The sequence below is a fragment of the Micromonospora sp. NPDC003816 genome (assembly GCF_042874705.1).
Classification (GTDB): Bacteria; Actinomycetota; Actinomycetes; order Mycobacteriales; family Micromonosporaceae; genus Micromonospora.
Genome location: NZ_JBIANP010000006.1, coordinates 226612 through 267927 on the forward strand (window position 1 = coordinate 226612; position 41316 = coordinate 267927).

At 72.0% G+C, this 41316-nt stretch carries 28 protein-coding genes and 1 pseudogene (1 of these 29 only partly in view); 16 read left to right on the top strand and 13 right to left on the bottom strand.

The window, feature by feature from the left end; all coding sequences use genetic code 11:
- From ACFYTT_RS21000 to ACFYTT_RS21010, 3 genes and pseudogenes are all read left to right on the top strand, one after another.
- Nucleotides 1-1575, top strand: the 3' portion of a protein-coding gene (locus ACFYTT_RS21000; RefSeq protein WP_131056815.1) for a methylmalonyl-CoA mutase. It extends 114 nt beyond the left edge of the window; 1575 of the gene's 1689 nt are visible here — the last part of the coding sequence; its start codon lies beyond the left edge, outside the window; it ends in the stop codon at nucleotides 1573-1575.
- Between the two features lie 101 nt (nucleotides 1576-1676).
- Nucleotides 1677-2591, top strand: a complete 915-nt coding sequence (locus ACFYTT_RS21005; RefSeq protein ID WP_176095088.1) for a tetratricopeptide repeat protein — start codon at nucleotides 1677-1679, stop codon at nucleotides 2589-2591.
- A gap of 66 nt (nucleotides 2592-2657) precedes the next feature.
- Nucleotides 2658-3785 (top strand): annotated as a pseudogene (locus tag ACFYTT_RS21010) (arginase family protein); the annotation flags it as partial.
- Between the two features lie 139 nt (nucleotides 3786-3924).
- Here the strand turns inward: ACFYTT_RS21010 and ACFYTT_RS21015 are convergent.
- Nucleotides 3925-5877: a penicillin-binding transpeptidase domain-containing protein gene (locus tag ACFYTT_RS21015; protein WP_387261287.1), complete on the bottom strand. Its 1953-nt coding sequence runs from the start codon at nucleotides 5875-5877 to the stop codon at nucleotides 3925-3927.
- Between the two features lie 290 nt (nucleotides 5878-6167).
- On the opposite strand from ACFYTT_RS21015, the gene ACFYTT_RS21020 reads away from it, so the two are divergent.
- Nucleotides 6168-11219: an NAD-glutamate dehydrogenase gene (locus ACFYTT_RS21020; protein WP_176095086.1), complete on the top strand. Its 5052-nt coding sequence runs from the start codon at nucleotides 6168-6170 to the stop codon at nucleotides 11217-11219.
- 64 nt (nucleotides 11220-11283) lie between these two features.
- Here ACFYTT_RS21020 and ACFYTT_RS21025 read toward each other — a convergent pair whose 3' ends face one another.
- Together ACFYTT_RS21025 and ACFYTT_RS21030 are read right to left on the bottom strand one after the other, a co-directional pair.
- Complete coding sequence (locus ACFYTT_RS21025; RefSeq protein WP_387261290.1) at nucleotides 11284-12009, bottom strand: class F sortase; 726 nt, start codon at nucleotides 12007-12009, stop codon at nucleotides 11284-11286.
- A complete protein-coding gene (locus ACFYTT_RS21030) occupies nucleotides 11993-12973 on the bottom strand; it encodes a hypothetical protein (RefSeq protein ID WP_387261294.1) in 981 nt (326 codons plus the stop codon). Before ACFYTT_RS21030 ends, ACFYTT_RS21025 begins: the two co-directional genes overlap by 17 nt.
- A 536-nt stretch (nucleotides 12974-13509) precedes the next feature.
- On the opposite strand from ACFYTT_RS21030, the gene ACFYTT_RS21035 reads away from it, so the two are divergent.
- Entirely contained in the window at nucleotides 13510-15315 is a 1806-nt protein-coding gene (locus ACFYTT_RS21035; RefSeq protein ID WP_176095083.1) for a glycoside hydrolase family 6 protein, read from the top strand.
- 146 nt (nucleotides 15316-15461) lie between these two features.
- On the opposite strand, the gene ACFYTT_RS21040 is transcribed toward ACFYTT_RS21035, so the two are convergent.
- The 3 genes from ACFYTT_RS21040 to ACFYTT_RS21050 form a co-directional block, all read right to left on the bottom strand.
- Nucleotides 15462-15839 (bottom strand): hypothetical protein, encoded by a 378-nt coding sequence (locus ACFYTT_RS21040; RefSeq protein ID WP_131054261.1) that lies wholly within the window; start codon nucleotides 15837-15839, stop codon nucleotides 15462-15464.
- Nucleotides 15840-15968: 129 nt separating this feature from the next.
- On the bottom strand, nucleotides 15969-16892 hold the full coding sequence (locus ACFYTT_RS21045; protein WP_387261298.1) for a hypothetical protein: 924 nt from the start codon (nucleotides 16890-16892) through the stop codon (nucleotides 15969-15971).
- Between the two features lie 10 nt (nucleotides 16893-16902).
- Entirely contained in the window at nucleotides 16903-17499 is a 597-nt protein-coding gene (locus tag ACFYTT_RS21050) for a hypothetical protein (protein WP_131054263.1), read from the bottom strand.
- 377 nt (nucleotides 17500-17876) lie between these two features.
- Between ACFYTT_RS21050 and ACFYTT_RS21055 the strand changes: the two genes are divergently transcribed.
- The 7 genes from ACFYTT_RS21055 (at nucleotide 17877) to ACFYTT_RS21085 (ending at nucleotide 26813) form a co-directional block, all read left to right on the top strand.
- Nucleotides 17877-20651 (top strand): nitrate- and nitrite sensing domain-containing protein, encoded by a 2775-nt coding sequence (locus ACFYTT_RS21055; protein WP_387261301.1) that lies wholly within the window; start codon nucleotides 17877-17879, stop codon nucleotides 20649-20651.
- On the top strand, nucleotides 20651-21070 hold the full coding sequence (locus ACFYTT_RS21060; RefSeq protein ID WP_176095081.1) for a roadblock/LC7 domain-containing protein: 420 nt from the start codon (nucleotides 20651-20653) through the stop codon (nucleotides 21068-21070). The genes ACFYTT_RS21055 and ACFYTT_RS21060 overlap by 1 nt, the downstream gene beginning before the upstream one ends.
- Nucleotides 21060-21449, top strand: coding sequence for a DUF742 domain-containing protein (locus ACFYTT_RS21065; RefSeq protein ID WP_131054265.1), 390 nt, complete (start codon nucleotides 21060-21062; stop codon nucleotides 21447-21449). The genes ACFYTT_RS21060 and ACFYTT_RS21065 overlap by 11 nt, the downstream gene beginning before the upstream one ends.
- Nucleotides 21430-22032: an ATP/GTP-binding protein gene (locus ACFYTT_RS21070; RefSeq protein WP_131054266.1), complete on the top strand. Its 603-nt coding sequence runs from the start codon at nucleotides 21430-21432 to the stop codon at nucleotides 22030-22032. The genes ACFYTT_RS21065 and ACFYTT_RS21070 overlap by 20 nt, the downstream gene beginning before the upstream one ends.
- Before the next feature lie 140 nt (nucleotides 22033-22172).
- A complete protein-coding gene (locus tag ACFYTT_RS21075) occupies nucleotides 22173-23207 on the top strand; it encodes a lactonase family protein (protein ID WP_387261306.1) in 1035 nt (344 codons plus the stop codon).
- A gap of 145 nt (nucleotides 23208-23352) precedes the next feature.
- A complete protein-coding gene (locus tag ACFYTT_RS21080) occupies nucleotides 23353-25116 on the top strand; it encodes a substrate-binding domain-containing protein (protein WP_176095080.1) in 1764 nt (587 codons plus the stop codon).
- 209 nt (nucleotides 25117-25325) lie between these two features.
- On the top strand, nucleotides 25326-26813 hold the full coding sequence (locus ACFYTT_RS21085; protein WP_176095079.1) for a sugar transferase: 1488 nt from the start codon (nucleotides 25326-25328) through the stop codon (nucleotides 26811-26813).
- Between the two features lie 10 nt (nucleotides 26814-26823).
- Here ACFYTT_RS21085 and ACFYTT_RS21090 read toward each other — a convergent pair whose 3' ends face one another.
- Entirely contained in the window at nucleotides 26824-27951 is a 1128-nt protein-coding gene (locus ACFYTT_RS21090) for a PP2C family protein-serine/threonine phosphatase (RefSeq protein WP_387261310.1), read from the bottom strand.
- A gap of 98 nt (nucleotides 27952-28049) precedes the next feature.
- Here ACFYTT_RS21090 and ACFYTT_RS21095 point away from each other — a divergent pair, with 98 nt between their 5' ends.
- Nucleotides 28050-28607: a MarR family winged helix-turn-helix transcriptional regulator gene (locus ACFYTT_RS21095; protein WP_131055790.1), complete on the top strand. Its 558-nt coding sequence runs from the start codon at nucleotides 28050-28052 to the stop codon at nucleotides 28605-28607.
- A gap of 10 nt (nucleotides 28608-28617) precedes the next feature.
- Here ACFYTT_RS21095 and ACFYTT_RS21100 read toward each other — a convergent pair whose 3' ends face one another.
- Together ACFYTT_RS21100 and ACFYTT_RS21105 are read right to left on the bottom strand one after the other, a co-directional pair.
- Nucleotides 28618-30273 carry a PP2C family protein-serine/threonine phosphatase gene (locus ACFYTT_RS21100; RefSeq protein WP_387261312.1) on the bottom strand — a complete coding sequence of 552 codons (1656 nt, stop codon included), beginning with the start codon at nucleotides 30271-30273 and terminating at the stop codon, nucleotides 28618-28620.
- Nucleotides 30274-30408: 135 nt separating this feature from the next.
- Nucleotides 30409-31668: an ROK family transcriptional regulator gene (locus ACFYTT_RS21105; RefSeq protein WP_357210803.1), complete on the bottom strand. Its 1260-nt coding sequence runs from the start codon at nucleotides 31666-31668 to the stop codon at nucleotides 30409-30411.
- 49 nt (nucleotides 31669-31717) lie between these two features.
- Between ACFYTT_RS21105 and xylA the strand changes: the two genes are divergently transcribed.
- The 3 genes from xylA to ACFYTT_RS21120 all read left to right on the top strand — a co-directional run bounded on the left by xylA (nucleotide 31718) and on the right by ACFYTT_RS21120 (nucleotide 36118).
- Nucleotides 31718-32905 (top strand): xylose isomerase, encoded by a 1188-nt coding sequence (gene xylA / locus ACFYTT_RS21110; RefSeq protein ID WP_131057701.1) that lies wholly within the window; start codon nucleotides 31718-31720, stop codon nucleotides 32903-32905.
- A 9-nt stretch (nucleotides 32906-32914) separates the two neighbouring features.
- On the top strand, nucleotides 32915-34333 hold the full coding sequence (xylB, locus tag ACFYTT_RS21115; protein WP_387261315.1) for a xylulokinase: 1419 nt from the start codon (nucleotides 32915-32917) through the stop codon (nucleotides 34331-34333).
- Nucleotides 34334-34693: 360 nt separating this feature from the next.
- Complete coding sequence (locus ACFYTT_RS21120) at nucleotides 34694-36118, top strand: MFS transporter (RefSeq protein WP_387261318.1); 1425 nt, start codon at nucleotides 34694-34696, stop codon at nucleotides 36116-36118.
- Nucleotides 36119-36327: 209 nt separating this feature from the next.
- On the opposite strand, the gene ACFYTT_RS21125 is transcribed toward ACFYTT_RS21120, so the two are convergent.
- Genes ACFYTT_RS21125 through ACFYTT_RS21140 form a run of 4 tightly spaced genes read right to left on the bottom strand, consistent with a single transcriptional unit; the run spans nucleotide 36328 to nucleotide 41162 of the window.
- On the bottom strand, nucleotides 36328-37986 hold the full coding sequence (locus tag ACFYTT_RS21125) for a glycoside hydrolase family 13 protein (RefSeq protein ID WP_387261667.1): 1659 nt from the start codon (nucleotides 37984-37986) through the stop codon (nucleotides 36328-36330).
- A 60-nt stretch (nucleotides 37987-38046) separates the two neighbouring features.
- Complete coding sequence (locus tag ACFYTT_RS21130; protein WP_387261670.1) at nucleotides 38047-39081, bottom strand: LacI family DNA-binding transcriptional regulator; 1035 nt, start codon at nucleotides 39079-39081, stop codon at nucleotides 38047-38049.
- Between the two features lie 58 nt (nucleotides 39082-39139).
- Entirely contained in the window at nucleotides 39140-40105 is a 966-nt protein-coding gene (locus ACFYTT_RS21135) for a carbohydrate ABC transporter permease (RefSeq protein WP_131053594.1), read from the bottom strand.
- 1 nt (nucleotide 40106) lies between these two features.
- Nucleotides 40107-41162, bottom strand: a complete 1056-nt coding sequence (locus ACFYTT_RS21140; RefSeq protein ID WP_131053595.1) for a carbohydrate ABC transporter permease — start codon at nucleotides 41160-41162, stop codon at nucleotides 40107-40109.
- Nucleotides 41163-41316: the final 154 nt, after the last annotated feature.

Sequence of the window (41316 nt, forward strand, 5' to 3'; positions counted from 1 at the left end):
TACGGGCCCCCGGAGGGTGCCGCGTACCCGGGCTTCGACCGGATCGGCTGGCCGGGCGAGTTCCCGTACACCCGGGGCCTGCACCCGACCGGCTATCGCGGGCGGACCTGGACCATCCGGCAGTTCGCCGGGTTCGGCAACGCCCGGCAGACCAACGAGCGCTACAAGATGATCCTCGGCGCGGGCGGCGGCGGTCTCTCGGTCGCCTTCGACATGCCCACCCTGATGGGCCGCGACTCCGACGACCCGCAGTCGCTCGGCGAGGTGGGCCACTGCGGGGTGGCGGTGGACAGCGCCGTCGACATGGAGGCGCTCTTCGACGGCATCGACCTGGCGGCGGTCACCACGAGCATGACCATCTCCGGTCCGGCGGTGCCGGTCTTCTGCATGTACCTGGTCGCCGCCGAGCGGCAGGGCGCCGACCTGTCGACGCTCGACGGCACCCTGCAGACCGACATCTTCAAGGAGTACATCGCGCAGAAGGAGTGGCTCTTCGACCCCGAGCCGCACCTGCGTCTGATCGGCGACCTGATGGAGTACTGCGCCCGGGAGATCCCGCGCTACAAGCCGCTCTCCGTCTCCGGCTACCACATCCGCGAGGCCGGCTCGACCGCCGCGCAGGAGTTGGCGTACACGCTGGCCGACGGGTTCGGCTACGTCGAGCTGGGGCTCTCGCGCGGGATGGACGTCGACGTCTTCGCCCCGGGGCTGAGCTTCTTCTTCGACTCGCACGTCGACTTCTTCGAGGAGATCGCCAAGTTCCGCGCCGCCCGCCGGATCTGGGCCCGCTGGCTGCGCGACGTCTACGGCGCCACCAGCGAGAAGGCGCTCTGGCTGCGCTTCCACACGCAGACCGCCGGGGTGTCGCTGACCGCCCAGCAGCCCGTCAACAACGTGGTGCGTACCGCCGTCGAGGCGCTCGCCGCGGTGCTCGGCGGCACCAACTCGCTGCACACCAACGCGCTGGACGAGACGCTGGCGCTGCCCACCGACTCCTCCGCCGAGATCGCCCTGAGGACCCAGCAGGTGCTGATGGAGGAGATCGGGGTGACCAACGTCGCCGACCCGCTCGGCGGCTCGTGGTACGTCGAGGCGCTGACCGACCGGATCGAGGCGGAGGCGGAGGAGATCTTCGCCCGGATCCGCGCGCTGGGCGGTGAGGGTCCGCACACCATCGGTCCGATGACCTCCGGAATCCTGCGCGGCATCGAGGACGGCTGGTTCACCGGCCAGATCGCCGAGTCGGCCTTCGTCTACCAGCAGGCGCTGGAGAAGGGCGACAAGAAGATCGTCGGCGTCAACTGCCACACCGGCACGGTCGCCAAGGAACTGGAGATCATGCGGATCTCGCACGAGGTGGAGCTGGAGCAGCGCCGGCTGCTGGCCGCGCGCAGGGCCGGCCGGGACGAGGCCCGGGCCAGGACGGCCGTCGCGGAGATGGTGGCGGTGAGCCGTACCGGGGAGAACATGATCCCGGCGATGCTCGACGCCGTCCGGGCCGAAGCCACGCTCGGCGAGATCTGCGACGCGCTGCGTGCGGAATGGGGCGTTTACCGCGAGCCCGCCCGGTTCTGACACCCGCTCCGGCGGGGGTGTCTGGGCAGGGGCGACAGCGGCAACCGCACGGGCGGTGGCTGCACCTGAGTTCGGCAAATCGCGTGCGAGACTAGGTAACCATGAGCGACCCACGGATCACCTCGTCGATCTTCACCCGCGGCGCGGTCGACCTCAGCGCGTTGCGCCCCGCCGCGCCCAGTCCCACCCCGGCACCGGCCCAGTCCGGCCCGCCCGCCGCCGCGCCCGGCAACCCCGTCGGCGGCGGCGTCACCGTCATCGACGTGACGGAGGCGACCTTCCAGTCCGAGGTGCTGGAGCGCTCGCTGACCACACCCGTGGTGGTGGACTTCTGGGCCGAGTGGTGCGAGCCGTGCAAGCAGCTCTCCCCGGTGCTGGAGCGGTTGGCGGCGGAGGGCGGCGGCGCCTGGGTGCTCGCCAAGGTCGACGTGGACGCCAACCCTCGACTGGCGCAGATGTTCCGGGTGCAGGGCATCCCGATGGTGTACGCGGTGGTCGGCGGGCAGCCGGTCGACGCCTTCTCCGGCGTGGTCCCCGAGGCGCAGCTCCGCCAGTGGATCGGGGCGGTGCTCAAGGCCGGCGGCGTGGCCGTCGCCGAGCCGGAGGACCCGCGTCTGGACGAGGCGGACGACGCCCTGATGACCGGCGACCTGGACGCCGCCGAGCAGGCGTACCGCAAGATCCTGGCGGAGACGCCGGCAGACGCGGCGGCGGCGGCCGGGCTGGCCCAGGTCGGGCTGGCCCGCCGGGTGGCCGGCGCGGACCCGCAGGCGGCGCTCGCCACCGCCGCGTCCGACCCCGACGACGTCGACGCGCAACTGCTGGCCGCCGACATCGAGGTGCTCAGCGGTCTGGCCGAGCAGGCGTACCAGCGGCTGGTCTCGGTGGTCCGGCGGACCACCGGGGAGGACCGGGAGAAGGTACGACAGCACCTGGTCGGCCTCTTCACCATCGCCGGTCCGGAGGATCCGGCGGTCGCGTCGGCGCGTCGGGCCCTGGCCAGCGCCCTGTTCTGAGTCACTTACCACGCCAGCGCGGGCCGGCGTGATGCCGGCCCGCCCGACATCGGAGGACGGGAGCCCATCGTGCGTCGGATCGCCGTCCTCGACGCGCCGAGCAACCTCGGTCTGCGGCCACCCACGCCGACCTCGGTGCCGGGCTGCGGCAAGGCGCCCGGCGCACTGCGTGACCAGGGTCTGCTGCCCCGGCTGCGGGCCCGTGACGCCGGTCATCTGACGCCGCCCCGGTACGACGCCGGGGACTGGCGGCCGGGCGACGGGGTGTGCCACGCCCGGGAGATCGCCGACTACTCGGTGGGGTTGGCCGACCGGATCGGCGCGATCATCGACCGGGGTGAGTTCCCGGTGATCCTGGGTGGCGACTGCTCGATCCTGCTCGGCTCGGCACTGGCCATGCATCGGCTCGGCGAGGCGGTGGGCGGCCGGATCGGCCTGGTCTTCGTGGACGGGCACTCCGACTTCCGGCATCCGGGCAACGCCTCCTACGTGGGCGCTGCGGCCGGTGAGGACCTCGCCCTGGTCACCGGCCGAGGTCAGGCCGACCTGGCGGCGATCGAGGGGCGACGCCCGTACTTCCGGGACATCGACGTGGTGGTGCTCGGCATCCGTGCCCAGGACGAGTACCGGTTGGACCTCCAGGCCGCCGGGATCCTGACCCGGCCGGTCCCGGCGCTGCGGGCCGAGGGTGCCGCCCGCACCGCCCAGTGGACGCACGAGCAGCTCGCCGACTGCGCCGGTTACTGGGTGCACGTCGACGTGGACGTCCTCGACCCGGCCGTGATGCCGGCGGTCGACGCGCCCGACCCGGGTGGGATCGCCTTCGCCGAGCTGGAGATCCTGCTCGCCGGGCTGGTCGACACCCCGCACTGCCTCGGCGTCGAGCTGACCGTCTTCGACCCCGACTACGACCCGGACGGCGCGTACGCGGCCGAGATCGTCAACACGCTGGTGGCCGGGCTGCGCCCGGTGACCGCGCCCGGCTCGGTGCCGCCCCGGCTGCGTCCCGAGCCCGTCGAGCGTCCCGCTCCGGCCCCGCGCCGGGGCCTCGACCCGGTCGACCCGCCACCGGCCGGACCGCTCCTGCCGGTGGTGCCACCGGTCGCCGCCGCCCCGCCGACCGACGAGCGCCGGGGCGAACCCGAGCGGGACGTCCGGACCGACCGGGAGCCGGAACCGGACGGCGCGTACCCGACGTCGGAACCGGACGGCGCGTACCCGGAGTCGGAACCGGGCGTCGTCGACTCCGACGAGGCCGAAGTCGACGACGTCGACCCGGCCGACGACGTGACCCGGCCCGCGTCGGCACCGGGCGGTCTGACCGCCTGAGCCGTCAGCGGGACAGCGCGCGCAGGAATCGCTCGGCGATCGGCACGGCGGTGCCGCTACCCGAGCCGCCCTTCTCCACGAAGACGGCGAAGGCGACATCGCCCTGCCAGCCGACGAACCAGGCGTGGGTGTTCTTCGGGTCGTCGTCGTACTCGGCGGTGCCGGTCTTGCCGTGCACCGGCCCGCCCGGGGCGTCCTTCAACGCGCTGCCGGTGCCGCTGGTCACGACCTCGCGCATCATCCCCCGAACCGCCGCCACCGCCTCGGCGTTCAGCTCCGGTCCCGGCGCGGCCGTCGCCTCGGGCGCGGGGTCCAGCACCAGCTTCGGCGGGGTGAAACCGCCCTTGGCCACCGCTGCGGTCGCCGCCGCCATGGCCAACGGGCTGACCAGGGTCGTGCCCTGGCCGATCGCGGCGGCGGCCTGCTCGGTGGCGCCGCCGTTCGCGGAGACCTTGCCGGTGAAGGCGTCGAGCCCGACCGTCCACTGGCCCTCCAGGCCGAGCGTCCGGCCGGTCGCGGCCAGTCCGTCGCCGCCGAGCTGCGGTGCCAGGGCAGCGAACGTGGTGTTGCAGGACCGGGCGAAGACGGTGCGGAAGGGCACCTCGCCGAGGGCGAAGTCGTTCGAGTTCTTGAACGACCGGCCGTCGACGACCTGGGTCTTGGGGCAGTCGACCCGGGTGTCCGGGGTCACCGCGCCGCGTTCCACCAGCCCGAGCGCGCTGACCATCTTGAACGTGGAGCCCGGCGGGACCTGGGCGGTGAAGGCCAGGTTCTCCCCGGCGGCACCGGGGCCGTTGGCGGAGGCGAGCACCGCGCCGTCGCCGATCCGGACGGCGACGAGGGCGGAGCGTCGCCGCTCGCCGCGCAGCGCCTGGTCGGCCGCGTTCTGGGTGGCCACGTCGAGGCTGGTCCGCACCGGCTCGCCGGGCTTCGGGTCATGCCGGAACAGTTCGGTGCCGGTGCGTTCCACCGTGCCGGTCGCCGACGCCCGGGTGACCACCACGGTGAGGCCCGGCACGCCGCGGAGCCGTTCGTCCCAGCGGCCCTGCAAGCCGCCGTGCCCGACCATGTCGCCGGGGGAGTAGCGGTCCGGGAACTTGGTCAGGTCGTCGGCCTGGGCCGGGTCGACCGTGCCGAGCACCGCGCGGGCGAACTCACGGGTGGGGGCGAGATCCAACTCGTCGTTCTGGGTGATGGCCCCGGGCAGGCCGTCGATCCGTGACTTGATCTGCTGGAACGCCTCGTCGCGCAGCGTGACCACCTCGACGAACGCGTCCGGCTTCGCCTCGTCGAGTCGGTCGGCCAGACCGGACAGGTCGACCGGCGGGGTGATCGCCGGGCGGATCGCCCGGAACGCCGCGTCCAGGTCGCGGGTGACGGCCTTCACGTCGGTCACCGCGCGGGGTTCCAACCCGACCCGGACCACCGCCCGGGGGGCCACCAGCGGTGCGCCGGCACCGTCGAGCAGCCCGGCGCGGGGTGCCGGGTCGCGCCGCAGACCGAGCCGGTCGCCGCGGGTGAGCTGCTCGGCGAGGACCTGCGGCTCCCAGATCACCTGCCAGACGTCGTCGCGTCCCTTGACCAGCCGGACCGGCCGGTCGTACGTCCACGTGACGTCGCCGGGCAGCGTCCACTCGACGCGGACGGTGCTGGTCGCGGTCTCCTGTTCCACCGTGGGCTTGCCCTGTCGACTCAGCTTGGGCGGCGTCTCGGCCAGTTCGCCGGAGAGCTCCTTGATCTCCCGAACGACGTCGGCGGCGGCCAGCCGGCTGCCGGTCGGGTCGACGAAGCCGACCGCCTGGAGATCACCCGTGGGCCAGCCGGAGAGGAAGGCGTCCACGCTGCGTTCCGGGCCGTCCTCACCGGAGCAGGCGACCAGAGTGGCCGAGATCACGAGGCAGGCGGCGACAGCGGCCAATCGTGACGAGACGTGACGGTTGTGGTACGCACGGTGCATCAGCCTGGGGTCCTCCTGCTCGGGCTGCCCTGCACGCTAGTACGCCGCGGCACCTGGGGTTGCCCCGTGATGTCCCAGGTGGGCGAAAGACGGGGCCGCGCCGGTGTGATGAACAACATCTGGCGGGGTACTCCTGACCCGGCCGAACCTCGTACCGCAACGGGCGAAAGGACGACGTCACGCACCGGAAGTCCGGCTGGTGGTACGCCGACGGGGCGACCGGTCGGTCTGGCCTAGGCTGGGCGTCGAGAGTGACCCACAACGCGGTGGGTCGAGGGGAGTGGCACCGAATGGACCGGCGTCCGGCGATCAAACCGGGACCCGACCTCCGGCAGGCTGACACCGGCCGGGACGACAGCTTCGACACGGCGACCGACGGAGACGGCTACGGCCGACTCGACACAGGAACGACCGGGATGACCGGTTCGAGCATCGACACCCTCTACGACCTGGGTCTGCCACCGGAGGCGCTGGCGGACGACGTGGAGGACGCCGAACTCGACGAGCCGGTGCCCAACGCCGAGCGGTTGGTGGCCCAGGCGGTCGCCCTCGCCGGCGACGACCACGACGCGGCGACCCTGGTGGGTCGGTTCTGGCGGTTCGCGCCGGACGAGGAGCTGATCGGCTTCACCGCCGAGGAGATGCTCGACGCCGCACGCGCCCACCGCCAGCTCGCCGACCAGCGGGTGCCGGGCGAGTTGAAGCTGCGGATCCACTCACCCGACGCGGAGCAGCACCACAGCGTCGTCGAGATCGTCACCGACGACATGCCGTTCCTGGTCGACTCGGTGACCGCCCTGCTCAACAGCCACCACCTGGACGTGCACCTGCTGGTGCACCCGCTGGTCGTGGTGCGCCGTGAGCCGCTGGGACGACTGGTCGAGGTCGCCGCCGACGTGGAGCCGGACGACGCGATCGACGGTGACCTGGTCGAGAGCTGGATGCGGATCGAGATCGACCCGGTCCGCGACCAGGAGGTACGCGACAAGCTGCGCCGCGAGTTGCAGCGGGTGCTCACCGACGTGCGCGAGGCCGTCGAGGACTGGCCCAAGATGCGCCAGCGGGCCCTCTCCCTCGCCGACGAGCTGGCCGCCGCGCGGACCAGCGACAACCGGCCGCCGGTGCCGGAGAAGGACATCACCGACTCGGTCGAGCTGCTGCGCTGGTTGGCCCACGACCACTTCACCTTCCTCGGATACCGCGAGTACCGGCTGGTGCAGAACTCGGCCGAGAGCGGGCCGGCGCTGGAGGCGGTGCTCGGCACCGGGCTGGGCATCCTGCGGCAGGACTCGCCGGAGGCGCGGGCGCTGTCGTCGATGACACCCGAGGCGCACGAGAAGGTCACCGAGAAGCGCCTGCTGATCATCACCAAGGCGAACTCGCGGGCCACCGTGCACCGCTCGGCGTACCTCGACTACATCGGCTTCAAGATCTTCGACGCCGACGGTCGGGTGGTGGGCGAGCGGCGGTTCCTCGGGCTCTTCTCCACCGCCGCGTACCGGACCAGCGTGCAGGAGCTGCCGGTGGTGCGACGCAAGGTCGCCGAGGTGCTGGACCGTTCCGGACTGAGCCAGCGCAGCCACTCCGGCAAGGACCTGTTGCAGATCCTGGAGACGTACCCGCGCGACGAGCTGTTCCAGATCAAGACCGACGACCTCTACCACGCGGTGATCGGCGTACTGCGGATGGCGGGTCGCCGGCAACTGCGGGTGTTCCTGCGCCGGGACGCGTACGGGCGGTTCATCTCCTGCCTGATCTATCTGCCCCGGGACCGGTTCACCACCCAGAACCGGCTGCGCATGCAGGACATCCTGCTGCGCGAGCTGAACGGGGTCGGGGTGGACTACACCACCCGTGTCACCGAGTCGATGCTGGCCCGGGTGCACTTCATCGTGCGTACCGACCCGAGCAGCCCGCCCGGGGACATCGACGCCGACCTGCTCGCCGAGGAACTGGCCGACGCCACCCGGCTGTGGGACGACGACTACCGGCTGGTGCTGGAACGCAAGCTCGGTGACGAGCAGGCCAAACACCTGTTCGCCCGGTACGCCGACGCGTTCCCGGAGGGCTACAAGGACGGGCACACGCCGTACGAGGCGATGAAGGACCTGGCCAAGCTGGAGCTGCTGGAGGAGTCCGGCCAGCTCGAGATGCACCTGTTCCGCAAGCAGCCGTTGCCGCGGGCGGTCGTCCGGTCCGATGTCGACGAGTCGATGGACGTCCGGTTCAAGGTCTACCGCTACGGCGAGCCGATGATGCTCTCCGCGGTGCTGCCGGTGCTGCACTCGCTCGGCGTGAAGGTGGTCGACGAACACCCGTACGAGGTGGAACGCGTCGACGGCCGGATCTGGCTGTACGACTTCGGGCTGCGCCTGCCCGAGGGCCACCAGGAGCTGGCCGAGGTCCGCCCGCACGTGGAGAACGCCTTCGCGGCGGCGTGGCGGGGCGAGGCCGAGGTGGACGGCTTCAACGAGCTGGTGCTGCGCGCCGGGCTCACCTGGCGGCAGGTGGTGGTGCTGCGCGCGTACGCCAAGTACCTGCGTCAGACCGGCACCGTCTTCTCCCAGGACTACATGGAGTCCACGTTCATCGCGTACCCCGTCATGGCCACACTGCTGGTGCGGCTCTTCGAGGCGCGGTTCGAACCGGGGTCGCTCACCGCCGAGCAGCGGGAGGAGCGGGCGGCGGAGCTGGTCTCCGAGATCGACGCCGCGCTCGACGACGTGGCCAGCCTGGACCAGGACCGCATCCTGCGGGCGTACCTGAACCTGATCCAGGCCACCCTGCGGACCAGCTTCTACCAGAAGCCGGTCGGCGGGCGGCCCAAGTCGTACGTGGCGTTCAAGCTCGACCCGCAGGCCATCCCGGACCTGCCGGCGCCCCGGCCGAAGTTCGAGATCTTCGTCTACTCGCCCCGGTTCGAGGGTGTGCACCTGCGGTTCGGGCCGGTGGCCCGGGGCGGGCTGCGCTGGTCCGACCGGCGGGAGGACTTCCGCACCGAGGTGCTCGGCCTGGTCAAGGCGCAGATGGTCAAGAACGCGGTGATCGTGCCGGTGGGCGCCAAGGGCGGCTTCGTGCTCAAGCAGAAGCCGGGCGACCGGGACGAGGCCGTGCTCTGCTACAAGGAGTTCATCTCGGCGCTGCTGGACGTCACCGACAACATCGTGGCCGGTGACATCGTGCCGCCCGACGACGTGGTCCGGCACGACAGCGACGACCCGTACATGGTGGTGGCGGCCGACAAGGGCACCGCGACCTTCTCCGACATCGCCAACGAGATCTCCGTCGCACACAACTTCTGGATGGGCGACGCGTTCGCCTCCGGCGGTTCGGCGGGGTACGACCACAAGAAGATGGGCATCACCGCCCGGGGTGCCTGGGAGTCGGTCAAGCGGCACTTCCGCGAGCTGGGCCACGACACCCAGAGCCAGGACTTCACCGTGGTCGGCGTCGGCGACATGTCCGGCGACGTGTTCGGCAACGGGATGCTGCTCTCCGAGCACATCCGGTTGGTGGCCGCCTTCGACCACCGGCACATCTTCCTGGACCCGAACCCGGACGCGGCCACCTCGTTCGTCGAGCGCAAACGGCTGTTCGAGCTCTCCCGTTCGACCTGGGAGGACTACCACACCGAGCTGATCTCGGCGGGCGGCGGCGTCTACCCGCGTACCGCGAAGTCGGTGCCGGTGTCGCCGCAGGTCCGCGCCGTGCTCGGGCTGCCCGACGACGTGACGCAGATCAGCCCGCAGGAGTTGATGAAGGCGATCGTCACCGCACCGGTCGACCTGTTCTGGAACGGCGGCATCGGCACCTACGTCAAGGCCTCCACCCAGACCAACGGCGAGGTGGGCGACAAGTCCAACGACGCGATCCGGGTGGACGGGCGCAGCCTGCGCTGCCGGGTGGTCGGCGAGGGCGGCAACCTGGGCTTCACCCAGCAGGGCCGGATCGAGTACGCCCAGTCGGGCGGCCGGATGTACACCGACTTCATCGACAACGCGGCCGGGGTGGACTGCTCCGACCACGAGGTGAACATCAAGATCCTGCTGAACACGGCGGTGGCCGACGGCGAGTTGTCCGTCCCCGAGCGGGACGACCTGCTGGCCCGGATGACCGACGAGGTCGCCGAGCTGGTGCTGCGGGACAACTACGACCAGGCCCGCGCGATCAACAACGCCCAGACGCAGGCCGCGTCGCTGCTGCCGGTGCACCGGCGGATGATCACCCACCTGGAACGCTCCGGCGAGTTGAACCGGGCGCTGGAGGCGTTGCCGCCGGACGAGGAACTGGCGGTACGCGCCGAGTCCGGGCTGACCGCGCCGGAGTTCGCGGTGCTGCTCGCGTACGTGAAGATCGCCCTGGAGAAGGAGATCATCGCCGAGGGGTTGGCCGACGAGGAGTGGACCAACGAGGTGTTGGTCAACTACTTCCCGACCCCGATGCGGGAGCGGTTCGCCGACCGGATGGACCGGCACCGGCTGCGTCGCGACATCGTGACCACGGTGCTGGTCAACGAGGCGATCAACCGGGGCGGCATCTCGTTCGTCTATCGGGTGGTCGAGGAGACCGCCGCCACCGCCGCCGACGTCATCCGGGCGTACGTGGTGGTCCGCGAGGTGTTCGGGTTGCGGGAGGTCTGGGACGCCATCGAAGCCCTGGACAACCGCGTCGACCCGGAGTTGCAGACCAGCGCCTACCTGGACACCCGGCGGCTGCTCGACCGGGCGGTGCGCTGGCTGGTCACCAACCGGCGTTCGCCGCTGGACGTGCCGGCCGAGATCGCCCGGTTGCGGGAGGGCGTGGCGGAGCTGCTGCCGAAGCTGGAGACGCTGTTCTACGGCACCGAGCGGGAGGGCATCGCGGCGCACATCGACTCGATGACCGAGCGGGGCGTGCCGCGTGAGCTGGCCGAGCGCAACACCCGCCTGATGTACAGCTTCGGTCTGCTGGACGTGGTGGAGACCGCGGCCGGCAGCGGGCGGAACGTGAGCGAGGTGGCCTCGGTCTACTTCGTGCTCTCGAACCGGTTCCGGGTCGACTCGCTGCTGTCGAAGATCTCCCTGCTGCCTCGCGAGGACCGCTGGCAGACGCTGGCCCGGATGGCGCTGCGCTACGACCTGTACGCCGCGTTGGCCGCGCTCACCGGGGAGGTGCTCGACTCCACGCCGGGTGACCTTTCGCCGTCGGAGCGGGTGCAGCAGTGGGAACAGTCGAACGCCACCTCGATCCATCGCGCCGAGCGGGCGATGGGGGAGTTCGACGAGTCCCGCGCCGACCTGGCCGCGCTCTCGGTGCTGCTGCGGCAGATCCGGACGCTGGTGCGGACCTCCTCAGCCAGCTGACATGTAAGGAAGGGCCCCTTTCTAACGCCTCGTGCATAGGAAGGGGCCCTTCCTAACGTCTCGGTCAGCTCATCAGCGAGGCGAAGACGATCACGTTGTCCGGGTAGTCGCCCTTGACCTCGTCGAACTGGCCGCCGCAGGTGATCACGCGGAGCCCGGGTCGGTCGGAGGGGCCGTACACCTGTTCGGTGGGGAAGGCGTCCTTGGGGTGAGCGGCCACCGAGTCGACCCGGAAGTCGACGGAGCCCCCGTCGGCCCGGCTGACCGTGATGACGTCGCCGGACTGCAGCGCGCCGAGGGAGAAGAACACCGCCGCACCGATCGCCGCGGAGTCCACGTGCCCGACGATCACCGAGTTGCCCACCTCGCCCGGGCTGGGACCCGGCGAGTACCAACCGGCGAGCATGGCCTGGTCCAGCGGGGGGACCTCCACGGTGCCGTCAGCATTGGTGCCGAGCATCATGATCTTCGCGTTGACGCCGATGCGGGGGATGGTGATCGTGGTCGGCGCGGACCGGGGCAGCCCGGTCGCGGGGCGGGTCGTGACGGCATCACCGTCGTCGAGGTCCGCGTCGTCGAACGGCTCGGACGCGCGGGGCTCGGGGGTACTCGGACCGGCCTGCGCCAGGGGCTGCGGTGGGCGTACCGGCTCGACGGGCCGCAGCGACGCGCCGATCAGCCCGGAACCCACCATGGCCAGCAGCACGACGACGGCGGCGCCGACGGCGCGCCACGGAGAACCGTGACGGCCGCCGGCCCGTCTCGCCGTCGCGTCAGGCCGCGAACTCATCGACCCGGCGCCGACGCATCAGCACGAGGCCACCGAGGGCCGCCGCACCGACCATGCCCGCTCCGGCGGTGGCCAGGCCACCGTTGGCGCCGGTGGCGATGCCACCGTCTCCGCCGTCGACCCCACCGTGCGGCAGGACCACGATCTCACCGACGCCGCAGGAGCCCTTGAGCTCGTACGTGCCGGGCTTGACGTCCTTGGCGACGCGGGCTTCGCCGTAGTAGACGAAGTCCTTCTCGTGCTCCCAGCGGTCGCCCGAGTCGTCCTTGCCGCGCTCGCCCGACCAGTCGCCCTCGCTCGACCAGTCCTTCTCGCCGGACCACTCGCGCTCGGCCTCGCTCGACCAGTCCTTCTCGGACTTCGCGCCGTGCTCCTCCTCGGCGGACGGGGCCTTGTGGTCCCGCGCACCTTCCGCGTCCTGGCCGTGCTCCTCGGCCTTCCAGTCGCGGTCCTTGCCTCCGGCGTCGGCCGCGTCGGCCGCACCGCCACCGGCGCCCTTGGACTCCGGCGCCGACTCGGCCTCGCCCGACCAGTCCTTGCCCTCGGAGCGGTCCTCGCCCGAGTCCTTGCCCTCGGAGCGGTCCTCGCCGCCGGGCTGCCAGTCCTTGCCGTCCTGCGAGTCCCCACGGTCCTGCCAGTCCTTGTTGTCCTGCCAGTCCTTGCGGTCCTGTTTCCAGTCCCGGTCGCCGCCCTGGTCACCCTTGTCGCCGCCCTTGTGGGCCGCTTCGAGTTTGACCTTGCCGGTGACCTTGGACCAGACGAAGGGGTGCTCCTGCGCCTCTTCGCAGATCTGAACGAGCTTGACCTCGTCGCCGGGCTTCACCGCGTGCGGCTTGGCGAAGACCTTGCCCTCGTCTTCGGGAGCGTGGCCGTCGGCGAGCGCGACCCCGGGCGCGAACACCAGCAGGGAAGCACCGCCGAGGGCGGCACCCGCAACGACCTTCCCCAGCATCTTCTTAGCCATGACCTGTGTCACTCCATCCCTGTTGTCCTGCGGCCCGCACAACCGAGCCAGAACTGACGTTAGACCGTTTCATGACCTATGCAGGGAAAGATTCGTGTTCTGGCATTCATGCGTTTTACCCGATCGGTCGGCTTCTGCTGAGAGACGCGTGCCGGGGCGTCCCGGGTGGGGTGGTTCACGCCCTGTGGTCGGTGGACGTCACCCCGGTGGCGGTGTGTCACGGGCGGCGCCAGAAATGCCGGGTTAAGCTTTCGAAAATATCGAACCATTGCCATGGAAGCGCTCCCATGCAAGAATCGCTGCACGCGGTGATCGGAGCCACACCGCGCAGGCAGGTGTCGAGGGCAGCCGGTGTCACCGGACGACCACCGTGCCGTCGACCGGGTACCCCGGTCGTGCACCACCACCAACGCCCGCCCGGGTCGGGCGCTCCCGAAGAATCCCGTTGGCATCGGCGGTCGTCCGCGTAGGACGTCCCTCGGACGCCACGTGCCGGGCCGTACGCGGATCCGGTCTCGCCCAAGGAGATCAGTGGCATGAATGTGTGGAGAAGGCTGTCCAGTCGACGACGGACCGTCGCGCTGGCCGGCGCGAGCGCGCTGGTCGCGGGCGGTCTGGTGACGATCCCCGTCACCGCGGCGCACGCCGCGACGCAGTGCGACGTCGCGTACACGACCAACGACTGGCAGGGCGGCTTCACCGCCAACATCACCATCCGGAACATCGGTGACCGGCTCACCAGCTGGACCCTCGGCTTCACGTTCCCCGACGCCAACCAGCGCGTCCAGCAGGGCTGGTCGGCCCGCTGGACCCAGTCGGGCCGGAACGTGACCGCGCAGAACGAGTCCTACAACGGCAACCTGGCCACCGGTGCCAGCACCAGCATCGGCTTCAACGGCGCCTGGAGCGGCAGCAACCCCAAGCCCACCTCGTTCACGGTGAACGGGGTCGCCTGCAACGGCGGCACCACGCCGACCACGCCGCCCCCCACCACTCCGCCGCCGACCACCCCGCCGCCCACCACGCCTCCGCCGACGACGCCTCCGCCCACCACCCCGCCGCCCACGACGCCGCCGCCCGGCACCAAGGTCGACAACCCGTACCTGAACGCCCGGGGCTACGTGAACCCGGAGTGGAAGGCCCGGGCCGAGTCGGTCACCGGCGGCAACCGGGTGTCGAGCATCTCGACCGCCGTCTGGATCGACCGGATCGCCGCGATCGAGGGTACGGACAACAGCCAGTCCAACGGCCCGATGGGCATCCGGGACCACCTGGACGAGGCGCTGCGGCAGAACGCCGAGTACATCCAGTTCGTCATCTACAACCTGCCCGGCCGTGACTGCGCGGCGCTCGCCTCCAACGGTGAGCTGAAGGCCGACGAGCTGCCGAGGTACAAGGCGGAGTACATCGACCCGATCGCGGCGATCATGGGTGACGCGAAGTACCGCAACCTGCGGATCATCAACGTCATCGAGGTCGACTCGCTGCCGAACCTGGTGACCAACACCTCCAACAACCCGGGTGGCACCGTGATGTGCGACACGGTGAAGGCCAACGGCGCGTACGTGCAGGGTGTCGGCTACGCGCTGGCCAAGCTGGGCGCGCTCTCGAACGTCTACAACTACGTCGACGCCGGGCACCACGGCTGGCTCGGCTGGGACAGCAACTTCGTCCCGAGCGCCCAGGTCCTGAAGCAGGCCGCGACCGCCTCCGGCAGCACGGTCAACCACGTGCACGGCTTCATCACCAACACGGCGAACTACTCCGCCCTGATCGAGCCGTACGCGAAGATCAGCGACACGGTCAACGGGCAGACGGTGCGCCAGGCCAAGTGGATCGACTGGAACTTCTACAACGACGAGCAGAGCTTCGCTCAGGCGTTCCGGCAGGAACTGGTCCGGCAGGGCTTCCCGAGCGGCATCGGCATGCTGATCGACACCTCCCGTAACGGCTGGGGCGGCAGCGCCCGGCCCACCGGCGCGGGCCCGACGACCAGCGTGGACGCCTACGTGGACGGTGGCCGGGTCGACCGTCGCATCCACAAGGGCAACTGGTGCAACCAGGCCGGTGCGGGCATGGGCGAGCGGCCGAAGGCCGCGCCGGCGGCGGGTATCGACGCGTACGTCTGGGCCAAGCCCCCGGGCGAGTCGGACGGCTCCAGCCGCGAGATCCCGAACAACGACGGCAAGGGCTTCGACCGGATGTGCGACCCGACCTACACCGGTAACGACCGTAACGGCAACAGCCGCAGCGGTGCCCTGGCCGACGCCCCGATCTCGGGCGCCTGGTTCTCGGCGCAGTTCGCCGAGCTGATGCGCAACGCCTACCCGCCGTTGTCCTGACGGTCAGGCATACCGGCCGCCAGCAGTAGGTGAGGCGCTGCGGCGGCGGGTTCCCCGGGCCCCTGGTCCGACCGCACCGGTCGGACCAGGGGCCCCTCTCGCCGCGCGGCGCGGGTCCACTCGAACCGGGTGGGCCCGTCCCGTGCTCAGGGCACCGTCTTCTCGATCGCCGCCCGGCCGGTCTCGGCCAGCTCACGCCGGGCGCGCTCGATGTTCTCGGGGGTGAGGTCCTGGCCCCGGGCCATCACCAGGTCCTCCGGGTCCCACGGCTGCTCGGCACCGGTACGGATGTCGGCCGGGGCGGCTCCGGTGCCGGTCCCGGTCGCGCCGGTGCCCGCCGCGTACGGGTCGGCGATGACGTCCTCGGTGGGTGCGTCGAGGTCGATCCGCTCACCCGGCCCGGCGAAGGCCGGGGTGTCCCGGTCGGCCCCGCCGCCGGTCATCAGCTCGGGCACGCCGCTGTCGTCGTCCACCGCCGCGGCCACCTCGGGGCGCTCCTCCAGCGGTCGGTCGCGATCCGTCATCCTGCCGCCCTCCTGTCCGCCGCACGGTTCCTCCGGCCCCCTGCGGGTACCCGCCGGTCACCGGGCCATGCCTGCGACGACACGACGAAGGCGGGCGTCCCGTCCGGGGACACCCGCCTTCGACGGTGATCAGCGGCCGAGCACCCGGTCGAGGAAGTCGCGGTAACCGCGGACCGCCACCCGGAGCTGCTCGGTGTCGGGCGAGCCCGCATCCTGCCACCCGCCGAGCTTGCTCTTGTGCTCCGCCAGCGCCGCGGACAGCGCCTGCATGGCCTCGTCGACGAGCGACTGCGCCTGACCGGCGGCGGCCTGCGGGTCGTCCACGAAACGGAGCTGGACGTCACGCCAGCGGTCCCGGAAGCCCTGTGCGGTCGACTCGTCGAAGAGGGTCGCCGCGCCGGCTGGAACCGTCGATCCGGCGTCGGTGCCGCCGGCCGGCGACTGCCCGTCCGGGTCGACCATCGTCGGGGTGGCGCTGCCGTAACCGGGGCCGCCGGCCGCCGCCACGTCGGTGGTGTCGACGGTCGACGCGTCACCGGGGAGGTCCCGCGACTCGATCCGCCCGTCGAGGTCGTCGGCCCGGTGGCCGCCCGGCCCACGGTCGACGGCCGTACCAGTGTCGTCGAGTTCGTCGAGGTCGTCGCCGCTCCGGTCGAACTCGGCGGTCGGGTCGGCCCGCAGCCCCTCCCGCTCACCGTCGACCGCGCCGTCGCCCGGCGCCGCGGTGCGCTCCTCGCGCGGGTCGATCTCGTCCTCCGGGCGCGGGCTGGCCAGCGCGGACGCGGCCACCGCGCCACCGACCGAGGTGGCACCGAAAGCGGACGGCACCGGAGCGGGATCGGTCACCTCGTCGGCACGGTCGTCGTCGCCCGGCCGACCGTCCCAGGGGCGGTTGCGGTCGGTGGACTCCACCCGGTCGCGGTCCGTCGGCTCGTCGGTGTGGTCGAGGTCGTCCGGTACGTCCCGGTGGTCACCGTTCGGCGGCACTGCCACCGGGGCAGACCGGACGGCCTCGGGGTGGTCGTTGTTGAGCTGCTGCTCGTCTTGCCGCATGGTGCTCTCCTCAGCGGTTCGTGGCGTCATGGGCGGCCTCGGGGTGGCGCTGCTCCGGGGTGGTGGTCGACGCGACCGGTTCCTCGCCGAGCAGGTCGGCGAAGAGGGCGCGGTAGTGGACGACGGCCTGGCGAAGGTCCTCGGTGCCGGCCTCGCCCCGCGAGTTGCGCAGGTGGATCTCGTGCGCGTCCCGGTAGTGGCCGAGCGTCCGGGCGTGCTCGACGGAGAGGTGGGCGAGCTGGTCGGAGAAGTCACCGGTGGGGTAACCCCGCTCGGCGACGAGTCGCGTGACCAGTTCGTCGGCCTGACCGACGGTCTCGGCGGGGGAGTCGATGAAACGCACCTGGAGTTCCTCCCAGGCGGCGGCGTACCGGGCGCGGGACTCGGGGTCCAGCGGGACGAGTTCGAGATCCGCGTGCCGGCGTTCCCGGTCCCGCAGCTCGCGCTCGGCGTCGCTGCGACTGTCCCGCTCGGCGACGACGTGGTCGTACTCCGGGCCGAAGCGTTGCCGTAGCGAACGGCGGCGGCCGGCCACGACGACGGCCGCGGCCACGGCGGCGACCACCAGGATGACGAGGACGGTGACGACTATCTGCGTGGGCGACATGGCTCCTCCTTCGCTTCAGGTATTCCCTCCTGGCACTGATCGCCAATCCCGTTCCGGGGCACTTTCCTCATCCGGATCGGTGGTGGCCAGGGCGGAACGTCGTCCGAAGGGGGCGAAGGGCGGACAGTCACATCGACCGAGGCCGGGACCGGGACGGGCACCGCACGGTCGCCCGTTGCGGGCGGCAGGGGCGTCCTCGGTACGTCCGGCACCGTATAGGTAGTCTCGACAGACGGTAGTGCGTCCGGCGGGGATTACGTATCCTGCCCAAGGCGCCCGAACCCCGGCGCCCCGGCGGGCAGCCGAGGCGCGTGTCGGTGACGGTGCTGCCCGGCCGTGCCGGAGCCCTTCCAGCCACCCTCCCGGGCGAGGTCCGATTGAACACCCGCGACTGGCCGATCCGCTCCAAGCTGACCGCGCTGGTCGTGGTGCCGGTGACCGCGCTGCTGGCACTGTGGATCTTCGCGACCACGCTCACCTTCGGCCCCGCACTGGATCTGCTCGCCGCCCGGACCCTTCTGTACGACCTGGGCCGGCCGGGCGAGACGGTGGTGGCCGAGCTGCAACGGGAGCGGCGGCTCTCGGTGGTCCATCTCGGCTCGCCGCGCACGGTCTGCGGTCAACCACCGACCAACTGCGTACTGCCGGAGCTCGTCGCACAGCGGGACCGCACCGACATCGCGATCGCCGAACTCCAGCGCCGGGTCTCCGGAGAGCAACTGCGCGACGCCGCCGGTGAGCTGCTGGAGACCCGGCTGGACCGGCTCCTCGGCGAACTGGAGGCGCTGCCGTCGGGGCGTGCGTTCATCGATCGCCGGGACCTCGACCGGGCCGGGGTGATCGGTCTCTACAGTGGCATGATCTCGTCCGCGTTCCACACCTTCTCCGCGCTGGCGAACCTGCCGGACCAGGATCTCAACCGGGAGGCGCGGGCGCTGACCGACATCGGCCGCTCGCGGGAGCTGCTCGGTCAGACCGACGCGCTGCTGGCCGGCGCGTTGATCGGCGGACGACTCGCCGAGGGCGAGCACACGCTGCTCGTGCAGGGCATCGCCAACCAGCGCTTCCTGGCCGAGAGCGCGGTGGCCGACCTGCCGGAGCCGGACCGTGTGGCGTACCAGCGGTTGACCGAGCAGGACGAGTTCACGCAGTTGCGGCAGATGCAGGACGAGCTGGTCGCCGCCGATCCCTCGGCCCGACTCCGGATCGACCAGCAGGCCTGGCAGACCAGCTACGACACGGTGCAGCGGTCGCTGCGCGACTTCGAGCTGACCCAGGCCGACGGTCTGGCCGACCGCTCGGTGCCGATGGCGGTGCGCACCCTGGTCCGGCTGGCCGCCGCCGGGCTGCTCGGTCTGGTCGCCGTCGTGCTCTCGCTGGTCGTCGCGCTGCGGGTCGGCCGGTCGCTGGCGAAGCGGTTGACCCAGGTACGCGGCACCGTCAAGGAGGCCGAGGAGCGCCTGCCCGAGGTGGTGGAGCGGCTGCGCCGGGGCGAGCAGGTGGACGTGGCCCACGAGGCGCCGCTGGCCGACCGGGGCGCGGACGAGATCGGCCAGGTGGCCCAGGCGTTCACCGAGGTGCACAAGGCCGCGATCCGGTCCGCCATGGTCGAGGTGAGCCTGCGTCGCGGCCTCAACGAGGTCTTCCTGAACATCGCCCGACGCAGCCAGGGCCTGGTGCACCGGCAGCTCACCGTGCTCGACCGGATGGAACGCGACGCCGAGGACCCGGACCACCTGGCCGAACTGTTCCGGGTGGACCACCTCGCCACCCGGCTGCGGCGGCACGCCGAGGACCTGGTCATCCTCGCCGGTGCGGCACCCGGGCGGGGCTGGCGCAACCCGGTCGCCATGGTGGACCTGATCCGGGGCGCGATCTCCGAGGTCGAGTCGTACGACCGGGTGGACATCGTCAACGTCCAGGCCGCCGGCACGGTGGGTCGGGTCGTCGGCGACGTCATCCACCTGCTCGCCGAACTGATCGAGAACGCCACCGCGTACTCGCCGCCGGACTCCCGTGTGGAGATCTCGGGCGAGCACGTCGCCCACGGGTACGCGCTCTCCGTCACCGATCACGGGCTCGGCATGACGGCCGCCGCCATCGAGGAGGCCAACCGCAAGCTCGCCCGGTCACCGGACTTCGACCCGGCCGAGACCGCGCGGCTGGGGCTGTTCGTGGTCGCGCGGCTCGCCGCCCGGCACGACGTACGCGTGCGGTTGCGGGAGTCGGACGGGACCGGGCTGACCGCCGTGGTGCTGATCCCGGGGGCACTCATCACCGCCGAGCCGTCACCCCTGCCCGACCTGGACACTCCCGCCGGAGACGACCAGGCCACCACCCCGGAACAGCGCCGGCTGGCCCGGGCCACCCGGTTGACCACAGTGCCCCGGCAGACCACGCGATCACAGGCCGAGCCGGAGAAGCCGACCACCACCGAGGCGGTGCCGGCGAGTGCGACCGGTGGCCGGGGCGGTCCCACCTTCGGCTCCACGGTCGGCCCGGCCGAGGCGGACGGTCTGCCCCGCCGCATCCGTCAGCGGGGCCCGGCCGCCACCACGCCGTCGGCCGCCACCGCGTCGCCAGACACCGCCGTACCCTCCGCCGCCACCTCATCCCCGGTCGCCGACGCCGCCGGACCGGCACCGGTCGGGTCGACGCCCCCAGTGGCCTCCGGCACCGGTCCGTCCGGCACCGGTGCGTCCAGTGACGGGTCGTCCGGTCCGGCCGGGCACCGGGCGGCACCGCGCCGTGCGCAGGACGGCCTCGACGCGCCGACGGTGCAGATGCCGGCGGTGTCCTCGGCGATCGACGGGCCGACGATGCGGCAACCGGTGGTGGTCCCGCGCGGGCCGATCCGGCCGCTCGGCGAGCCGACCCCACGCAGCCCGGAGGAGGCCCGTCGGTTCATGTCGGCACTCCAGGCGGGCACCGCGCGGGGCCGACGCGCCGCCGTCGCGCCGAACGACGACGCGGGGTCCACCGGACCGTCCACCGGAGACGCGGTGCGTACCGGACCGCCGAACGGCGAGGCGGGGCGATCCGGTGCGACCTCCGCCGACCACGAGCAGGACCGAGACACCGAGCCGGCAGGGCCGCCGGCCGGTGACCCGGCGACTGTGCAACCCCCGACCGCGACTGAGAGGGACGCCTGATGCATTCGACGAGGCAGAGTGCCGATCTCGGCTGGTTGTTGGACGACTTGTTGGAGCGGGTACCGACCGCGCGGCAGGCGGTGGTGCTCTCGGCGGACGGGCTGCTCCTCGGCTGCTCCACCGGGATGGACAAGGCCGACGCCGAGCACCTCTGTGCGCTGGCCTCCGGACTGTCCAGCCTGGCCCGGGGCGCGAGCCGCCACCTCACCGGCGGGCCGGTGCGTCAGACGGTGGTGGAGATGGAGGACGCGTACCTCTTCGTGACGGCGGCGGGGCAGGGTGCCTGCCTCGCTGTCGCCAGTGACGCCGATGCCGACATCGGCCTGGTGGCGTACGAGATGGCGATGCTGGTGACCCGGGTGGGCGAGAATCTCGGGACACCGACCCGGGCGTCGGTGGGTGCCGCCGATGCGCACTGACTTACCGGGGAACCAGCACGAATGGCTCGACGCCGATGCCGGGCCGGTGGTCCGGCCGTACACGCTGACCGGTGGCCGGGTACGGGCCAGCGCGGACGCCTTGGACCTGGTGGCGTACGTGCTGGCGAAGCCGGACCCGGACCTCGGCGCCTACCCGGAGCTGTACCCGGAACACCGGCTGTTGGTGGAACTCGCCGGTCGGGGAACGCCGGTCGTGGAACTCGCCGCCGACCTCAATCTCGCCATCGGTGTGGTCCGGGTACTGCTCGGCGATCTACTCTCCCGGGGACTGGTCGCCGTGCACCAGCCGCCACGTGCCACGTACCTGCCCGACAACGACATCCTCAAGGCGGTGGTCGATGGACTCCGTGCGTTATGACGGCGAGCGGCGGGAACACGGTATCCCGATCGCGCTGAAGATCCTCGTCGCCGGTGGCTTCGGCGCCGGCAAGACGACGCTGGTCAGCGCGTTGAGCGAGGTCCGGCCGTTGCAGACCGAGGAGATCCTGACCGGGGCGGGCATCGAGACCGACGACCTCTCCGGGGTGGAGACCAAGTCGACCACCACGGTGGCGATGGACTTCGGCCGCATCACCATCAACGACGACCTCCAGCTCTACCTGTTCGGTACGCCCGGGCAGGACCGGTTCTGGTTCCTCTGGGACGAGCTGGCGTTCGGGGCGCTCGGCGCGGTGGTGCTGGCGGACACCCGGCGGCTGGCCGACTGCTTCCCGTCGATCGACTACTTCGAGCAGCGTGGCATCCCGTTCGTGGTCGGCGTCAACTGCTTCGACAACTCGCAGCGGTTCAGCCTGGAGGCGGTCCGCCGCGCTCTCGACCTCGACGGCAACGTGCCGATGGTGCTCTGCGACGCCCGCGACCGGCAGTCCGGCAAGACAGTGTTGATCTCACTGGTCGAGCACGTGGCCCGGCAGCGGGGCGAGCCGGTGCCGGCCGCCTGACCCGGTCCCGGAGGCGGGCCGGGGCCGGGCTGCTCCGGGAAGGACCGGAGGTCCGTCGCGGATTCCAGGTCTAACCGGCCCGCATCGGGGCAAGGCTTCTGGTGAGATCGACACGACATTCGGCAGGGAGGCGGAACACGGTGGCGGTTCAGGGCGAGATCGTGCACATCGGCGGCTACACGGCGTCCAGCGGCGGCCGGGCCACCGGCATCGTCGCGGCCCGCCGGGATCCGCACACCGGCGACCTGACGTCGCTGGGCACGGTCGCGGTCACCGCGTCGCCGTCCTTCCTCGCCCGCCACCCCCGACTGCCGATGCTGTACGCCGTCAACGAACTACCCACCGGTGAGATCAGCGCCTGGCGGGTGGGGGCCGACGGAGAGCTGGACGCCGCCGGCACGCAGCCGACCGGTGGCGCGGATCCGTGCCACCTGGCAGTCACGCCGGACGGCGGGCATCTCGTGGTGGCCAACTACAGCAGCGGCAGCGTGACGGTGTTCCCGCTCGACGCCGACGGTGTCCCGGGCGCGCGTACCGACGTGGTGGCCCACCAGGGGCACGGGCCGGACCCCGAGCGGCAGGAGCAGGCGCACGCCCACATGGTCGTGCCCGGCATGGACGGCGCACCGCTGTTCGCCGTCGACCTGGGCACCGACTCGATCTACCGGTACGACCTCGACGCGGCGGGCGCACTGTCGCCCCGGGGTGCCCGGGTACGGACCGCCCCGGGGGTGGGCCCGCGGCACCTGGCCCGGCACCCGGACGGCCGGCGCTGCTACGTCTCGGGCGAGTTGGACGGCTCGGTCCTCACGTACGAGGTGGCCGGCGACGGTGGGCTCCAGGAACTCGGTCGGGTCGAGGCCAGCAGCAGGGGCGGGCACGTACAGCCGTCGGAGATCGCCGTGGGTGCCGACGGGCGTTTCCTCTACGTCGCCAACCGGGGAGTGGGCACGATCACCGTCTTCGCCCTCGGCGCGAAACTTCCGGAGCAGGTCGCCGAGGTGGACACCGGCGGCGAGTGGCCGCGCCACTTCGTCATCATCGGCGAGCACCTCTATGTCGCCGACGAGCGGGCGGATATGGTACGCATTTTTCTCCTCGATCGGGAGACCGGCGTACCGGCGCCACTGGGGGAGCCGCTGGTGGTCGCGAGCCCTACCTGCGTTCTGCCCTGATCGTGGGCCTGAGACATAGATGCATCCACATTGCGCCGTGACTTCGTCACGCAAAGTTATCAAATCGAGGGAAACTGTTTCTCCTCTGTAACTTTCGACCGAACGGCCATGGCAGTCCACCGGCGGGATACGCAAGATGGTCTGCGTGTCAGCAGGCCGCCATCGCATGCGTTCAGGTTTTCACGGCGCCGCCGCCGCGGCGGCGGTCGGCGTTCTCGTCGTCACGGCCGGGGGATGGGTCGGCTATCGCCAACTCGCGGGTCAGGACTGCTCGGGCAAGATCGAGCTGTCCGTCGCCGTGGCCAACGAGATCGCTCCCGCGGTGGACCAAGCGGCCACCGAGTGGGAGGAGAAGGGTGCCGCCGTCGAGGGGACCTGCATCGACGTGACGGTCTCGGCGGCCGACCCGGTCGAGGTGGCGGCGGTGGTGGCGGCCAAGCACGGCGCGACCCTGGCCGGCGTCGGCCAGGCCAGTGGCACCGCGGTGAGCCCCGATGTCTGGATCCCGGACTCCTCCACCTGGCTGCTGCGGCTCAAGACCGGTGGCGCGGCGGCCTTCGAGCCGGGCAACGGGGCGTCGATCGCCAGCAGCCCGGTGGTCGTCGCGATGCCCGAGCCGATCGCCGCCCGGCTGGGCTGGCCGCAGAAGGAACTCGACTGGACCCAGTTGCTGGCCCGGGTCAACAGCGACCGGCCGCTGCGGACCGGGATCGTGGAGCCGACCCGGGACGCCGCCGGGCTGTCCGGCCTGCTGTCGCTGATGACCGCGGCGTCGTCCACCGGTGGTGCCACCGCCGAGCAGGACCGGGTCGGCGCGTTGCGGGCGCTGGCGTCGGGCGCCTCGGCGCTGCGTCAGGACCTGCTCGCGAAGTTCCCGACCTCGACGGACAACACCACGCTCGCCAGTGCGCTCGGTGCGGCGGCCCTCTCCGAAGAGGACGTCATCCAGTACAACGCCCGCAAGCCTCCGGTGCCGCTGGCGGCGCTCTATCTCAAACCGGCGCCGCTGCCGTTGGACTATCCGTACGCGGTACTGCCCGGTATCGATCCGGCCAAGGCGTCCGCCGCCCGTGTGCTGTTCGAGGCGCTGACCACCTCGTCGTTCAAGGACAAGCTGGCCGCGCAGTCGCTGCGCGGGCCGGACGGGAACTGGGGGAGCGGCTTCGCCGCCCCGCAGGGCGCGCCCTCTCCGGCCGGTGGCGACGCCTCCGCAGCGCCCCCGCCGCAGGGCGGGGTGGCCGCCGGCGGACTGGCGCCGGACGCGGTGGAGCGGGCGGTGTCGAGTTGGTCGATCGCGACCCTGTCCGGCCGGATGCTCTGCATCATCGACGTCTCGGGCTCGATGAAGAAGACCGTGCCGACGGCCAACGGGGCAACCCGGCAACAGGTCACCATCGAGGCGGCCCGGCGCGGCCTGAACCTCTTCGACGACTCCTGGTCGATCGGGCTGTGGGTGTTCTCCACCAAGCTGGCCGGGTCGCGGGACTACCGCGAGCTGGTGCCGATCGGGCCGCTGTCACGGCAGCGCGGCACGCTGGAGCGGGGACTGGACACGGTCACCTCGTCCAGCGGTGACACGGGGCTGTACGACACGCTGCTGGCCGCCTACAAGGACGTCCAGCGCAACTGGGAACCGGGCAAGGTCAACTCGATCGTGCTCTTCACCGACGGCAAGAACGAGAACCCGGACGGCATCTCGCAACGTGATCTGCTCGCCGAGCTCGATCGGATCAAGGACCCGGAGCAGCCGATCCAGGTCATCATCGTGGGTATCGGCACCGAGGTGAGCAAGTCGGAGCTGGACACCATCGCCGGTGCAGCCGGTGGCGGGGCGTTCATCGCCGCCGACCCCACCAACATCAGTGACATCTTCCTCAGGGCGATCGCCCTGAGGAAGGCGCCGGCCTGAGCGAATGCACAGGGACGGGGTCTGCGGTACCGGAGAAAGCGGTACGACAGGCCCCTTTCCGGTCGTCCTCCACCCCGGAAAGTGACGGCAATACGTCCGAAGCAATCGGCCGTCATAGTTATCAAGGCAGGATGTTCTCGTGCACCGGCAGATCTGGCCTCCGTCCCGGCCGGTCCCGGGCCGTCTCCGAGTGAAGTGTGGGAGGGCTGGTGACCTCGGCGACGCTGTTGACCCCCGCCAGATCGTCATCGCGATCGGGTGACACTCCGCCATCGAGCGGGTCGGTGCGTGGCGACCAGCGGACGTACGTCCGTACCCTGGTCGTGCTGGACGCCACCGTCCTGTCCGTGGCGGTGCTCATCGGTTACGCGGCTCGATTCGGCGAATCCGTGCCACGTGGTACCCACGTGCCCTACGTCCTGTTCGCGCCGGCCCTGGTGCTGGCCTGGTTGGTCTCCCTGAAGGTCCTGCGCTGCTATGACGACCGGGTGGTCGGCTACGGCGCGGACGAGTACCGGCGGGTGAGCATGGCCAGCCTCCGGCTGGCCGGCGCCGTCGCGATCCTCGGGTACGTCGCCGACGTCGGCGTGTCCCGTGGCTTCCTGGCGATCTCGTTCGCGGTGGGCACGATCGGGCTGGAAGTGGCCCGGTTCGCCGCGCGCAAACGTCTGCACCGAGCCCGGTCGCGGGGGACGGGCTGGTCTCGGCGGGTGCTGGTGGTCGGTGACACCGCACACGTGTTGGAGCTGGTGCACACGCTGCGCCGCGAGCCGTACGCCGGCTACCAGGTGGTCGGCGCCTGCATCCCGGACGCACTGTTGGCTCCGGTGGCGCAGCGGCTCGGTGACGTGCCGGTGGTCGGCTCGTTCCGGGGCATCCCGGAGGCCGCCGACGCCATCGGCGCGGACACGGTCGCGGTCACCGCCTGCGGGGAGCTGACCGCCACCCGGCTGCGCCGACTCGGGTGGCAGCTGGAGGGAACCGGCATCGACCTGGTGCTGGCCCCGGCGCTGACCGACGTCGCGGGCCCGCGCATCCACACCCGCCCGGTCGCCGGGCTGCCCCTGATCCACGTGGAGGCACCCGAGTTCCGTGGGGTGCGCAAACTGGTCAAGGGGCTGGTCGACCGTTCGGTCTCGCTGGTGGCGCTGACCCTGCTGCTGCCGCTGCTGGCAGCCATCGCGCTCGCGGTGAAGGTGAACAGCCGGGGGCCGGTGCTGTTCCGGCAGACCCGGGTGGGTCAGGGCGGGCGTGAGTTCGGCGTCTTCAAGTTCCGCACCATGGTGGTGAACGCGGACGCCCTGCTGGCCGAGTTGACCGTGCGCAACGAGACCGACGGCCTGATGTTCAAGATGCGGGACGACCCCCGGGTGACCCGGGTCGGTCGGCTGCTGCGCAAGTGGTCCCTGGACGAGCTTCCCCAGTTGGTCAACGTGCTGCTGGGGCAGATGAGCCTGGTCGGGCCCCGGCCGCCGCTGCCGTCGGAGGTGGCCCGCTACGACGGCGACGTGGCCCGCCGCCTGCTGGTCAAGCCCGGAATGACCGGTCTCTGGCAGGTCAGCGGCCGGTCCGACCTGAGTTGGGAGGACGGCATCCGCTTGGACCTCTACTACGTGGAGAACTGGTCGCTCGCGGCCGACCTGACCATCCTCTGGAAGACCTTCGGCGCGGTGATCAACAGTCGGGGCGCGTACTGACCCGAGGTGGCTACGGCTGCGGGCCGGTCCAGTCCAGGCACACCACGACCGCGTCGTCGGTCAGGTCGCCGGCGACGAAGGCCCGCAGATCGCCGAGGAGGGAACGGACCGCGTCCAGCGGAGTCATCGGCGCGGTACGGCGCAACATCCGGTCCAGTGCGGTCTCGCCGTACCGGATGTTGCGCCCGGTGGCGTCGATCACCCCGTCGCTGATCATGAAGAGGCGGTCGCCGCGCTGGAGCTGGATGTACTGCTCGACGTAGGTCGTCCCCTCGAACATGCCGAGCGGGAACTGCGCCTCCAGCGGCTGCACGGTGACCTGGCCGGCCCGCAGCAGCACCAGCCGGGGCGAACCGGCGTCGACGGCGGTGAGCAGGCCGGTCCGCAGGTCGAGTTCGAGCAGCAGGGTGGAGAGATGTTGCTCACCCCGGTGCAGGTCGTAGATCGCCTGGTCGGCCAGGGTCGCCTGGTCGGCCAGCGGGATGCCGGCCCGTCGGGCGTTGCGCAGTGCGCAGGTGGCCAGCGTGGTGAGCATCGAGGCGGCCACCCCCTCGCCCATCCCGTTGATCGTCGCGGTCCAGACCCGCTCACCGTCGTCGGACCAGTCGAAGCTGTCGCCACGCACCGCGTACGCGGGTTCGAGCTGGCCGGCCAGGCTGAACGAGGGCCGGGTGCGGCTGCGCCCGGGGAGGAGTTCCCACTGCACCTCGGCCGCGAGCGTGAGCCGTCGGGTACGCCGGGCGATGCGGTACACGTCGGTGCCGGGGTCGACCGCGGTCAGCTCGTGGGCCAGGGACGTGGCGATCTCCAGCAGCTCGCCCAGCAGCCCGTCGTCGGCCAGCGGCGCGACCCGGAGCACTCCGCGCCGTTCACCGCGCATGTTGACCGGCAGGTAACCGGTGCCGTCCGCGTACACCGGGGTCTCGTGGTCGAAACAGCGCCAGGCGTGGTGACCGGGGCTGGTCACCTCGTCGCCCCCGGTGAGCGGGAGCAGCGCGGCCAGGCGGTAGTCGACCTGGAGCAGCTCGGTCTCGGTGATGCCGTACTCCCGCTCCAGCAGCTCCGCGACCCGCCGGACGAGCAGGTCTGCCGGGGCCGCCGTGAGTGTGGCACGGGCCTCGTCGACCGGCTCGCTCATCGTCTCTCCTTGATCACAAGCCCATGCGGCGACAGAATCGGAGTACGCTCAGGCCCACCATGGCGGAACTGCATGGTCCACCGGGACCTGAGACGAGTATGGCTGCCGAGCTGGATACCGCGGCAGGCGCCCTGCTGACCGTCTGGGACGGTGCACGGGAACGGACGGCCAACCGGATCTCCACCGCCCAGCTGCGAGCCGTCATGCTCGTCGAACGGCAGGACGGGATCAACCTGCGCCGGTTGGCCGCCGGGCTGGACATGCTGCTCTCCTCGGCCAGCCGGCTCTGCGACCGGCTGGTCGCCGCCGGGATGCTGGAACGCGAGCCCGGCCGTGCCGACCGCCGGGAGATCTCGCTGCACCTCACCGCCGAGGCCCGCCGGCTCCTCGCCGAGCTGCGCGAGGACCGCCGTCAGCATCTGGCCACGATCCTCGCCGCGATGGCCCCGGAGGCCCGGGAGGCGTTGCTGCACGGGTTGCGCGAGTTCGACGCGGCGGCCCGGGCGCGGGTGATGCGGCCGGTGTCGCCGCTGGTGCCGCAGCAGGAGACGCACCCGGAACAGCTGCCGGCGGGGCTGACCGCCGTGGAGCACGTCGCCGAGCCGCCGGCACGGGGCTGGTCCGCGGGGGAGACCTCGGTCTCCCGCACCGCCTGACCGGCGGCGCTCAACCGTGCCCGGCCGGGCCCACCGCCAGCATCGCCACGTCGTCGTGCCGGTGCCCGCCGCACCACTCGTCGACCAACCGGAGCACCCGGTCGACCAGCGCCGACGGTGACGACCCGGCGACCTCGACCAGGGCCCGGTGCAGCCGCCGCTCGCCGAACATCTCGGTGCCGTGCGGCCCGCCCCGGGCCTCGGTGACCCCGTCGGTGCGGGCCAGCAGCAGCTCACCCGGCCGCAGGCGGATCTCGGCCTCGTCGAACCGCGCCCCCGGCACCGCACCCACCGGCATGCCGCCCACCTGGACCGGGGTCACCGTCCCGGCAGCGTCGACCAGCAGCGGCGCCGGGTGCCCGCCGCCGGCCACCCGTACCCGTAGCCCGCCGTCCGGCTCCGGATGCAGCGCGCCCAGCAGCAGGGTGGTGAACTGGCCGCGACGGGTCGCGTCCGGGATGTCCAGCAGAGCCCGGTCGAGCAGGGCGAGCAACTCCCGGGGCCGGTGTTCGACCAGCCGCAGCGTCTGCAACGACTGCCGGACCCGGCCGGTCAGCACGGCCGCGCCGACGCCCTTGCCGCTGACGTCGCCGAGGGCGAAGAGCGCGCCCCCGTCGGTCGGGAGCACGTCGTAGAAGTCACCGCCGATGCGCAGGCTGTCGCCGGCCGCCCGGTACCCACCGGCGAGCCGTACGCCGCCCACGGCGGGCAGGCCCGGCGGGAGCAGGCTGTTCTGCAGGACCCGGGCCAGGTGGATCTGCGCGTCGTAGAGCTGCGCGGTGGCCAGGGCGGCACCGGCTCGGGCGGCGAACTCCCGGACCAGCTCGACGTCGCGCCGGTCGAACCCGTCACGTGCTCCGGTCCGCACCAGCACCAGCGCGCCCGCCGTCCGCCCGGCCCCCGGCATCGGGCTGACCAGCAGCGTCGCGGCCGGATCGAGATCGTCGGGGATCAGCGGCCCGGCTCCGCCGCGCTCGGTGACGGGCCAGGGCCGTGGGACGCCGGTCTCCCCGTCGAGCGCCTCGACCAGCCCGGGTACGGCGCTGACCGCGTCCCAGCCGGCGGCGCCGAGGGCCGGCGTCGATCCGTGGCCGGAGTGCCGGATCCACTGCGGTTGGTACTCGACCGTCCCGCTCGGCAGGTACACGACCAGGGCCAGGTCGGCGAGGTACGGCACCGGCAGCGTCGCGGCGGCCTGGAGCGCCTGCTCGCGCTGTAGTGCCAGGCCGAGACGGCGTCCGGCCTGGGCCAGGAAGTCGGTACGCCCCCGCTCGGTCCGCAACGCCTCGGCGCGCTGGTGGTCGTCGGTGACGTCCCGCACGTACCACGCCGACCGGTCACCGGCCAACGGGCGGCGGATGCCCCGGAGCCGCCGGTCCCGGTGCTCACCCTCGACGTCGTCCGCGCCGGTCGCGTACGCCTGCGACAGCATCGTCACCGGGGAGCCGGGCAGGGCGACGCCCGGGTGCAGCTCCGGCAGCAGCGCGCTGGCCGTGGCGTTGACCAGGAGAACCTGCCCGACGCTGTCGGCGATCAGCACCGCCTCGGCGAGCCCGTCGAGGAGTTCCCGCGCGAGATCCGGGTCCACCGAGGGGGCGGAGCCGAGGCGGCCGGCTCGCCCACGGCCGGTGGCGCCGGCGGCCGGGCCCCGTCGGGTCCTGGTCACCGGCGGTCGCCCTGCGCCACGCGCTGTCGACCTGTACGCATGCCGGTGCTCTGCTCCTCGGGTCCACGGGTTTGTTGCCTGGGGGCAAGGGTACCGAGGTCCTCCGAGGGCCGTCCGTCCAGGAACGCCGGGGGCCTAGAGCCGGGCCAGCCATCCGGCGGGTCGGGCGATGATCCGGCGCACCACCGAGCCCGCCGCGCCCACCGCGGCGGCCGTGGCGCCGAGGGTCGCCGGTCGTACGGTCACCGGTGACCAGGCGGCGGTGAGTACCCGACGTTCGATCTCGGCGAGCACCGGCGGCCGGATCCAGGGGGCGAGCGGGGCGTAACCGCCGCCGAGTACCACGGTGTCCAGGTCCAGCAGGTTGATCACGCTCGACACGGTGATCCCGATGGCCGTACCGGCCTCGTGCAGCGCGTGCCGGGCGGTGGGCTCACCGGCCTCGGCGAGTTGGGCCAGCCGCACCGATGCGGTGTCGGCCGGCAGGTCGGCCCCGGCCAGGCCGGCGGCGGCGAGGATCGCCTCCTGTCCGGCGTAACGCTCCAGGCAGCCCCGGCCGCCACACCGGCAGGGCGGTCCGTCCGGCCGCACCGGGATGTGCCCGATCTCGCCGCTCCAGCCCCGGACGCCCCGGAACAACGCGCCGTCGAGCACGATCCCGGCACCGATGCCGACCTCGCCGGAGAGGTGCAGGAAGCTGCCCGGTCCGGCGCCGGCGTGCAGTTCGCTGAGCGCGGCGAGGTTGGCCTCGTTGTCCACCACCAGCGCCGGTACGCCCTCGACGGTCTCGGTGAGCGGCGGGAGCGCGGCCAGCAGTTCCGGCACCGGCACGTCCCGCCAGCTCAGGTTCGGCGCGAGGCGGACCCGGCCGGTGTCGTCGACCAACCCGGGTACGCCGAGGGCCGCGCCGGCCAGGGTGAGGCCCTGGGCGTCGGCGTCGGCGCGCGCCTGGGCGGCGAGCCGGGCCAGCCGGGCCAGCGCGTCGGTGGGGGAGACCGGGCGCAGGTCGGCCCGGTGCACGGTGTGGTGCCGGACCTCGCCGGAGAGGTCGACCACGCAGGCGGCCAGGTAGTCGACGTTGATCTCCAGCCCGAGCCCGGCCGGGCCGTCACCGGCGAGCACCAGGCCACGGGCGGGTCGCCCGGCACCGGCGCGTGGCGTCGGCTCGGCCTCGGTGACCAGTCGACCGGCGACGAGGTCCTCCACCACGGCCGAGACGGTGGCTCGGGTCAGCCCGGTCTCGGCCGCCAGCGCGGCCCGGGAGGGCGGGCGGTCGGCCGCGGCGATCCGGCCGAGGACGAGGGCGAGGTTCAGCTCACGCAGGCTGCCCTGGCGTACGCCACCGGCCGGGGCTGCGAGTCGGGTCACCCCTTGACACTGCCACATCGCGGCCATTTAATTCAACCACTGAACAAATAGCGGACGACACCACCGGAGGTCTGTAATGGCATCCCGTCCCACCCCCGCCGACAAGTTCTCCTTCGGCCTCTGGACGGTCGGCTGGCAGGGCCGAGACCCGTTCGGTCACGCCACCCGACCGGCCCTGGACCCGGTGGAGTCGGTGCACCGGCTCGCCGAGCTGGGCGCGTACGGCGTCACCTTCCACGACGACGACCTCGTGCCGTTCGGTGCGGACGCCGCCGCCCGCGACGGCCAGATCGCCCGGTTCCGCAAGGCGCTCGACGAGACCGGCCTGGTGGTGCCGATGGTCACCACCGACCTCTTCCAGCAGCCCGTCTTCAAGGACGGCGGCTTCACCAGCAACGACCGCGACGTCCGGCGGTACGCGCTGCGCAAGGTGCTGCGCAACGTCGACCTCGCCGCCGAGCTGGGCGCGCAGACCTTCGTCATGTGGGGCGGCCGGGAAGGCGGCGAGTACGACGTCGCCAAGGACGTGCAGGCCGCGCTGGACCGCTACCGCGAGGCGGTCGACCTGCTCTGCCAGTACGTCGTCGACCGTGGCTACGACCTGCGTTTCGCGCTGGAGCCCAAGCCGAACGAGCCGCGCGGCGACATCCTGCTGCCGACCGTCGGGCACGCGCTGGCCTTCATCTCCACGCTCGCCCACCCCGACCGGGTCGGCGTCAACCCGGAGGTCGGCCACGAGCAGATGGCCGGGCTGAACTTCGTGCACGGCATCGCCCAGGCGCTCTGGCAGGGCAAGCTGTTCCACATCGACCTCAACGGCCAGCGCGGCATCAAGTACGACCAGGACCTGGTCTTCGGCCACGGTGACCTGCTCAACGCGTTCGCGCTGGTGGACCTGCTGGAGCACGGCGCCCCGGGTGGCGGCCCGGGGTACGACGGGCCGCGCCACTTCGACTACAAGCCCTCCCGCACCGAGGACATGGACGGGGTGTGGGTCTCCGCCGCCGCGAACATGCGGACCTACCTGCTGCTCAAGGAGCGGGCCGCGGCGTTCCGGGCCGACCCCGAGGTGGTCGAGGCACTGGCCGCCGCCAAGGTCGGCGAGCTGGGCGTACCGACCCTGGGCGAGGGTGAGGGCTACGCCGAGCTGCTCGCCGACACCAGCGCGTTCGAGGGCTACGACGTCGACGCGGCCGGCGCCAAGGGCTTCGGCTTCATCCGGCTCAACCAGCTCGCCGTCGAGCACGTGCTCGGCGCGCGCTGAGGCGACGGCATGCCGCTCGTCGCGGGGGTGGACTCCTCCACCCAGTCCTGCAAGGTGGTCGTCCGGGACGCGGACACCGGTGACCTGGTCCGCCAGGGCCGGGCCCCGCACCCGGACGGCACCGAGGTCGACCCCTCGGCCTGGTGGTCGGCCCTCCAGACGGCGATCGACGCCGCCGGTGGGCTGGACGACGTCGCCGCCGTCTCCGTCGCCGGCCAGCAGCACGGCATGGTCTGCCTGGACGAGTCGGGCGAGGTGGTGCGGCCGGCGCTGCTGTGGAACGACACCCGCTCCGCGCAGGCCGCCGCCGACCTGGTCGAGGAGGCCGGCGCCGGTACGGCGGGCCGGCAGTTCTGGGCTGACGCGGTGGGCAGCGTGCCGGTGGCGAGTTTCACCGTCACCAAGCTGCGCTGGCTGGCCCGGCACGAGCCGGCCAACGCCGACCGGGTGGCCGCCGTCTGCCTGCCGCACGACTGGTTGACCTGGCGGCTGTCCGGATCGTCCGACCTGGCGGCGTTGCGGACCGACCGCAGTGACGCCAGCGGCACCGGATACTGGTCGCCGGCCACTGGCGAGTACCGCCCCGACCTGCTGGAACGGGCGCTCGGCCGGACGGTACGGGTGCCGACCGTGCTGGGTGCCGCCGAGGCGGCCGGCGCGCTGCCCGGCGGTGCGCTGCTCGGACCCGGCGCGGGGGACAACGCCGCCGCCGGGTTCGGGGTCGGCGCCGGACCCGGCGACGTGGTCGTCTCGATCGGCACCTCCGGCACCGTGTTCAGCGTCGCCGACGCCCCGGCCGCCGACCCGACCGGGATCGTCGCCGGCTTCGCCGACGCCAGCGGCCGGTTCCTGCCGCTGGTCTGCACCCTCAACGCGGCCCGGGTGCTGGACGCCGCCGCCGGGATGCTGCGGGTCGGCTTGGACGAGTTGGCCGAGCTGGCGCTGGCGGCACCGCCCGGTGCGGACGGGCTGGTCCTGGTGCCGTACCTGGAGGGTGAGCGGACGCCGAACCGGCCGCTGGCCACCGGGGCGGTGCACGGGCTGACCCTGGGTACCTCGACCCCGGCCCACCTGGCCCGGGCAGCGGTGGAGGGCCTGCTCTGCGCGCTCGCCGACGGGCTGGACGCGCTGGCCGCCCACGGGGCGACCGTCCGGCGGGTGATCCTGGTCGGTGGTGGGGCCCGCTCCGCCGCCGTCCGCCGGATCGCCGCCCAGGTCTTCGGCAGCCCGGTGGTCGTCCCACCCCCCGGCGAGTACGTCGCCGACGGGGCCGCCCGCCAGGCCGCCTGGCTGGCCCTCGGTGGTGCGGAACCGCCGTCGTGGTCACCGTCCGGCACCGAGGAGTACGCCGCCGAGCCGGTGCCGGCCATCCGGGAGCGTTACGCCGAAGCCCGGGAGCGTCACCTGGACCGCCTGACGGCCGGATAGCGCACGCGTTCCGGGCCGGGGTGCGACACCGCCCCGGCCCGGATCCCGCCGCCCAAGGTCGTGCTCGCCCCAAGGTCGTGCTCGCCCCAAGGTCGTGCTCGATCCAGGATCGAGTGGTCATTGCGGCGCCGGGATGCCACTCGATCCAGGATCGAGCGTGATCATCGCGACGCGGGCGACGCGATCCGCGGGCCGGATGAGGGCGTCGGACCTCGTCCGGTCGGTCGGAGTCGTGGCATGTTCGGCAGGTCGGCGGCCTGGGTGGATCGGTGGCGCGGGTTCGGACCGGTCCGCCGTCGCGGTGACGGGATGGGTGGACCCGGTGACCAGGCCGATATCCGGTCCTGGTTGGCTGCCGGCATGACCTTGCGCACGGGCCGATCCGCGCGGGTGTGGGGCGGGAGCGCCACGCACCGGATCTACAGCGTCGTGGTCTTCGTGCTGCTCGCCTCGCTGGACAACGTGGCGATCGGGCTGGTGCCGCCGCTCTACGGCGCGATCGCCGACTCCTTCGCGGTGCCGCAGCGCCTGCTCGGCCTGGTCACTGCGATCAGCTTCCTGGTCAGTGCCGTCGCGGCGGTCGGCTGGGCGTATTTCGGGGACCGCACCAACCGCAAGCCACTGCTCATGATCGGCACGCTGATCTGGGCGGTCGGCACCGGCGGCAGCGGTCTGGCCGACAACTACCCGACGTTCCTCGCCGCGCAGCTGCTGGCGGCGATCGGGCTCGGTGCGGTCGGATCGGTCGGCTTCTCGGTCGTCACCGACCTGATCTCGCCCCGCCGCCGTGGCCTGGTGATGAGCTTCTGGGGACTCTCCCAGGGCATCGGCACGCTGGCCGGCACGCTGGTCGGCGGGCTGCTGGGCGCGGCCGACTGGCGACGCCCGTTCCTCCTGCTCACCGTCGTCGGCCTGGCCGCCACCGCGGCGTACCTGTTCACCTACGACATCCGGCGCGGGCAGAGCGAACCGGAACTGGCCGCCGCGCTCGCGAGCGGTGCCGAGTACGACCACCGGATCAGCCGCTCCGACCTGCCGGTCATCCTCGGTCGGCGGACCAACCGGTGGCTCGTCCTGCAGGGCCTCACCGCACAGGCCGCGTTCGGTTCGCTGGTCTGGCTGCCGGTGCTCTTCACCGAGCGGGCACGCGACCAGGGCTACTCACCGGCGACGGCGATCGTGGTGGGCAGCGTCTTCGCCACCCTGTTCCAGCTCGGCGGCGTGTTCTCCATCGTCGGCGGTCTGATCGGCGACGCGCTGCAACGGCGTACGCCCTCCGGCCGGGCTCTGGTCGCCGCGGTCGGCATCCTCGCCGCGGTCCCGCTCTACCTGGTGCTGTTCTTCGTGCCGATCCGCATCGACGTGCCCGACGGCGCTGGTACCGGCGCGGTGGTGGCGGCGGTGGTGGGCAGTGTGTTCACCGAGCCGACGGTCGGGCTGAGCCTGCTCACCGCAATGCTGGCGTTGGCGTTGACGTCGGCGAACTCACCGAACTGGTTCGCGTTGATCGCCGACGCCAACCCGCCCGAGCACCGGGGCACCGTCTACAGCCTCGGCAACCTGGTCAACGGGGTGGGGCGGGCGGCCGGCAACGGGCTGGTCGGCGTGGTCTTCCACGCCCTGCGGGCGGCCTTCCCGCCGCCGCTGAACTACGCCGTCGGGCTGGCCGCGTTCCAGCTCTTCTTCATCCCCACCGGGATCATGTACTGGTTCGCCGCCCGGACGTCGCCCAAGGACATCGCCGACGTCCGCGACCTGCTGCACACCCGCGCCGAAAAGCTGTGACAGATGTAAGGAAGGGCACCTTATTAACGCCTCGTGCATAGCAAGGGCCCCCTGTTAACAGGAGCCGCCAGCCGGCGAGCCCTACCCGAGTATCCCCGGGAGGGCGGCGCCCGGCCCGCCGCAGCACGCGGCGGGCGGTGTTAACAAGGGGCCCTTCCTCTACCTCAGGCGTTAATAAGGTGCCCTTCCTTGCACCGGACCTACGTCGGTCAGGGGGTGTGGAGCCAGACGGTGACGTCGGTGGGGAGGGAGCCGTCCTCGTTGAGCGGGGCGCTGCTGTGCAGCACCTCGCCGTCGGGCACCGGCACGGCCTCCGGGCCGAAGTTGGTCGAGACGACCAGGTCGCCGTTGCGGAAGGTCAGCACGTCGTCGCCGGAGGAGAGCCACTCCAGGGTGCCCCGACCCAACCCGTGCGTACGCCGCAGCCGCAACGCCGTGCGGTACATCTCGTACGTCGAGCCGGGCACGTCGCGCTGGCGGTCCAGGGCGTACTCGGCCCAGACCGGCGGCTGCGGCAGCCAGCTCGCGTTGGTGGGCCCGAACCCGTACGACGGGGCGTCGGCCTCCCACGGGATCGGCACCCGGCAGCCGTCGCGGCCCCGCTGGGTGTGCCCGCTGCGTTCCCAGGTCGGGTCCTGCCGGGCCTCGTCGGGCAGGCTGGTGTGCTCGGGCAGACCCAACTCCTCGCCCTGGTAGAGGTAGGCCGAACCGGGCAGGCCGAGCATCAGCAGGGTGGCCGCCCGGGCACGGCGCAGCCCGAGCGCAGCATCCGGCTGCTCGTCGCCGACGCCGATGCCGTTGGGTCGGGCGGTGCCGACCGGCAGCCCGAGCCGGGACGCGTGCCGGACCACGTCGTGGTTGGAGAGCACCCACGTGGTGGGTGCGCCGACCGCGTCGGTGGCCTCCAGAGACCGGGTGATCACCGCGTACTGGGCGGGGGCGGTCCAGGAGGCGACCAGGTACTCGAAGTTGAACGCCTGGTGCATCTCGTCGGGGCGGACGTAGCGGGCCAGCCGCTCGGCCGGCTCCACCCACGCCTCGGCGACCAGGACGCGTTCCCCGGGGTAGCCGTCCAACAGCCGCCGCCACTCCCGGTAGATCTCGTGTACGCCGTCCTGGTCCCACATCGGCGGGCGGGGCTTGTCGGCCTCCTGCCCGGAGAGGATCTCCTGCGGCTCCCGCCAGTCGGCGAGGTCGGCCTGCTTGACCAGCCCGTGCGCGACGTCGACGCGGAAGCCGTCCACGCCCCGGTCCAGCCAGAACCGCAGCACGTCCAGGAACTCGGTGCGCACCTCCGGGGCGTCCCAGTTCAGGTCGGGCTGGGCGGTGTCGAACAGGTGCAGGTACCACTGCCCGTCGGGGACCCGGGTCCAGGCCGGTCCGCCGAAGACGCTCTGCCAGTCGTTGGGCGGCTCGGTGCCGTCCGGGCCCCGGCCGTCGCGGAAGACGTACCGCTGCCGTTCGGGGCTGCCCGGCGCGGCGGCCAGGGCGGCCTGGAACCACCGGTGTGCCGACGAGGTGTGGTTGGGCACCAGGTCGACGATCACCCGCAGCCCCCGGGCGCGGGCCTGCGCGATCAGCTCGTCGGCGTCGGCGAGCGTGCCGAACAGCGGCTCCACGTCCCGGTAGTCGGCCACGTCGTAACCGGCGTCGGCCTGCGGCGACGGATAGAACGGGGAGAGCCAGACCGCGTCGACCCCCAGTTCGGCGAGGTGGTCGAGGCGGGCGGTGATTCCCGGCAGGTCGCCGATCCCGTCGCCGTTGGCGTCGGCGAACGAGCGCGGGTAGATCTGGTAGATCACCGCCTCGGTCCACCAGCCCGTGATCGGGGCGGAGGGCGTGGTCTGCTGCGTCGCGTTGTCGTTCAGGACGGACTCCCGTGGTCGAGCCGGCCCGGCGGGTCGCCGGACGACGATGGTGACTGGTCGTTAGTGTGCCCGCGCCGGTGCGGTCGATTCCCGCACGACGAGCCGAGTGTTCAGGATCACCGGCGACGTGGCCCGGTGCGGTCCGGGCTGCCGGGGCGGTCCGGCGAGCGGGTCGAGCAGCAGTTTCGCGGCCAACCGGCCCTGCTCGGCGGCGGGCTGGGCGATGGTGCTCAGCCCGAGCACCCCGGCGAGCGCGTGGTCGTCGATGCCGATCACGCTGACGTCCTGTGGTACCCGCAGGCCGGCGTCGCGTAACGCGCCCATCGCGCCCATCGCCATCTCGTCACAGGCGGCGAAGATCGCGGTGGGCGGGTCGCCCCGACGCAGCAGTTCCTCGGTGGCCCGGGTGCCACCGGCGATGTCGAACCGGGACTCCACGTCGAGGCTCGGGTCGGGTGACAACCCGGCGGCTCGCAGCGCCTCCTGATAGCCCCGCCGCCGGTCCAGGTGCGCGGTGAAGGCGAGCTCGTCGTCGGGGTCGCCGGAGATGTGGGCGATGCGTCGGTGGCCGAGGTCCAGCAGGTGCCGGGTGGCGGTCCGCGCGGCAACCACGTCGTCGATGCGTACGCAGGGCCAGCCCGGTACGTCGGTGCCGGAGCTGACGGTCACCCCGGGCAGGTCGAGCGCGGCCAGGGCGCTCAGTTCGGGTGCCCGCAGCGGGGTGGCGACCAGCATCACCGCGTCCACCCGTTTGTGCAGGTTGGCGGGGTGCAGCAGCCGTTGCCGGTTCTGCTCCCGGCCGCCGAGGTTGTGCAGCAGCAGGTCGTAGCCTGCCTGGTGCAGGAAGTCCTCGACCGCTTCGACGACGACGCCGAAGAACCACCGGGTGATCCGGGGGACGACCACCGCGACGGTGCCGGTGCGTCCGCCGGCCAGCCGGGAGGCGCTCGGCGACACGGCGTACTGCAACTGCTCGGCGGCGGCCAGCACCCGGTGTCGCGTGGCGGCCGACACGGTCGGCAGTCCGCGTAGCGCCCGGGAGACGGTGGCCGTGGAGACTCCGGCCAGCCGGGCGACGTCGTCGATCCTGGTCACGCTTACCCCGCTCATGTCCCGGGTGGTGCCGCCGTCGACGGCGGCACCACCCGGGGTGTCAGCCCTTGACGCTCCCGGCGAGCAGCCCTCGAACGAAGTAACGCTGCAACGACAGGAACACGATCAGCGGTACGACGATCGAGACGAACGCCCCGGCGGTCAGCCGTTGCCACTCGTTGCCGCGCGTACCGGCCAGTTCGGCCAGCCGGACGGTGAGTGGTGCGGTGACGTCGCTGCCACCGGCGAAGATGAGCGCGACCAGCAGGTCGTTCCAGACCCAGAGGAACTGGAAGATGCCGAACGCGGCCAGCGCGGGCGCCACCAGCGGCAACACGATGGTGCGGAAGATCCTGGGGTGGGTGGCCCCGTCGACCCGCGCCGCCTCCATCAGGTCCTTCGGTAGCTGCGAGATGAAGTTGTGCAGCAGGAACACGGCGAAGGGCAACGCGAAACAGGTGTGGGCGAACCACACCTGGGCGAAGTTCTGCGCGCCGTCGAGGTTCCAGGCGGGCATCAGGGTGACGCCGCCGATGCTGACTCCGCGCGAGAAGAAGCTCAACAGTGGCACCAGCGCCATCTGCAACGGCACGATCTGGAGCGCGAAGATGCCGATGTAGACCCAGTCCCGGCCGCGGAAGTTGATCCACGCCAGCGCGTACGCGGCCAGCGCGGCGAACGCGAGCGGGAACAGTACCGACGGCAGGGTGATGACCAGCGAGTTGACGAAGTAGTTGGCGAGTTGTCCCGAGCCGGATGCCTGTCCGAACAGCACGTCCTGGTAGTTCTGCAGGGTGAACTGCGGGTCCCGGAAGAACGTCCACCAGCCGGTGGTCTTGAGTTGGGGCTCCGGCCGGAACGAGGAGACGAGCAGGCCGAACGTCGGGATGGTCCAGACGACCGCGATGACGATCGCGACCACGGTCGCGGTACGGCTGTTCAGCCGCTTGCGTACCCGGGACGCCCGCGTCGACGGGCCGTTGGTGTCCTGGGCGCCGGCGGCGACCGGGGGAGTGGTGGTGGTCATCTCAGCCCTCCCGTCGCTGCTGACGCAGGTTCCGGATCTGGAAGATCACGATCGGTAGCACCAGGATGAAGAGGAAGACCGCGAGGGCGGATCCCTGCCCGTTCTGGCCGTACCGGAACGCCTGGTTGTACATCTCGTTCGCGATCACGCTGGTGTCGTAGTTGCCGTTGGTCGTGGTGCGGACGATGTCGAAGACCTTCAGCGTGGCGATCGAGATGGTGACCACGACGACGATCATGGCCGGCCGGATGCTGGGCACGGTGATCTGCCGGAACATCTGCCAGGGGGTGACCCCGTCGAGGCGGGCCGCCTCCACGATGTCGGCCGGAATGGACTTGATCGCCGCGGAGAGCACCACCATGGCGAATCCGGCCTGGATCCAGACCATGATCACGATGAGCAGCAGCGTGTTCAGTGGTGAGTCGAGCAGCCACTGTCTGGGTTCGCCGCCGAGGCTGACGACGATCTGGTTGAGCAGACCGATCTGTTCCTGGCCCTCACCCCGATAGGCGTAGACGAACCGCCAGATGATGGCGGCGCCCACGAACGAGATCGCCATCGGCATGAAGATCAGCGACTTCGCCAGCGACTCCAGCCGGGCCTTGTCGACCAGCACGGCGTAGAGCAGGCCCATGCCGGTGGCGACCAGCGGGACCAGCGTCACCCAGACCAGCGTGTTGATCAGTACCCGGACGATCGCGTCCTCGGCGAACATCCAGCGGTAGTTGTCCAGACCGACCCAGTTCTGGCTGCCGCCGTCCATGAAGGACAGGAGCGTGGTGCGGATCGCCGGGACGACCAGGCCGATCATCAGCAGCAGTACGGTCGGCAGCAGGAAGAAGAGAGCGAACAGCCCCTCCCGGGGCTTGGTCCGGCGGGGCAGGGGCACGCCGCCGCCGGCGGAGGCCGCGACGAGTTGCGCCTCACGGCGCCGGGCGAAGAACGCCGGTACCACGTCGAGCAGGATGAGCAGGCCGCCGACCACCACTGCGAAGGCGACCAGCCCCCACAGCAACATCATCAGTTTCGGCGCCTGTGCGGCGAAGTCGAAGTTCATCAACCCTCCCAGAGGTGTCGGCAGAGCCGGGGGGGGGGCCCCCCCCCCCGGGCCCCCCCCCCCCCGGGCCCCGGGGGGGGGGGGGGGCGCCGGGGCCGGGGGGGGCCGGGGGGGGGGCCCCCCCCGGGTGAACAACACCAAACCCAAACAACAA

What these genes read in the sequence shown, in the direction of transcription:
- ACFYTT_RS21005 (WP_176095088.1), top strand. Translation starts at nt 1,677, where the DNA reads ATGAGCGACCCACGGATCACCTCGTCGATCTTCACCCGCGGCGCGGTC.
- ACFYTT_RS21015 (WP_387261287.1), bottom strand. Translation starts at nt 5,877, where the DNA reads ATGCACCGTGCGTACCACAACCGTCACGTCTCGTCACGATTGGCCGCT.
- ACFYTT_RS21020 (WP_176095086.1), top strand. Translation starts at nt 6,168, where the DNA reads ATGGACCGGCGTCCGGCGATCAAACCGGGACCCGACCTCCGGCAGGCT.
- ACFYTT_RS21025 (WP_387261290.1), bottom strand. Translation starts at nt 12,009, where the DNA reads ATGAGTTCGCGGCCTGACGCGACGGCGAGACGGGCCGGCGGCCGTCAC.
- ACFYTT_RS21030 (WP_387261294.1), bottom strand. Translation starts at nt 12,973, where the DNA reads ATGGCTAAGAAGATGCTGGGGAAGGTCGTTGCGGGTGCCGCCCTCGGC.
- ACFYTT_RS21035 (WP_176095083.1), top strand. Translation starts at nt 13,510, where the DNA reads ATGAATGTGTGGAGAAGGCTGTCCAGTCGACGACGGACCGTCGCGCTG.
- ACFYTT_RS21040 (WP_131054261.1), bottom strand. Translation starts at nt 15,839, where the DNA reads ATGACGGATCGCGACCGACCGCTGGAGGAGCGCCCCGAGGTGGCCGCG.
- ACFYTT_RS21045 (WP_387261298.1), bottom strand. Translation starts at nt 16,892, where the DNA reads ATGCGGCAAGACGAGCAGCAGCTCAACAACGACCACCCCGAGGCCGTC.
- ACFYTT_RS21050 (WP_131054263.1), bottom strand. Translation starts at nt 17,499, where the DNA reads ATGTCGCCCACGCAGATAGTCGTCACCGTCCTCGTCATCCTGGTGGTC.
- ACFYTT_RS21060 (WP_176095081.1), top strand. Translation starts at nt 20,651, where the DNA reads ATGCATTCGACGAGGCAGAGTGCCGATCTCGGCTGGTTGTTGGACGAC.
- ACFYTT_RS21065 (WP_131054265.1), top strand. Translation starts at nt 21,060, where the DNA reads ATGCGCACTGACTTACCGGGGAACCAGCACGAATGGCTCGACGCCGAT.
- ACFYTT_RS21070 (WP_131054266.1), top strand. Translation starts at nt 21,430, where the DNA reads ATGGACTCCGTGCGTTATGACGGCGAGCGGCGGGAACACGGTATCCCG.
- ACFYTT_RS21090 (WP_387261310.1), bottom strand. Translation starts at nt 27,951, where the DNA reads ATGAGCGAGCCGGTCGACGAGGCCCGTGCCACACTCACGGCGGCCCCG.
- ACFYTT_RS21095 (WP_131055790.1), top strand. Translation starts at nt 28,050, where the DNA reads ATGGCTGCCGAGCTGGATACCGCGGCAGGCGCCCTGCTGACCGTCTGG.
- ACFYTT_RS21105 (WP_357210803.1), bottom strand. Translation starts at nt 31,668, where the DNA reads ATGGCCGCGATGTGGCAGTGTCAAGGGGTGACCCGACTCGCAGCCCCG.
- xylA (WP_131057701.1), top strand. Translation starts at nt 31,718, where the DNA reads ATGGCATCCCGTCCCACCCCCGCCGACAAGTTCTCCTTCGGCCTCTGG.
- xylB (WP_387261315.1), top strand. Translation starts at nt 32,915, where the DNA reads ATGCCGCTCGTCGCGGGGGTGGACTCCTCCACCCAGTCCTGCAAGGTG.
- ACFYTT_RS21120 (WP_387261318.1), top strand. Translation starts at nt 34,694, where the DNA reads ATGACCTTGCGCACGGGCCGATCCGCGCGGGTGTGGGGCGGGAGCGCC.
- ACFYTT_RS21135 (WP_131053594.1), bottom strand. Translation starts at nt 40,105, where the DNA reads ATGACCACCACCACTCCCCCGGTCGCCGCCGGCGCCCAGGACACCAAC.
- ACFYTT_RS21140 (WP_131053595.1), bottom strand. Translation starts at nt 41,162, where the DNA reads ATGAACTTCGACTTCGCCGCACAGGCGCCGAAACTGATGATGTTGCTG.